Origin of the sequence: Pseudarthrobacter sp. PvP090 (assembly GCF_040547365.1) — a bacterium.
Classification (GTDB): domain Bacteria; phylum Actinomycetota; class Actinomycetes; order Actinomycetales; family Micrococcaceae; genus Arthrobacter.
Window position 1 is genome coordinate 115,344 of the sequence record NZ_JBEPPO010000010.1, and the last position, 54,486, is coordinate 169,829.

General features: G+C 67.4%; 56 protein-coding genes and 1 tRNA gene (2 of these 57 running past the window's edge). 38 read left to right on the forward strand and 19 right to left on the reverse strand.

The genetic code is table 11. From position 1 onward, the window contains the following. The 3 genes in view from ABIC21_RS13240 to ABIC21_RS13250 are tightly spaced (at most 2 nt apart) and all read right to left on the reverse strand, a layout consistent with a single transcriptional unit that may run on beyond the window. Positions 1-994: the 5' portion of a PP2C family protein-serine/threonine phosphatase gene (locus ABIC21_RS13240; protein ID WP_354350854.1), read on the reverse strand. It extends 770 nt beyond the left edge of the window; the window shows 994 of its 1,764 coding nt (coding positions 1-994); the start codon lies at positions 992-994; its stop codon lies off the left edge, out of view. 2 nt (positions 995-996) lie between these two features. Next, positions 997-1,476 (reverse strand): FHA domain-containing protein FhaB/FipA, encoded by a 480-nt coding sequence (locus ABIC21_RS13245; protein WP_024368146.1) that lies wholly within the window; start codon positions 1,474-1,476, stop codon positions 997-999. After that, on the reverse strand, positions 1,473-2,222 hold the full coding sequence (locus ABIC21_RS13250; protein ID WP_354350855.1) for an FHA domain-containing protein: 750 nt from the start codon (positions 2,220-2,222) through the stop codon (positions 1,473-1,475). Before ABIC21_RS13250 ends, ABIC21_RS13245 begins: the two co-directional genes overlap by 4 nt. A gap of 409 nt (positions 2,223-2,631) precedes the next feature. Between ABIC21_RS13250 and ABIC21_RS13255 the strand changes: the two genes are divergently transcribed. From ABIC21_RS13255 to ABIC21_RS13275, 5 genes are all read left to right on the forward strand, one after another. Further along, positions 2,632-2,714, forward strand: a tRNA-Leu gene (locus ABIC21_RS13255). A gap of 396 nt (positions 2,715-3,110) precedes the next feature. Then, on the forward strand, positions 3,111-4,124 hold the full coding sequence (locus ABIC21_RS13260) for an ABC transporter substrate-binding protein (protein ID WP_354350856.1): 1,014 nt from the start codon (positions 3,111-3,113) through the stop codon (positions 4,122-4,124). 40 nt (positions 4,125-4,164) lie between these two features. After that, positions 4,165-5,007: an ABC transporter ATP-binding protein gene (locus ABIC21_RS13265; protein WP_354350857.1), complete on the forward strand. Its 843-nt coding sequence runs from the start codon at positions 4,165-4,167 to the stop codon at positions 5,005-5,007. Continuing rightward, complete coding sequence (locus ABIC21_RS13270; protein ID WP_354350858.1) at positions 4,997-5,851, forward strand: ABC transporter permease; 855 nt, start codon at positions 4,997-4,999, stop codon at positions 5,849-5,851. Before ABIC21_RS13265 ends, ABIC21_RS13270 begins: the two co-directional genes overlap by 11 nt. Next, the gene (locus ABIC21_RS13275; protein WP_354350859.1) at positions 5,848-6,666 is read left to right on the forward strand and encodes an ABC transporter permease; all 819 of its coding nucleotides are present in this window, start codon (positions 5,848-5,850) and stop codon (positions 6,664-6,666) included. Before ABIC21_RS13270 ends, ABIC21_RS13275 begins: the two co-directional genes overlap by 4 nt. A 40-nt stretch (positions 6,667-6,706) precedes the next feature. On the opposite strand, the gene ABIC21_RS13280 is transcribed toward ABIC21_RS13275, so the two are convergent. After that, on the reverse strand, positions 6,707-7,396 hold the full coding sequence (locus ABIC21_RS13280; protein WP_354350860.1) for a TetR/AcrR family transcriptional regulator: 690 nt from the start codon (positions 7,394-7,396) through the stop codon (positions 6,707-6,709). 186 nt (positions 7,397-7,582) lie between these two features. Here ABIC21_RS13280 and ABIC21_RS13285 point away from each other — a divergent pair, with 186 nt between their 5' ends. The 4 genes from ABIC21_RS13285 (at position 7,583) to ABIC21_RS13300 (ending at position 12,066) form a co-directional block, all read left to right on the forward strand. Next, positions 7,583-8,983 carry a flavin monoamine oxidase family protein gene (locus ABIC21_RS13285; RefSeq protein WP_354350861.1) on the forward strand — a complete coding sequence of 467 codons (1,401 nt, stop codon included), beginning with the start codon at positions 7,583-7,585 and terminating at the stop codon, positions 8,981-8,983. A gap of 47 nt (positions 8,984-9,030) precedes the next feature. Then, positions 9,031-9,942, forward strand: coding sequence for a universal stress protein (locus tag ABIC21_RS13290; RefSeq protein WP_354350862.1), 912 nt, complete (start codon positions 9,031-9,033; stop codon positions 9,940-9,942). Further along, positions 9,939-11,462 carry an APC family permease gene (locus tag ABIC21_RS13295; RefSeq protein WP_354350863.1) on the forward strand — a complete coding sequence of 508 codons (1,524 nt, stop codon included), beginning with the start codon at positions 9,939-9,941 and terminating at the stop codon, positions 11,460-11,462. The genes ABIC21_RS13290 and ABIC21_RS13295 overlap by 4 nt, the downstream gene beginning before the upstream one ends. A gap of 121 nt (positions 11,463-11,583) precedes the next feature. Beyond that, complete coding sequence (locus ABIC21_RS13300; protein ID WP_354350864.1) at positions 11,584-12,066, forward strand: pyridoxamine 5'-phosphate oxidase family protein; 483 nt, start codon at positions 11,584-11,586, stop codon at positions 12,064-12,066. Here the strand turns inward: ABIC21_RS13300 and ABIC21_RS13305 are convergent. Together ABIC21_RS13305 and ABIC21_RS13310 are read right to left on the reverse strand one after the other, a co-directional pair. Next, positions 12,063-12,332: an NAD(P)-binding domain-containing protein gene (locus tag ABIC21_RS13305; RefSeq protein WP_354350865.1), complete on the reverse strand. Its 270-nt coding sequence runs from the start codon at positions 12,330-12,332 to the stop codon at positions 12,063-12,065. The two genes, ABIC21_RS13300 and ABIC21_RS13305, sit on opposite strands and share 4 nt — an antisense overlap. Before the next feature lie 99 nt (positions 12,333-12,431). Further along, positions 12,432-13,034, reverse strand: a complete 603-nt coding sequence (locus tag ABIC21_RS13310; RefSeq protein ID WP_354350866.1) for a hypothetical protein — start codon at positions 13,032-13,034, stop codon at positions 12,432-12,434. A gap of 157 nt (positions 13,035-13,191) precedes the next feature. On the opposite strand from ABIC21_RS13310, the gene ABIC21_RS13315 reads away from it, so the two are divergent. After that, positions 13,192-13,575 carry a VOC family protein gene (locus ABIC21_RS13315; protein WP_354350867.1) on the forward strand — a complete coding sequence of 128 codons (384 nt, stop codon included), beginning with the start codon at positions 13,192-13,194 and terminating at the stop codon, positions 13,573-13,575. Between the two features lie 46 nt (positions 13,576-13,621). On the opposite strand, the gene ABIC21_RS13320 is transcribed toward ABIC21_RS13315, so the two are convergent. Continuing rightward, on the reverse strand, positions 13,622-14,026 hold the full coding sequence (locus tag ABIC21_RS13320) for a DUF5997 family protein (protein WP_354350868.1): 405 nt from the start codon (positions 14,024-14,026) through the stop codon (positions 13,622-13,624). Between the two features lie 90 nt (positions 14,027-14,116). Here ABIC21_RS13320 and ABIC21_RS13325 point away from each other — a divergent pair, with 90 nt between their 5' ends. Further along, positions 14,117-14,869, forward strand: a complete 753-nt coding sequence (locus ABIC21_RS13325) for a LysR family substrate-binding domain-containing protein (protein ID WP_354350869.1) — start codon at positions 14,117-14,119, stop codon at positions 14,867-14,869. Positions 14,870-14,887: 18 nt separating this feature from the next. Here the strand turns inward: ABIC21_RS13325 and ABIC21_RS13330 are convergent, their stop codons facing one another. After that, complete coding sequence (locus ABIC21_RS13330; RefSeq protein ID WP_354350870.1) at positions 14,888-15,223, reverse strand: hypothetical protein; 336 nt, start codon at positions 15,221-15,223, stop codon at positions 14,888-14,890. A gap of 215 nt (positions 15,224-15,438) precedes the next feature. On the opposite strand from ABIC21_RS13330, the gene ABIC21_RS13335 reads away from it, so the two are divergent. Genes ABIC21_RS13335 through ABIC21_RS13370 form a run of 8 tightly spaced genes read left to right on the forward strand, consistent with a single transcriptional unit; the run spans position 15,439 to position 21,586 of the window. After that, positions 15,439-15,741: an urease subunit gamma gene (locus ABIC21_RS13335; RefSeq protein WP_354350871.1), complete on the forward strand. Its 303-nt coding sequence runs from the start codon at positions 15,439-15,441 to the stop codon at positions 15,739-15,741. A gap of 10 nt (positions 15,742-15,751) precedes the next feature. Beyond that, the gene (locus ABIC21_RS13340; protein WP_354350872.1) at positions 15,752-16,069 is read left to right on the forward strand and encodes an urease subunit beta; all 318 of its coding nucleotides are present in this window, start codon (positions 15,752-15,754) and stop codon (positions 16,067-16,069) included. Then, positions 16,066-17,841 (forward strand): urease subunit alpha, encoded by a 1,776-nt coding sequence (gene ureC, locus ABIC21_RS13345; RefSeq protein ID WP_354350873.1) that lies wholly within the window; start codon positions 16,066-16,068, stop codon positions 17,839-17,841. The genes ABIC21_RS13340 and ureC overlap by 4 nt, the downstream gene beginning before the upstream one ends. 19 nt (positions 17,842-17,860) lie before the next feature. Then, positions 17,861-18,343: an urease accessory protein UreE gene (gene ureE, locus ABIC21_RS13350; RefSeq protein ID WP_354350874.1), complete on the forward strand. Its 483-nt coding sequence runs from the start codon at positions 17,861-17,863 to the stop codon at positions 18,341-18,343. Further along, on the forward strand, positions 18,324-19,013 hold the full coding sequence (locus ABIC21_RS13355; protein WP_354350875.1) for an urease accessory protein UreF: 690 nt from the start codon (positions 18,324-18,326) through the stop codon (positions 19,011-19,013). The genes ureE and ABIC21_RS13355 overlap by 20 nt, the downstream gene beginning before the upstream one ends. 34 nt (positions 19,014-19,047) lie before the next feature. Further along, entirely contained in the window at positions 19,048-19,665 is a 618-nt protein-coding gene (ureG, locus tag ABIC21_RS13360) for an urease accessory protein UreG (RefSeq protein WP_354350876.1), read from the forward strand. Between the two features lie 38 nt (positions 19,666-19,703). Continuing rightward, complete coding sequence (locus ABIC21_RS13365; protein ID WP_502936000.1) at positions 19,704-20,534, forward strand: urease accessory protein UreD; 831 nt, start codon at positions 19,704-19,706, stop codon at positions 20,532-20,534. After that, on the forward strand, positions 20,534-21,586 hold the full coding sequence (locus tag ABIC21_RS13370; protein ID WP_354350878.1) for a HoxN/HupN/NixA family nickel/cobalt transporter: 1,053 nt from the start codon (positions 20,534-20,536) through the stop codon (positions 21,584-21,586). Before ABIC21_RS13365 ends, ABIC21_RS13370 begins: the two co-directional genes overlap by 1 nt. A gap of 345 nt (positions 21,587-21,931) precedes the next feature. On the opposite strand, the gene ABIC21_RS13375 is transcribed toward ABIC21_RS13370, so the two are convergent. Continuing rightward, positions 21,932-22,675, reverse strand: a complete 744-nt coding sequence (locus ABIC21_RS13375) for a GntR family transcriptional regulator (protein ID WP_354350879.1) — start codon at positions 22,673-22,675, stop codon at positions 21,932-21,934. A 107-nt stretch (positions 22,676-22,782) separates the two neighbouring features. On the opposite strand from ABIC21_RS13375, the gene ABIC21_RS13380 reads away from it, so the two are divergent. The 5 genes from ABIC21_RS13380 to ABIC21_RS13400 all read left to right on the forward strand — a co-directional run bounded on the left by ABIC21_RS13380 (position 22,783) and on the right by ABIC21_RS13400 (position 29,819). Next, positions 22,783-23,541, forward strand: a complete 759-nt coding sequence (locus tag ABIC21_RS13380; protein WP_354350880.1) for a LamB/YcsF family protein — start codon at positions 22,783-22,785, stop codon at positions 23,539-23,541. A 99-nt stretch (positions 23,542-23,640) separates the two neighbouring features. Beyond that, complete coding sequence (locus tag ABIC21_RS13385) at positions 23,641-24,978, forward strand: MFS transporter (protein ID WP_354350881.1); 1,338 nt, start codon at positions 23,641-23,643, stop codon at positions 24,976-24,978. A 45-nt stretch (positions 24,979-25,023) separates the two neighbouring features. Next, positions 25,024-26,703 (forward strand): 5-oxoprolinase subunit B/C family protein, encoded by a 1,680-nt coding sequence (locus ABIC21_RS13390; protein WP_354350882.1) that lies wholly within the window; start codon positions 25,024-25,026, stop codon positions 26,701-26,703. Next, on the forward strand, positions 26,703-28,457 hold the full coding sequence (locus tag ABIC21_RS13395; protein ID WP_354350883.1) for an acetyl/propionyl/methylcrotonyl-CoA carboxylase subunit alpha: 1,755 nt from the start codon (positions 26,703-26,705) through the stop codon (positions 28,455-28,457). The genes ABIC21_RS13390 and ABIC21_RS13395 overlap by 1 nt, the downstream gene beginning before the upstream one ends. A 225-nt stretch (positions 28,458-28,682) precedes the next feature. Then, on the forward strand, positions 28,683-29,819 hold the full coding sequence (locus ABIC21_RS13400; RefSeq protein ID WP_354350884.1) for an acyl-CoA dehydrogenase family protein: 1,137 nt from the start codon (positions 28,683-28,685) through the stop codon (positions 29,817-29,819). A 10-nt stretch (positions 29,820-29,829) separates the two neighbouring features. Here ABIC21_RS13400 and ABIC21_RS13405 read toward each other — a convergent pair whose 3' ends face one another. After that, positions 29,830-30,708: a helix-turn-helix transcriptional regulator gene (locus ABIC21_RS13405; RefSeq protein ID WP_354350885.1), complete on the reverse strand. Its 879-nt coding sequence runs from the start codon at positions 30,706-30,708 to the stop codon at positions 29,830-29,832. 188 nt (positions 30,709-30,896) lie between these two features. Here ABIC21_RS13405 and ABIC21_RS13410 point away from each other — a divergent pair, with 188 nt between their 5' ends. From ABIC21_RS13410 to ABIC21_RS13425, 4 genes are all read left to right on the forward strand, one after another. Beyond that, positions 30,897-31,940 carry an NAD(P)-dependent alcohol dehydrogenase gene (locus tag ABIC21_RS13410; protein ID WP_354350886.1) on the forward strand — a complete coding sequence of 348 codons (1,044 nt, stop codon included), beginning with the start codon at positions 30,897-30,899 and terminating at the stop codon, positions 31,938-31,940. Positions 31,941-32,021: 81 nt separating this feature from the next. After that, complete coding sequence (locus tag ABIC21_RS13415) at positions 32,022-32,402, forward strand: DUF7793 family protein (RefSeq protein WP_354350887.1); 381 nt, start codon at positions 32,022-32,024, stop codon at positions 32,400-32,402. A gap of 289 nt (positions 32,403-32,691) precedes the next feature. After that, the gene (locus ABIC21_RS13420; protein WP_354350888.1) at positions 32,692-34,347 is read left to right on the forward strand and encodes a sialate O-acetylesterase; all 1,656 of its coding nucleotides are present in this window, start codon (positions 32,692-32,694) and stop codon (positions 34,345-34,347) included. A 60-nt stretch (positions 34,348-34,407) separates the two neighbouring features. Then, complete coding sequence (locus ABIC21_RS13425) at positions 34,408-34,956, forward strand: hypothetical protein (RefSeq protein WP_354350889.1); 549 nt, start codon at positions 34,408-34,410, stop codon at positions 34,954-34,956. Between the two features lie 7 nt (positions 34,957-34,963). On the opposite strand, the gene ABIC21_RS13430 is transcribed toward ABIC21_RS13425, so the two are convergent. After that, positions 34,964-35,455, reverse strand: a complete 492-nt coding sequence (locus ABIC21_RS13430) for a hypothetical protein (RefSeq protein WP_354350890.1) — start codon at positions 35,453-35,455, stop codon at positions 34,964-34,966. Between the two features lie 68 nt (positions 35,456-35,523). After that, positions 35,524-35,991 (reverse strand): SRPBCC family protein, encoded by a 468-nt coding sequence (locus ABIC21_RS13435; RefSeq protein WP_354350891.1) that lies wholly within the window; start codon positions 35,989-35,991, stop codon positions 35,524-35,526. Positions 35,992-36,162: 171 nt separating this feature from the next. Here ABIC21_RS13435 and ABIC21_RS13440 point away from each other — a divergent pair, with 171 nt between their 5' ends. Both ABIC21_RS13440 and ABIC21_RS13445 read left to right on the forward strand, forming a co-directional pair. Further along, the gene (locus ABIC21_RS13440) at positions 36,163-37,080 is read left to right on the forward strand and encodes a hypothetical protein (protein ID WP_354350892.1); all 918 of its coding nucleotides are present in this window, start codon (positions 36,163-36,165) and stop codon (positions 37,078-37,080) included. Beyond that, positions 37,077-37,913: a hypothetical protein gene (locus tag ABIC21_RS13445; RefSeq protein WP_354350893.1), complete on the forward strand. Its 837-nt coding sequence runs from the start codon at positions 37,077-37,079 to the stop codon at positions 37,911-37,913. The genes ABIC21_RS13440 and ABIC21_RS13445 overlap by 4 nt, the downstream gene beginning before the upstream one ends. Before the next feature lie 27 nt (positions 37,914-37,940). On the opposite strand, the gene ABIC21_RS13450 is transcribed toward ABIC21_RS13445, so the two are convergent. Together ABIC21_RS13450 and ABIC21_RS13455 are read right to left on the reverse strand one after the other, a co-directional pair. After that, positions 37,941-39,716: an alpha/beta fold hydrolase gene (locus ABIC21_RS13450; RefSeq protein ID WP_354350894.1), complete on the reverse strand. Its 1,776-nt coding sequence runs from the start codon at positions 39,714-39,716 to the stop codon at positions 37,941-37,943. Positions 39,717-39,820: 104 nt separating this feature from the next. After that, positions 39,821-40,435 (reverse strand): hypothetical protein, encoded by a 615-nt coding sequence (locus ABIC21_RS13455; protein ID WP_354350895.1) that lies wholly within the window; start codon positions 40,433-40,435, stop codon positions 39,821-39,823. Positions 40,436-40,581: 146 nt separating this feature from the next. Here ABIC21_RS13455 and ABIC21_RS13460 point away from each other — a divergent pair, with 146 nt between their 5' ends. The 6 genes from ABIC21_RS13460 to ABIC21_RS13485 all read left to right on the forward strand — a co-directional run bounded on the left by ABIC21_RS13460 (position 40,582) and on the right by ABIC21_RS13485 (position 47,209). After that, a complete protein-coding gene (locus ABIC21_RS13460) occupies positions 40,582-41,130 on the forward strand; it encodes a GNAT family N-acetyltransferase (RefSeq protein WP_354350896.1) in 549 nt (182 codons plus the stop codon). 49 nt (positions 41,131-41,179) lie between these two features. After that, a complete protein-coding gene (locus ABIC21_RS13465; RefSeq protein WP_354350897.1) occupies positions 41,180-42,445 on the forward strand; it encodes a 3-hydroxyacyl-CoA dehydrogenase family protein in 1,266 nt (421 codons plus the stop codon). Positions 42,446-42,510: 65 nt separating this feature from the next. Continuing rightward, positions 42,511-43,701, forward strand: a complete 1,191-nt coding sequence (locus ABIC21_RS13470; protein ID WP_354350898.1) for an acyl-CoA dehydrogenase family protein — start codon at positions 42,511-42,513, stop codon at positions 43,699-43,701. A 10-nt stretch (positions 43,702-43,711) separates the two neighbouring features. Beyond that, positions 43,712-45,346, forward strand: a complete 1,635-nt coding sequence (locus tag ABIC21_RS13475) for an AMP-binding protein (protein WP_354350899.1) — start codon at positions 43,712-43,714, stop codon at positions 45,344-45,346. Further along, positions 45,343-46,542, forward strand: coding sequence for an acetyl-CoA C-acyltransferase (locus tag ABIC21_RS13480; protein ID WP_354350900.1), 1,200 nt, complete (start codon positions 45,343-45,345; stop codon positions 46,540-46,542). The genes ABIC21_RS13475 and ABIC21_RS13480 overlap by 4 nt, the downstream gene beginning before the upstream one ends. Then, entirely contained in the window at positions 46,526-47,209 is a 684-nt protein-coding gene (locus ABIC21_RS13485; protein ID WP_354350901.1) for a TetR/AcrR family transcriptional regulator, read from the forward strand. The genes ABIC21_RS13480 and ABIC21_RS13485 overlap by 17 nt, the downstream gene beginning before the upstream one ends. Before the next feature lie 367 nt (positions 47,210-47,576). Here the strand turns inward: ABIC21_RS13485 and ABIC21_RS13490 are convergent, their stop codons facing one another. Together ABIC21_RS13490 and ABIC21_RS13495 are read right to left on the reverse strand one after the other, a co-directional pair. Next, positions 47,577-48,260: a response regulator gene (locus ABIC21_RS13490; RefSeq protein WP_354350902.1), complete on the reverse strand. Its 684-nt coding sequence runs from the start codon at positions 48,258-48,260 to the stop codon at positions 47,577-47,579. Continuing rightward, positions 48,253-49,488 (reverse strand): sensor histidine kinase, encoded by a 1,236-nt coding sequence (locus tag ABIC21_RS13495; protein WP_354350903.1) that lies wholly within the window; start codon positions 49,486-49,488, stop codon positions 48,253-48,255. The genes ABIC21_RS13490 and ABIC21_RS13495 overlap by 8 nt, the downstream gene beginning before the upstream one ends. A 281-nt stretch (positions 49,489-49,769) precedes the next feature. On the opposite strand from ABIC21_RS13495, the gene ABIC21_RS13500 reads away from it, so the two are divergent. After that, the gene (locus ABIC21_RS13500) at positions 49,770-50,555 is read left to right on the forward strand and encodes a GNAT family N-acetyltransferase (protein ID WP_354350904.1); all 786 of its coding nucleotides are present in this window, start codon (positions 49,770-49,772) and stop codon (positions 50,553-50,555) included. Positions 50,556-50,604: 49 nt separating this feature from the next. Here ABIC21_RS13500 and ABIC21_RS13505 read toward each other — a convergent pair whose 3' ends face one another. From ABIC21_RS13505 to ABIC21_RS13515, 3 genes are all read right to left on the reverse strand, one after another. After that, positions 50,605-50,886 (reverse strand): hypothetical protein, encoded by a 282-nt coding sequence (locus tag ABIC21_RS13505; protein WP_354350905.1) that lies wholly within the window; start codon positions 50,884-50,886, stop codon positions 50,605-50,607. Positions 50,887-51,042: 156 nt separating this feature from the next. Continuing rightward, positions 51,043-52,329: an MFS transporter gene (locus tag ABIC21_RS13510; RefSeq protein WP_354350906.1), complete on the reverse strand. Its 1,287-nt coding sequence runs from the start codon at positions 52,327-52,329 to the stop codon at positions 51,043-51,045. Between the two features lie 22 nt (positions 52,330-52,351). Continuing rightward, a complete protein-coding gene (locus ABIC21_RS13515) occupies positions 52,352-53,593 on the reverse strand; it encodes a M20 metallopeptidase family protein (RefSeq protein WP_354350907.1) in 1,242 nt (413 codons plus the stop codon). A gap of 119 nt (positions 53,594-53,712) precedes the next feature. On the opposite strand from ABIC21_RS13515, the gene ABIC21_RS13520 reads away from it, so the two are divergent. Then, a protein-coding gene (locus ABIC21_RS13520) for an Lrp/AsnC family transcriptional regulator (protein WP_354350908.1) crosses the window boundary here: on the forward strand, positions 53,713-54,486 show its 5' portion. 279 nt of this gene lie beyond the right edge of the window; only the first 774 of its 1,053 coding nucleotides appear in the window; the start codon lies at positions 53,713-53,715; the stop codon falls past the right edge of the window.

Here is a 54,486-nt window from a genome sequence, read left to right on the forward strand (position 1 = left end):
GGGTTGGGGCCGCAGCCGATCCCTGGACGAGTGGGGCGGCGGCGGAGGCTCCGGTTGCCTGGGGACCCTGCGTCTGCTGCGGTGCTTCGGCGGTCTTCGCTGCACCAAAGGTGCTTCCGACCTGCCGGGCGCCTTCGAATACGGTCGCGGTGACGGTGGACGGCGGCGACGTCGACGGGACAATTTCAACGGCGGCGGTCCTGACGTCGTCGGTGGTCTGTTCGACGATTTCCAGCATCACGACGGTGACGTTGTCCGGAGCACCTGCCTCCAGGGTGAGGTCCACAAGCAGCTCGACACATTCCCGCAGGTTTCGGGTCTCCCGGACGGTGCGCTCCACGACATGGCCGGCCACGTAGTTCAGACCGTCGGAACAGAGCAGCCAGCGCTCACCCGGTTCGACGTCAAGCGTTGCCAGGTCCAGTTCGGGGCTGGCGTCGACATCGCCGAGAACGCGCATCAGGACGTTTTTGTGCGGATGGTTTTCCGCTTCTTCGGGGCGGAGCCGGCCTTCATCGATGAGGCGCTGGACGAAGGTGTGGTCCACGCTGACCTGCTCGAATTCGCCGTTCCGGAGCCGGTATGCGCGGGAGTCCCCAATGTGGGCGAAGTGTAGCTTTCCCTCGGCCAGCAGGAGGGCGGTGACGGTGGTCCCCATGCCGGCCAGCTTGGGATTGATATGGACGAGTTCGGAGAGCAGCGAGTTGGCGGTCTGGATCTCGTCGGCCAGGACGGTGCCGGCGTCGCCGTCGTAGTCGTCGCTGTCGAGATGGAGCATGTCCAGCACCGTGGCGGCAGAAGCGACATCGCCGCCGGCGTGTCCACCCATGCCATCGGCGACGACGGCGAGGTGGCGGCCGACGTAGGCGGAGTCGTCGTTCTTCGCGCGCACCCGGCCGACGTCGGACCGCGCGGCGTAGCGCATGATGAGCGGCCGCTTGGGGGCAGTTGTTTTGCCTTCGGCCCTGTCTGCGGGAAATTCCGGGGCGGCCATGGCTACGGCCTCAATTCAATGACCGTCTTGCCGATTCTCACGGGGACACCCAGCTCTACGGGCAGTGCCCTGGTGAGCTGCTGGTCGGCCAGATAGGTGCCGTTGGTCGAGCCAAGATCCTCTATGAACCAGCGGCTGCCCTGGGGGAACAGGCGGGCGTGGCGGCCCGAGGCGTAGTCATCCTCCAGCACAAGGGTGGCTTCCTGGGCGCGGCCCAGCAGGATGGGGCTTGCGGCAAGCGGGATCGTGGTGCCCTTGAGCGGGCCCTCGGTCACCACCAGTTGGCGGGGCTGCTGCTTGACGGGGGCCGCCGGTTCGGCCAGGGCCGGGTTCTTACGGACCTGCCGCGCTGTGGGAGCGCCCGCTGCTGCCTTGCGGCCGATCATGAGGTCGCGTCGCATGGCGGCGACAATGCTGAAGATTAATACCCACAGGAGAAGGAGGAAGCCGAAGCGCAGGGCGGTGATGGTCAGTTCGCTCATTGGCGGCCGCCTGGGCTGGCGGGCAAAAGTCGGAAGATGATCTTGGTCCGTCCCATTGTGATCGTGGAGCCGTCGGTGAGTTCCGAGGAGCCCACGATCTTGTGGCCGTTGACGTAGCTGCCGTTCGTGGAGCCCAGGTCCACGGCCTGGGCGGCGCCCGGTCCCGTGCGGATTTCCAGATGGCGGCGGGAAACACCGGTGTCGTCTATAAGGATGTCTGCTTCGGAGGAGCGTCCCAGCACGATCGCCGGGGCGTTCAAGGAGTAACGCTGCCCGTCGATGTCCAGCACAGGCTGCATCCGGGACGGCTGGCGCGTCGGCGCGGCGGGCATTCCGGCGTGCGCGGCCGGCTGGGCGGGTGCGGAGGGGGACGATGTCTTTTCGGTCCGGGACTTGATCTCGAAGTCGCCGGCGCGGCGGTCCCCGTCACGGCGGAAACTGATGCGGACGGGACCCTGGAGTGTGTAGCCCTGGCTGCGCACGTGGTTGATGACCACGTCGCAGAGCTCCTCCGCAAGCGGGGTGCCCCATTCCTGGGCCCGCTGGAAGTCGTCGTCGCTGAGGAGGACGTCGAAGACGTTGGGGGCGAGGGTTCGTCCCGCGGCGATGGTGATGGCCTTGTTGTCGACCTCGCGGCGGAGGTGGCTGGCGATCTCGACAGGCTCAACCTGGGCGCGAGAACCGGTGGAGAAGACTCCGCGGACGGCCTTTTCGATGCCGCGCTCGACTTTGTCCAGCAATCCCATGGTCCTTCTCCTTTCGTGACGGCTGCAGGGCAGCATTCGTTCCGGAACTCGGTTTCCCACATCTGCGGGAGCCCGCTGCTAACGGGCACTCCTACATCAGATACTACTGGGCGAGTCTGGGAATGGCCTTAATGCGCGTCGCCACTCCGTGCGGGGAAATTGCGCCGGACCGGCCCTGACGTGCACTGACATCGGTCCGCTGCCCCCGGCGGAGACGCGGGCCAGGTGCCGCGGTGAGGTCCCCGTCCGGGCTGCGCGGGCGCCCGGATGTCGGGCGCAGAATATGCTGAGCTATCCCTCTCCGGAGGCCGATTGGTGTTTTCCCGCAGTTGTCCGTTATGCTTGATCTCGCTGCTTTTACGAGGTTCGAGGCCCGATTCTGGACCAACAACTACGTGGAAGAAGTTGCGCGCGAGTGGCGGAACGGCAGACGCGCTGGCTTCAGGTGCCAGTGTCCGAAAGGGCGTGGGGGTTCAAATCCCCCCTCGCGCACGCAAATGAAAGAACCCCGGTCTTCGGACCGGGGTTCTTTCCATTTAACTTCGCAATACTGCCTGTCACCCCAAAGCAACGCGGGGTCAGACCGCGCCCGTCCCGGAGGGGATTATGGGCCGGGAGTGACGCCGCGTTGCTCTCTGGCGGCGGCAACCCGGCTGCACAACTCCCCGTGACGCGAGGCGCCGCACCGAACGAACTAACCGAGAGTTAACTTCGCGGAAACGGCAAGGCGCGGATTCCTGAAACAACCGTTCCCTAAGGTCAGTGCCAGACGGCCCCGCGGGGGCCGTCTTTTGATGCGACCGGCTCCCGATTTGGAGAAGTAGAATGACGGCTTTTGGTTCGGAATTGCGCCCGACGCGTCGGATGATGCTGGCAGGGATTTCCTCCGTGGCACTCGTCGCCCTTACCGGCTGCGGCGGCGAAACAAGTGCTGCGACGTCGACGGCCAGTGGCGCAGCGGGGGACCTCGGCACACTGGAGGTCCAGTTGTCCTGGTTGAAGAACGCGGAGTTCGCCGGCGAGTATTTCGCCGACAGCAAGGGCTATTACAAGGACGCGGGCTTCACGGCAGTCAACCTGATTGCGGGCGGCCCGGGCGGCGCTTCGGCGGAGACCATGGTCCTGTCCGGCAAGGCGCTGGTGGGCACGTCGTCGCCCGTGGGAGTAGCCCCGGTGGTGCTCAATGAGGGTGCGCCGTTGAAGATCATCGGCTCCACGTACCAAAAAAACCCGTTCACCATCGTGTCGCTCGCGGGAACGCCGATCACCACCCCCGGTGACCTGGTCGGCAAGAAGATCGGCGTGCAGGCCGGCGTCAATGAGACTCTGTTCGATGCCCTCCTGGAGGTCAACAACATTGATCCGTCCCAGGTCACGAAGGTGCCGGTGCAGTACGATCCGCAGCCGCTGCTGAACGGCGACGTTGAGGGGTTCTTCGCCTATCTCACCAACGAGGTCCTGACCCTCGAGCTGGGCGGGCACACCACCGCGGTGCTGCCGTTCGCGGACAACGGACTTCCCTTCATCGCCGAAAGTTTCGTCGCGACGGAGGATTCCATCAAGAACAAGCGGACAGAACTGAAAGCCTTCCTGGCGGCCACCATCAAGGGTTGGAAGGACGCACTGGCGGACCCGGCGGAATCTGCCAGACTCGCCGTGGAGGTCTACGGCAAAGAGCTCGGCCTCACCCTGGACAAGGAAAAGGCCCAGGCGGAGGCGCAGAACAGCAAGCTCATCAAGACCCCGGACACGGACAGCAACGGACTGTTCTCCATCTCCAAGGAGCTTATGGAGAAGAACATCGAAATCCTCAAGCTGGCCGGCTACGACACCACGGCGGAGCAGATCTTCGACCTGAGCCTCCTCGACGAGGTCTTCGCGGAGAACCCGACCCTTAAGTGACCACGCCCGGAAACAAGCAGCACGAACCTAAGTAGGACAAATGACTGACGTGAGCACGGCTACCGTCTCCGACGGCATGCTCTCCGGAACCGGCATATCGCTCACCCGGCTGGGCAAGAGTTTCAGCATGGGCCGCAAGAGCGTCGTGGCCCTGGAAGACGCCAACCTGATGACATCGCAGGGAACGTTCCTGTCCCTGCTGGGGCCCTCAGGATGCGGCAAGTCCACCATCCTCAGGATCCTGGCCGGCCTGGAAACCCCCACAACCGGCCAGGTCACCGTGGATGGCCACACCCCGGCTGAGCTGCGCACCCGGCACGAACTGGGGATCGCCTTCCAGGATCCGGCCCTCCTGCCCTGGCGGAGCGTGGTCTCGAACATCCGCCTGCCCTTTGAAGTGGCCGGATTGCCCGTTGACCATGCCATGGTGGACGAGCTGGTGGGGCTGATCGGCCTGAGGGGGTTCGAAAAGGCCAAACCGGCGCAGCTCTCCGGCGGCATGCGGCAGCGGGTCTCCATCGCCAGGGCGCTGGCACTCAAGCCGTCGGTGCTCCTGCTGGACGAACCGTTTGGTGCCCTGGATGACATGACGCGTCAGCGGCTCAACCTTGAACTGCTGCGCATCTGGACGGAGAAGCCGGCCACCACGCTGATGGTCACCCATGGAATCGCGGAGGCAATGTTCCTCTCCGACGTCGTCGCCGTCATGAGTGCAAGGCCCGGCCGGATCAAGGAGATCATCCCTGTTGACCTGCCCAGGCCGCGGACACCGGAGATGATGCGGACCCCGGAGTTCCACGCCCTGTGCGACCGGGCGTCGGAGCTGCTGTTCGGCGACGTCGGTGCGCGCCGGGGGGAGGGAGGGTCCCTTGATGACGACTGACGCGAGGACGGACACGAAGGCAGCAGCCGTTTCGCGGCCGCTTCCGCCGTGGGCCGCGGGCGGAATCGGGGTGGCAGCCACCGTTGCGCTCTGGTGGCTGGCCGCGGCCACCGTGCTGTCAGGGGTGGGAGCCGCAGCCGACGGGACGGGCGGCGCCGTCCCCACCCCGGGCGAGGTGGTCCGCCAGTTGGCCGGCGACGGCGTCGGCTTCTACTGGCCAAACCTTGCCGTCACGGTCGCGGAGGCCTCGGCCGGCTATTTCTGGGGCAACATTGCGGCGCTCTTGCTGGCCGGCACTGTGCTCGTGATGCCGGCCCTGGAGCGGCTGGTCACCCAGCTGGCCGTCATCAGCTACTGCCTGCCGATAGTGGCCATCGGGCCGCTGGCGTTCATTGTGATCGGATCGCCCGCGGCCGGCGAGGCATCGGGAACAGCCGTGCTCCTTGCCGGCATCTCTGTTTTTTTCACCACAGTGGTAGGCGCCCTCTCCGCGCTGAAGAGTGCGGACCAGGCCAGCCTGGACCTCGTTGCCGTTTACGGCGGCGGCAGGTTCAAGCAACTGGTCAAAGTGCAGCTCATCTCGGCCCTGCCGGGGATCCTCACCGCACTCAAGATCGCTGTTCCCGCCGCCGTGCTGGGGGCAGTCCTAGGCGAATACGTGGGAGGAGTGGACCGCGGGATCGGCCCGGCGCTGGTCAACGCCCAGCAGAACCTGGAAATCGCCCGGGCATGGGGCGTCGCCCTGGCCGCGGGACTCCTGGCCGGCGCCGGGTACGGCGTCTTTGCCGTGATCGCACGGTTCGTCACTCCGTGGTCCGCCGGCCGCCAGGGGGCCTCCCGATGACACCGCGAACCCATGGCCCCGCCGTCGTCAAGAGCCTCGGCCGTGCGGCCCTGGGGCTGCTGGTGTCCCTGTCCGCTGTGCTGCTGCTCTGGGTGGCGCTGCTGAAGCTCTTCAACATCTCGCCCTTCGTGGGCAAAGGCCCCCTGGATGTCTTCAACTTCCTCTTCACCGTCCCGGCATCGGCCGGGAACCGGCAGTCCGTCTTGCAGAACCTCGGCCAGACGATGATCGACGCTTTTCTCGGCTTTGCCGCCGGGATGACGGGGGCTGTGGTGATCGCGGCGGTCTTTGTTCTCTTCCGCGGAGTGGAGAATGCGCTGATGCCAATCGCCATGCTGCTGCGCTCCGTGCCGCTGGTTGCTTTGGCGCCCATCATCATCCTTATATTCGGGCGGCAGGAACCAGCCGTGGCCGCCATCGGGGGGATCGTGGTGTTGTTTCCTGCCCTGGTGACGATCGTGTTCGGGCTTCGCTCGGCGTCACCGGCCATGCTGGAGGTCATTGATGTCTACGGCGGCTCCCGGTGGACGGCCCTCCTGAAAGTCGCCTTGCCGTCGTCGCTTCCCGCCTTCTTCACAGCGGTCAAAGTCTCCATCCCGGGAGCGGTGACGGGGGCGCTGCTGGCCGAATGGCTGGCCACCGGCCAAGGGGTTGGCTACGCGATCATTTCCGCGGTCTCGCGCGCCAGGAACAACGAGGTGTGGGCGCTGGTGGTGGTGATCACGCTCGTGTCGATCATCCTGTACACGGTCGTGGCGCTCCTGGAGGGCGCCATGCTGAGGAGGTCCGGGCAGCCAGCATCGACGTCGGCGTGACCGGCCGGGCGCGCACGTGCGGCGCGTTGTTTTCTGGAGGTCAGCCGCGGAGCGCCCCGAAGCGCTCAATCATCGCCTCCAGGCCCAGGTTGAAGGCGACGTCGGCGGGCTTGTCGTAGCCTTCCAGGTCCTGGTGCTGGACGGCAGCGGTGAAGTTCGGCGTCGAGTCCGCCATGCTGCCGGAGTCAAAGATGTCCTCCGGCGCCGTGACGTCGTAGGCGGAGCCGAAGATGAAGGACTCCAACGCGACGATTGCCGAAACGATCCGCCCCTGCGGGAAACCCGCGCGGGCGAACCCGGCACCGACCGCCTCGTACATGGCCAGTGTCTTGGGGGCGTCGGTCACCGGGAGCACGGCGATGACCGGGATCAGCGGCGTGTGCTTGGAGAACACGTCGCGGTAGCTCCATGCCCAACGGCGCACGGCCTGGTCCCAGGGTTCGGCGTCGAAGGCGGACACATCAACAAACGACGTCAGGTGGTCCTGGACCAGGACCAGCACGTCGCGTTTGGACGAGACATGGTTGTACAGGGCCGACGGCGCCACGTTCAGCGTCCGCGCCAGGGCCGCCATTGTGAACCCTTCATAGCCGCTCTTCCCAATGAGCTGCAGCGCCGCCGCGGTGATGCCGTCCTGGTCGAGGACGGCGGCCGCGGGCCTGCCCACCCGGCGGCGCGGTTTCGCGTCGTGACGGTGTGGATCGGCAGGGGCGCTGGTTGGTGCCGGCATTGCTGGCCTTTCTCCGGTCGGTCTCCTGGGTGCTCCCATTGTGCCCCTACTTTACGGGCACTTTGCCGGCCGGATTTCCCTGTCAGGGGGTCTTCCCTGATGCCTCCGAAGGGTCTATAGTAAATCCTAAATGAACGGCATTCATTTAGTGGTCCGCATCACTTCAGCGGCCACGGAGAGGACATCATGCTGGAACTTGACCGCGACGTCGTCATCGTCGGAGCAGGCCCCGCCGGGCTGACCGCAGCCCGGGAACTGAAGAAGGCCGGCCTGAGCGTGGCCGTCCTGGAGGCGCGCGACCGCGTCGGCGGCCGCACCTGGACCGATACGATCGACGGCGCCATGCTGGAGATCGGCGGCCAGTGGGTTTCCCCGGACCAGACCGAGCTGCTGGCGCTCCTCGACGAGCTCGGCCTGCAGACCTACTCCCGTTACCGCGACGGCAAATCCGTCTACATCGGCTCCGACGGAAAGCGCACCCTGTACACGGGCGAAACCTTCCCGGTCAGCGACACCACCGCGGCCGAGATGGACAAACTCACCGCCCTGCTGGATTCCCTCGCCGCCGAGATCGGCCCCACCGAGCCGTGGGCGCACCCCAAGGCCCGCGAGCTGGACACCATCTCCTTCCACCACTGGCTGCGGGAGAACTCTTCGGACGAGGAAGCCTGCAACAACATCGGGCTCTTCATTGCCGGGGGCATGCTGACCAAGCCCGCCCACGCCTTCTCCGCGCTGCAGGCAGTGCTGATGGCCGCCTCCGCCGGATCCTTCACCCACCTCACCGACGAGGACTTCATCCTGGACAAGCGCGTCATCGGCGGAATGCAGCAGCTCTCCCTGCTGCTCGCCGCTGAACTCGGTGACGACGTCGTGCTGGACAGCCCGGTGCGCACCATCAACTGGGGACCGGCCCCCGACGGAGAAGGCAGCGGCCAGCGGGTGACCGCTGTGTCGGAGCGCGCCACCGTGAATGCGCGCTTCGTCATCATGGCCGTGCCGCCGAACCTCTACTCCCGGGTCTCCTTCAACCCGCCGCTGCCGCGCCGCCAGCACCAGATGCACCAGCACCAGTCACTCGGCCTGGTCATCAAGGTCCACGCCGTCTACAGCACCCCGTTCTGGCGCGAGGACGGCCTCTCCGGAACCTGCTTCGGCGCCGGCGCCCTGGTCCAGGAGGTTTACGACAACACCAACCACGACGACACCCGCGGCACCCTGGTCGGCTTCGTCTCAGATGAGAAGGCCGATGCCATGTTCGAGCTCAGCGCTGAGGACCGCCGCCGCGCCATCCTCGAATCGATGGCCGGATTCCTCGGGGACAAGGCCCTCGAACCGGAGGTCTATTACGAATCGGACTGGGGCTCTGAGGAATGGACCCGCGGCGCCTACGCCTCCAGCTACGACCTCGGCGGACTGCACCGCTACGGCAAGGACCAGCACGCCCCGGTCGGCCCGATCTACTGGTCCTCCTCGGACCTCGCCGCCGAGGGCTACCAGCACGTCGACGGCGCGGTCCGGATGGGACGCCAGACGGCGGCCCGGATCGTCGCCGCGGCAGACCGCACCTCCGTGGCCTCCCATTAGCCCCGGCGCTTCCACCCAACTCCAACAGATCAGAAAGGATCGGCCAGATGCGTTACGTAGTGGGGTATTCAGCCAATGCCAGAGGCCATGATGCCGTCAATCTGGCCGTCTCGCTGGCACGCGGCCGCGGTGCCAGCCTGGATCTCGTCCTGGTGGTGCCGGAAGTCCAGCAGTTCGGCGCCGCCCATGCACCCAAGGCAGGTTTCGAGAACCTCCTGAACGAGCAGGCACGCCAATGGCTCGACGAGGCCCTGGCTCTCGTCCCGGCCGACGTCCCCGCCCAGGCGCACATCCGCACCGGCGACTCGGACGCCCAGGCGCTGATCGAGGCCGCCGAGGAACTCGGGGCGGACGTCCTGGTCATTGGGGCCACCAGCACCGGCCTGTTCAAGCGGTTCACCATCGGTTCGGTGGCCAGCGCACTCCTTCACGCATCCACGGTGCCGGTGGCCCTGGCACCCCACGGCTACTACCGGCAGGAGGCCCTGACCCGGATCAGCTGCGGACTCGGCACCCGGGCCGGAGCCGAAAAACTGCTCGACTTCGCCATCGGCATGGCGGCGAACCGGAAGGTCCCGTTGCGCGTGGTGTCGCTGCTGGCGCTCGACGGCGGCGACCCGGCCGCCGCCGGGGCCGCCCGCGAGTACGCGGAGAAGACCGTCGCGGCAGCCGCGCCGGTCAGCCCGTCGGGCGTCCAGCTGGCAGCCAAGACGGACGTCGTCGTCGCGCAGGGCCGGAGCATCGAGGAGGCCGTGGACGGCCTCGACTGGGAGGACGGGGAGGTCCTGGTCATCGGTTCGAGCCGCCTGGCCCAGGGCCGCTCCATCTTCCTGGGCAGCACGGCCAACCGGATCCTGCGCGCCCTGCCGGTGCCGATGCTCGTGGTGCCCAGCGGCTACGAACTCAAGCACCAGAACCACCCCACGTCGAATGACACGTCCGGAGAGGCAACCCAATGAGCACCGAACACGTGACGGCCAAGGCCTCACACGACACCCACGCGGGACTGAGCGCCAAGGGCCTCAAAGCCGGATCGGTAGGCCTGATCGGCGCCGTCGTCATCGGCGTGTCCTGTATTGCCCCGGCGTACACGCTGACCGCTGCCCTGGGACCCACGGTCGCCGAAGTCGGTGTCCAGCTACCGGCTATCTTCCTGGTGGGCTTCATCCCGATGCTGCTCGTCGCGTTCGGCTACCGGGAACTGAACAACGCCATGCCCGACGCTGGAACCTCCTTCACCTGGGCCTCGCGGGCCTTCGGCCCCTGGATCGGCTGGATGGGCGGCTGGGGACTGATCGCCGCGACGATCATCGTGTTGTCCAACCTGGCCGCCGTGGCCGTGGACTTCTTCTACCTCATGCTGGCCCAGCTGTTCGGCAACCCCGAACTGGCTGATCTGACCCTGAACCTACCGCTGAACATCGCCACCACGCTGGTGTTCATCGCGCTGGCCTGCTGGATCTCGTACCGCGGCATGGAAACTACCAAGGGTGTGCAGTACGTGCTGGTCGCGTTCCAGCTCTTCGTGCTCGGCTGGTTTGCTGTCGCCGCCTTCAGCCATGTCGCCAACGGCACCGCCTTCGATGCCACCGCGATCACCCCCGAGTGGTTCAACCCGTTCGCCGTCGAATCCTTCTCGGCCTTCGCCGCCGGCGTCTCCCTCTCGATCTTCATCTACTGGGGCTGGGACGTCACCCTGACCATGAACGAGGAAACCCGCAACCCGGAGAAGACCCCGGGCCGCGCGGCCACCGTCACCGTGCTTGTCATCGTGATCATCTACATGACCGTCGCACTGGCCACCCTGACGTATGCCGGCGTCGGCCAGGAAGGCCTGGGAGCCGGCAACCCGGAAAACCAGGGCAGCATCTTCGCCGTCCTCGCCGGACCGGTCATGGGGCCGTTCGCCATCCTGATGTCCCTGTCCATCCTGAGCAGCTCGGCCGCGTCCCTGCAGTCGACGTTTGTCTCGCCGGCCAGGACGCTGCTGGCGATGGGCCACTACAAGGCCCTGCCGACCCAGTTCGGCAAGATCAGCCCGACCTTCAAGTCCCCGAGCTACGCCACCATCGCGGCGGCCATCGCCGCGGCGGGGTTCTATGTGATCACCCGGACCACGTCCGAGAACGCGTTGTGGGACACCATCACCGCGCTCGGCATGATGATCTGCTTCTACTACGGCATCACCGCCCTGGCCTGTGTGTGGTTCTTCCGGAGCGAGGCCTTCACCGGGGCACGGGCGTTCTTCTTCAAGTTCCTCGCCCCGCTCCTGGGCGGCGTCATCCTGCTGGTGATGTTCGTCAAGACCGCCTATGACTCCATGGACCCGGCATACGGTTCCGGATCATCCGTCGGCGGCATTGGCCTGGTGTTCGTCCTGGGCATGGGTGTGATCCTGCTGGGCGTGGTGCTCATGCTGGTCATGGCCAAGGTCCGCCCGGAGTTCTTCAAGGGCAAGGTCCTGCCCACGGGATACTAGACCCGCGCCGCACCACCCGGGAAGGTCCTCCGTCCGGCAGCCATTGGAAAGTAAGCACACTTACCAATAGGCTGGCGGGAGGGGGACCTTCCCCCGTTCGGAACCAGAACGAGGTGACAGCATGTCGGACGCAGAAAACATCAGCAAAGTTACGGACATCATCAACGATTCGCGGATCGGGATGTTCACCACCGTCAACGAGGAAGGCGCACTGGTCAGCCGGCCGCTGGCCGTCCAGGACGTGAAGGACGACGGCGACATGTGGTTCTTCACGTCCGCCACCACGTCCCAGGTGGCCCATGTCCGGGCGCACCCGGGCGTCAACGTCTCCTTCGGCAAGGGCACGGAATGGGTGTCGGTGGCCGGCACGGCGGAAGTCGTCACCGACCGCCAGAAGATCCACGAACTCTGGAACCAGATGGTCGAGGCCTGGTTCCCGGACGGCCCGGACACCCCGGAGGTGGTCCTGCTGCACGTTGACTCCGACTCCGCCGAATACTGGACCAGCCCGGGCGGAACCGCCGCGACGGTGCTGCAGTGGGTCAAGTCCAAGGTCCTGCACAGCCGGATGAGCGTGGGCGAAAGCGGCACGGTCGAACTCTAGGCCCCGCTCCGGAACTCCAGGTTCTGCGCCGTTCGCCGCAGGCCGGCGGCCGCCGCGAAGGACGCGATCTCCTCGGCGGCCGAGGACCCCGGCTCGACGGTGAGGGAATCGAAGGTGTCCGCATCGATCGGGTTGCTGATCTCCACCACGTTGGCGGCGTGTTCCGGGGACCTGCTGAGGATCTGGAGCGAACGGCCCGCTGCCACGGCGCGGGTTCCGATCGCCCGTGCCATGTTGCCGCTGCCGATGATGGTGATGTCTGCCATGGGGGCGTCCTTCCGGGGTGGCCGTGCAATGCGGGTCGTATTCTCAGCAGGGCTCAGCGGGCGGTGTGCACAGTGTCAGCGTGGGCCGGATCCACGGGGCTAACTTCTGCGGGTCGGAGCGTCATGCGCGACGCCCGCGGCCCGCTCGGCGTCGGCGAGGGCCTGCTCCAGCCGATCGACAGCCTGGGCATACCCGTCGTCCGTCCCGCCGCGCAGCCGCTCCGCGTCCCTCATCGCCCGGATCAGGGCGGCCGTCTCCGGCTGCCGCGGATCACTCATGGCGGGGTAGTCGATGCTGTGCGCGGGGTCCAGTTCGTAGCGCTGCCATCTGGCCAGGGCGCCGCGGTGCCGGACCGCGGCCGCCTCGTTGCTGGCCGCAATGTCCCGCGAGGCCCGACGGGCTGCCCGCCGGCTGAAGACCCTGGGAGTCCAGAAGTAGGAGGCAACAGCGGCCGCCACGGCGAGAACACCGAGCAGCAGGCCGGCCCACGGTGCCGCCAGGGCGGGAAGGATCACGGCCGGCGCCACGATGGCGAGTCCGGCGAAGACGTCCCAGAACACGGCATCCGGCAGGCCGTCGCTGTCGGCAGCCACATGCTTGCGGACCAGATAGACCGAGGCTCCGGACGCGCCCACGACGACGACGGCCAGGACCAGTAGTTGCCAGAGCGCGAAGGGGGCGGACTCGAACAGGGACGGCATTCCAACACCTCCAGGGATCCGGCCCGGACGGGCACGGTTCCGCTGATTCCATTGGAATCCATTGGAGCCGGGCCGTCAATGGTCCCGGAACTGGGCGGGAGTCCGCCGCGGCGGGTCCGGTTCACAGCGAGGTCCGTCCCGGCGTAGCCTAGGGCCCATGCGACTGAAAATGTGCAGTATCCACGTCAAGGACCCCGCCGCCGCTTTCGAGTTCTACACCGGAATCCTGGGCTTTGAGAGCCTCCTGGCCATGCCGGAGCACAACCTGTACATCGTGAAGGACCCGGCCGGGTCCGGCGGCGGATCAGTGGGGCTCTTGCTGGAGCCCAGCGACAACCCGATCGGGGCCGCCTACATGAACGGATGCCACGACGCCGGGCTGCCCGCGATCGTCATGGGGGTGACCGACGTCCGGGCTGAGTTCAAGCGGCTCACGGCCAAGGGCGTGATCTTCCAGGGCGAACCCTCCGACGGTCCCGGCGGCACCACTGCGGTGTTCGACGACGGGTGCGGGAACTTCGTCCAGCTCCACCAGGACTGAGCCAGGACGGACTCCCGCCGGTCCGGGACGTGCCGTGCAGCAGCCGCTACTCGGCGGCGGTGCGTGCCTTCTTGGCGTCCTTCTTCGCAGCCTCGTCCTTGACCCGCTGGGCCTCGGCGCGGACGGCGGCGTGGGTGGAGCGTTCGGCGACCAGCCATGCCGGGGGAGCCTGCAGCAGCGCGGTGATTTCCGCCGTCGTCAGCGCTTCCTCCACGCCGCCGCGGGCCAGGCCGCTGATGGAGACGTTGAGCTTCTGCGCGACCACCGGGCGGGGGTGCGGGCCGTTGCGGCGCAGTTCGGCGAGCCATTCCGGCGGGTTGGCCTGGAGTTCGGCGAAATCGGCGCGGGTGATGACCGAATCCTGGAACTCCTGGGGTGTTGCGGGCAGGTAGATGCCAAGCTTCTTGGCAACGGTGGCCGGCTTCATGGACTGGGAGTTTGCAGAGGTCATGCTTCAAGGGTATCCGGCCAGCGGCCGGCTGGGCACCGGCATTGAGCACTGACACCCGCCATGCGCCGGGCCGGGCGGTACTGTGAACATGTGTCCGCAGCAGAAGAAACACCCCAGACCCCCGACGAAACCGCCGCCGTTCCGGCCGAAGATGCCGTGCGGGAGCTGCGGTTCGCCTACGTCGCCGGCGTGACGCCCGGCAAGTGGACCCGGCGCTGGGAAGAGCGGATGCCCGACGTTCCGCTGCGCTCCTTTATGTCCGAGGAAGGCGCCCAGATCAGCGTGCTGCGTGACGGTTCCGCGGACCTGAGCTTCGTCCGGCTGCCGGTGGACCGCGAGGGCCTGAGTGTGATCCCCCTTTATGAGGAACAGCCCGTGGTGGTCGCGCCCAAGGGACACGAGATCTCCGTGTTCGAGGAGGTGGCCTTCGCCGACCTGTCCAACGAGACGTTCCTGGACGTCGCCGAACTCGGCGGACCGGAGATGGCCCTGCAGGTGGTGGCCTCCGGCGCCGGCCTGGTGGTCCTGCCGATGTCCGTGGCCCGCCACTTCAACGTCAAAGGCACCGTGGCGCGCCAGCTCACCGGGGCCCCCACGACGGAGATCGCCGTGGCATGGCCCAGCGACAGCACGGACGAGGTAATCGAGGAATTCATCGGGATTGTCCGCGGCCGGACCGCCGCGAGCTCCCGCCAGCCCTCCGCCCAGCAGGAAAAGCCCAAGAAGGAACCGAAGCCGGACCGGCGCGGTCCAGCGGTCAAGAAGCCCAAGGTGGCGCAGCGTTACGCCCCCAACCCGGACAAGGGCCGGGGCAAGGGGTCCCGGAAAAAGGGCAAGCGCTAGGCGGCTGCCCCGGGAGGGTTATTTGGCGCAGGCGTCCTGCAGGGCCTTGACGGAATCGGCCGGAACCTGGTCGCCGGAGTCAGCAATCTGGCGCAGCGGGGTGGTGATCTCGGCAGGAACACCGGAGGTCTCGGCGCCGGCGACCAGACCACCCAGCAGCTCTTTGTCCTGGACACTGACCAGGCCGTCCTCGACGAGGGTGCAGGCCTGCTTCTTCACTTCACTCCCGGCCGCCGTGGCAACCTGGGAGGCGCCGTCGCTGACGGCCTTGTTGGCGGCGTCCTGCACCTGGCCGCAGCCTGTCAGGGCGATCATTAGGGTGGCGGCGGACACGGCGGCAAGGCGGAGTTTCATGCCTCCACCCTAACAAGCGCTCCTGAGCGGAAGCTGGCCGCGGGCCGTCACTGGAGGAACCTTGCCGGCCATCTGACCGGCTGACCGGGACTCCGCTGGCGTCTGCTGCGCCGCAGTTTGTTGCGCCGGAAACCTGCAGGAAACCTTCTCCCTCTACGCTGGCAACACCGCGGCGCCGCCAGGCCCGTGACCGCCGGTGTTGAAGGGATCCCGTCATGCATCTTCTGCCCCGTGAGCAGGAAAAGCTCATGATCGTGGTCGCGGCCGACCTCGCCCGCCGGCGCCAGGCGCGGGGGCTGAAGCTGAACTTCCCGGAGGCGGTGGCCATCATCAGCTACGAGCTGATCGAGGGCGCCCGGGACGGCAGGACCGTGGCGGAGCTGATGAGCTACGGCACCACCGTGCTCCGCCGCGAGGATGTCATGCAGGGCGTGCCGGAGATGATCCACGACGTCCAGATCGAAGCCACGTTCCCGGACGGCACCAAGCTCGTCACCGTCCACGACCCGATCCGATAGGGGCACCGAGATGATTCCCGGAGAATACGTCCTGGGCCACGAGCCCGTGCTGGTCAACGCCGGCCGGGAGGCGGTCGACGTCGTGGTGACCAACACCGGCGACCGGCCCGTGCAGGTGGGCTCGCACTTCCACTTTGCCGAAGCCAACGCCGCCCTGACGTTCAACCGGCGGGCCGCCTACGGCCGGCGTCTGGACATCCCGGCGGGCACGGCGGCCCGTTTCGAGCCGGGGGACAGCAAGACCGTCCGGCTGATCGAACTCGCCGGCCGGCGCGAGGTCTACGGCCTCAGCAACGCGGTCAACGGCGCTCTGGAGGGACGCAGATGAGTTTCGAGTTATCCCGCCGGCAGTATGCGGACCTGTACGGGCCAACGACGGGCGACTCCATCCGCCTCGCCGACACCGAACTTTTCCTGGAGATCGAGAAGGACCTCACCGTGTACGGCGAGGAAGTGGTCTTCGGCGGCGGCAAGGTGATCCGCGACGGCATGGGCCAGAACGGCCAGGTGACGCGCGACGGTGTTGGTTCCGGCGGTGTTGGTTCCGGCGGCGGAGTTCCCGACACCGTCATCACCAACGCTGTCATCCTGGACTACACCGGGATCTACAAGGCCGACGTCGCGCTCCGGGACGGCCACATCTTCCGGATCGGCAAGGCAGGCAACCCGCAGATCGCCGACGGCGTGGACATCGTCATCGGCGCCAGCACCGAAATCATCGCCGGGGAGCGGAAAATCCTGACCGCCGGCGGCGTGGACTCGCACATCCATTTCATCTCCCCGGACCAGGTCCCCGCCGCCCTCTGCAGCGGCGTGACCACCATGATCGGCGGCGGCACCGGTCCCGCCGAGGGCACCAAGGCCACCACCGTCACCCCCGGCAAATGGCACATCCAGCGGATGCTGCAGGCGGCCGAAGGGCTCCCGATCAACATCGGCCTGTTCGGCAAGGGGCACGCCTCCGCCGTCGAACCCCTGGCCGAACAGATCCGCGCCGGCGCGATCGGGCTGAAAGTCCATGAGGACTGGGGCTCCACAACGTCCTCGATCGACACCTCGCTGAAGGTCGCGGACTGCTACGACGTCCAGGTGGCCATCCACACCGACACCCTGAACGAGTGCGGCTTCGTGGAGGACACCATCCGGGCCATCGACGGGCGCGTGATCCACACCTTCCACACCGAGGGCGCCGGCGGCGGGCACGCCCCGGACATCATCAAGATCGCCGGGCTGCCCAACGTCCTGCCGGCCTCCACCAACCCCACGCTGCCGTACACGCGCAACACCATCGAAGAGCACCTGGACATGCTCATGGTCTGCCACCACCTCAACCCGGACATCCCGGAGGACGTGGCGTTCGCGGACTCCCGCATCCGCGCCGAGACCATCGCCGCCGAGGACGTGCTTCAGGACCTGGGGATTTTTGCGATCACCTCCTCGGACTCGCAGGCGATGGGCCGTGTTGGCGAGGTGGTCATCCGCACCTGGCAGGTCGCGGACAAGATGAAGAAGCAACGCGGTGTCCTTCGGGACCCGGACGGCGGCGCGCACGGCGCCGCGTCCGGCCTGGGCGCGGAGAGCGACAACTTCCGCCTGAAACGCTACGTCGCGAAGTACACCATCAACCCGGCCATCGCGCAGGGCATGGCGGATTCCATCGGCTCGGTGGAAGTCGGAAAGTTCGCGGACCTGGTGCTCTGGGACCCGGCGTTCTTCGGGGTCAAGCCGGAACTTGTGCTCAAGGGCGGGCAGATCGCCTACGCGCTTATGGGTGACGCGAACGCCTCCATCCCCACCCCGCAGCCGCGCACCATGCGTCCCATGTTCGCCGCCTACGGCAAGGCCCTGCAGCAGTCCTCCATCACCTTCCTGTCCAAGGCCGCCATCGACGCCGGGGTCCCGGCGGAGCTGGGACTGGAGAAGGTCATCCGGCCCGTGTCCGGCATCCGCAGCCTCACGAAAGCGGACCTGAAGTACAACGGCGCCACCCCGGACATCGAGGTGGACCCGGAAACGTACCAGGTGACGGTCGACGGCGAGGACGTCACCTGCGAACCGTCCGACGTGCTGCCCATGGCGCAGCGCTACTTCCTTTTCTAGGCTTCCAGAGGAGACAGGCATGATCATCGAAAAGGTCCTCGGCAACACGCACGACCTGCCTCCGGGCCCCGACCCGTACGCCGGGCTCCACCGCGAAAAGGTCGTGCTCCCCAGCGCCCAGCTGGTCAAACGCGTCCAGCGCGTCACCACCGACCATGGCAAGGAACTCGGCATCCGCCTCCCCTCCGGTTCCGGGGACCTGCGCGACGGCGACATCCTGCACGTCGCGGAGGCCAACATGATCGTCGTGTCGGTGCTGCCCACCGACGTCCTCGTCATTGCGCCGCGCTCCATCCACGAGATGGGCGTGGTGGCGCATTCCCTCGGCAACCGGCACCTGCAGGCCCAGTTCTTCGACGCATCCTCCGAGTACGGCGCCGCCGTGATGGTCTGCCAGTACGACCACACGGTGGAGGACTACCTCAAACACGTCGGAGCGCCCTATGACCGCCAGGAGCGCGTGATGCCCGTCCCCTTCCGCCATGCCGAACACTCCCACTAGTCCGGCGTCCTACCAGCTGGCCCTGCAGCAGCTGTGTGACTCGGCGCTGCCCACCGGGGCGTTCGCGCACTCGCTGGGCTTTGAGACCTACCTTGACCGCGGGCTGGTGCACGACGAGGAGTCGTTCGGGGTGTGGCTGTCCGTCTTCGTCGGTCAGCAGCTGGGCCACTCGGACGCCCTGGCCATCCGTTTCCTGTACGAGGGCGACCCCCTGCCCGAGCTGGATGCGCTGCTGACGGCCCAGCTGCTGCCCCGGCAGCTGCGCGAGGCCAGCACCAAAATGGGCACCCGGCTCCTGGAGATCGGCGCCGAGATCTTCCCGTCCCCTGAGCTGGCGGAGTACCGGGAATTGGTGGGTTCCGGCCGCGCCGCCGGCCACCAGCCGCTGGCGTTCGCCGTCGTCGCGCGTTCCCTGGGGGTTCCGCTGCCCGAGGCCCTTGCCGCCTACCTGTTCGCCGCGGTCACGTCGCTGACGCAGAACGCCGTCCGTGCGATCCCGCTGGGGCAGAACGCCGGGCAGCGGCTGCTGCGGAGGGCGGCCGACGACGTCGCTGCCGCGGTCGTCCGCGCCGGCAGCCTGGACCGGTCGGACTTTGGCGCGGTCAGCCCCGGCCTGGAAATTTCGCAGATGCGGCACGAGCGCCAGCGCGCCCGCATGTTCATGAGTTAAGTCAGCCCCGAAATAAATATGTCTGGAGAAGAATATGTCTGAGCCCATCAAAATCGGCATCGGCGGCCCGGTGGGCGCCGGCAAGACCCAGCTCGTGGAGCGCCTCACCCGCCACATGAGCCGGGAGATCTCCATGGCGGCGATCACCAATGACATCTACACGATCGAGGATGCCAAGATCCTGGCGGCCAACGGGATCCTTCCGATCGACCGGATCATCGGGGTGGAGACCGGCGGCTGCCCGCACACCGCCATCCGCGAGGACACCTCGATGAACACGGCGGCCATCGAGGAGCTCAAAAATCGGCACCCGGATTTGCAGGTGATTTTTGTGGAGTCCGGCGGGGACAACCTCTCCGCCACCTTCAGCCCCGAACTGGTCGACTTCTCCATCTACATCATCGATGTGGCCCAGGGCGAGAAGATTCCCCGCAAAGCCGGCCAGGGCATGATCAAGTCCGACCTGTTCATCATCAACAAGACCGACCTCGCGCCCCACGTCGGCGCGGATCTCGCCGTGATGGAACGGGATTCGCGCGAATTCCGGGGCGAGAAGCCGTTCTGCTTCACCAACCTCAAGACGGACGAGGGACTGGACCGCGTCATCGAATGGGTGCGGCGCGATGTCCTGATGCTCGACCTGGCGTCATGAGCACGACGGCGGCCGCTCCCGCTGCTGTTGCCGCACCGATGGGGCAGCTTGCCTTGCGCGTCGCCGTGCGGGGAGGACGGTCGGTGGCTGAGCATCAGTTTCATCAGGGCGCCCTGCGGGTTCTGCGGCCGCACTACCTGGATGACTCTGGGCAGGTTTGTTATGTCGTGGTGAATCCGGGCGGGGCGTACCTGGGTGCCGATCTCTACGTCATGGACGTGGAGGTGGCGGACGGGGCGAAGCTGCTGCTCACCACGCAGTCGGCCACGAAGATCTACCGGACGCCGGGTTGCTTTGCGGAGCAGCGGATGCGGCTGCGGCTGGGGGCGGGATCGCAGCTGGAGCTGGCCCCGGACCAGCTGATCGCCTACCGGGAGGCCAGCTACCGGCAGAACACCCACATCACCGTGCACCCGACGTCGAGCCTGGTCATGTCCGAGGTCATCACCCCCGGCTGGTCTCCGGACGGTGCCTCGTTCCGGTACGAGGAACTGCGGCTCCGGACCGAAATCCGGGTCGAATCCAGGGGAAGGAGCGGACTGCTGGCCCTCGACAACCTGCTGATCCGGCCGCCGGCGCACGACGTGACGGGGATGGGATTTATGGAGGGCTTCAGCCACGTCGGATCCCTGATCGCCGTCGACGAGCGCGTCGACCAGGCCCTCGCGGACGACCTGCACGCGCTGGCCGACGGGCAGGAGGCCTACACAGGCGTCTCATTGACTGCCACAGTGGATGGCATCAGCGGTCTGGTGCTCCGCTCCCTGTCGAACAGCACCGAAGAACTCAACCGGCTCCTGGGCGCCTGCAGTGCCCTGCTCCGGCAGCGGTGGCATGGCACGGCGCCGCTGGACCTAAGGAAATACTGATGACCACGTTGGCCGGATATGCCGCTCTCTACCGTCAGCGCGAGCAGCTCCCGCTGCGGACCCGGCTGATTGCCACCTTCGGTGCCGTGGCTGCCCTGCACGCGGCCGCCGTCGTGCTCCTTCTCGGCGGTTTGGTGACGGCCGGTGAGCCGCTGGCGCTGGGCCTCGTGCTGACGGCGTATCTCGCGGGCATCAAGCACAGCTACGACTGGGACCACCTCGCCGCCATTGACAATTCGACCCGCAAGTTCGTGGCGCAGCGCCAGGACCCGGTGAGCGTCGGGTTCGCCTTCAGCCTGGGCCACAGCTCGGTGGTGATCCTGGCCGGCATCCTCGTGGTGGGCGGCGCCTCCATGGTCGGCCAGTTCATGCAGGACGGCACCACCGGCAACCTTGTGCTGGGGCTGATCGGCAGCGGCGTGTCGGGGATCTTCCTGCTGGCCATGGGGCTGTTCAACGGATCCGCCTTCATCCGGGCGGCGGAGGCGTACCGCAGGGTGCAGGGCGGCGGAGCGGTGCGGGCGGAGGATCTTGAGGCGAAGGGATTCGTGGCCCGGCTGCTGGCGAAACCCCTGTCCCGTGTCCGGCGGCCGCGGAACATCTACGTCATCGGCTTCCTGTTCGGGCTGGGCTTCGACACGGCCACCACGATCGGCCTGCTGGTGATGGCGACGGCCGCGTCTCTGGCCGGAGTCTCCCCGCTGGCCCTCCTGGCGCTGCCGCTGGCGTTCGCCGCGGCGATGACGCTGTGCGACACCGCGAACGGGGTCGCCATGATGCGCATGTACAGCTCCGCCATCCACAATCCGCAGCGGAAACTGGGCTTCAATGCCCTGATCACCGGCATCTCCGCGGTGTCTGCCCTGGCCATTTCATTCATCACCCTGGGCGGGTTCGTCAACGCCGCATTCGGGCTCGAGGATCCCGTGACCACCTGGCTGGGGGAGATCGACCTGGGCGAGGCCGGGCTGCTGCTGGTGGCCTGCCTGCTGGCGGTCTGGGCAGCGGCCTCCGTGCGCGGGCGGCCGGCCGCGTCACGCCCGGGGAATTAGCCAGCCGGAAGCTCGGCGAATGCGCATTTCGGTCCTGACGACGCGGAACTTTCTCCACGCGGCGCGGATTTCCTGTCGACACCGGTATTCCGGCGTCGACAGGAAATTAGCGCCGCGCAGGACGGAAGCCGCGTCGAAGGCTTGCCTGCCCCGCGCGCCTAGTCGCCGGGGCGGGCAGTCCCCGGGGACGTCGCCGTCGTCGGGTTTGACGACCACATGTCGGCTCCGGGCGAGCTGCCCCTCACCACGATCGCGGAATACTTGGCGCGCCGGTATTCCGGTAGCGGCAGGAATTTAGCGCCGCGCGGAATGGAAGGCGCGTCGCGAACCTCGCCGTGCGCGCGCTCAGTCCCCGTGGACCGCGCTCTGCTTCTCTTCCGAGCGGTCCAGATAGGCCAGCAGCAGGTTCCCGGCACGGTTCAGCTCGCCGGCTTCGAGTGCCTTGCAGATCTCCTCGTTGTCATCGAGGTAGCTGCCGTAAAAATGCGCATCCACGGTGGCCTTGTGGAAGAACAGCCGCATCTCGGCCAGCACCTGGGCCATGATCGTGTTGAGCCGCCGGCTCCCGGCCAGTGCCACGATCGCGCCGTGGAAATGCTGGTTCGCGCTGCCGAGGGCCTCCTCGTCGTCCGCTGCCGCCGCGGCCCGGCCTTCCTCCACGGCCGCGCGGACCGCAGCCACCCCCTCGGGGCTTCCTCCGCCGCGGATGGCATTCACTTCGATGAACCGGCGCACGGTGTAGACGTCGTGGATGTCGCCCGGCCCCAGGCTCGCAACGAAGACACCCCGGTTCGGATGCCGGACCACCAGCCGCTCGGCCGCGAGTTCGGCGAAGGCTTCGCGGACGGTGTTGCGGGAGACGCCCAGCTCTTCGGAGATGGTCGATTCGGTCAGCCGTGCGCCCGGCAGCAGCAGCCCTTCCGCCAGCTGCAGGCGCAGCTCCGCCGCCACCCGGTCCGCCACGGAGGGGATGGCCACCCGCAACCGGGCCGCAGCCCCCAGGGCCGCGCCGGCCGTGCCGGCCGCCTTTTTCCCGCCGGCGGGGGTCGGGCCGGAAATGCCGCGGAATCCTGCTTCGGAGCTCGTCATACATGAGAATTTACACGATCGTCACATCGTGGAATCGAAGAATTGTTGAACAATCCGTAGATTTGAGGCATCCTAGATAAGGGATACCAATGAGACGAGGATCACAAATGGCAACCATCGACCTGAACAGCGACGTCGGCGAGTCCTACGGGCGCTGGAGCCTGGGAGACGATACGGCGATGTTCCGCTCGGTTTCCAGCGCGAATGTGGCTTGCGGTTTCCATGCCGGCGATCCCAGTGTGATCCGCAGGACATGCAGGGAGGCGGTTGCCGCCGGCGTCGTGATCGGCGCCCACGTCGGCTACCGCGACCTCGCCGGGTTCGGCCGCCGTTTCCTGGACATCGACCCGATCGAACTGGCGGACGACGTCGTCTACCAGATCGGTGCCCTGCAGGCCCTGGCTGCCGCGGAAGGCGGCAAGGTTACCTACGTCAAGCCGCACGGCGGGCTGTACAACGCGATCGTGGCGCACACGGCGCAGGCGAAAGCCGTCGTCGACGCCGTGAAGTCCGTCGACCCGAACCTGCCCATCCTGGGCCTGCCGGGCTCGGAAGTTCTCCGCCTGGCCGAGGCCGCCGGCCTCCGCGCCGTGACCGAGGCTTTCGCAGACCGGGCCTACAACCCGGACGGCACCCTGGTGTCCCGCACGCTGCCCGGCGCCGTCCTCCACGACCACGCGGAGGTCACTGAGCATGTCCTCCGGATGGCCGCCGATTCCGCCGTCCGCACGATTGACGGTTCCATCCTGAAAATCCGCGCAGAGAGCATCTGCGTGCACGGCGACTCCCCGGGAGCCGTCACCATGGCCGCCGCCGTCCGCGCGGCCCTCACCGCCGCCGGCATCAGCACCGCCGCGTTCATCTAACCCGTCTGAACCACCGCTTCACCGGCACCGCATCACCCGGCCGGCGAGGCTTCACCACACCCACCCAGCACAGGCAGCACCCCCACCCTGGAGGAAATCATGACCGCACAACACCAGGCCACCCCGGCCGCCAGCAAGAAGAAGCTGCCGCCCGGCGCGCTCAAGGCCTACGTCGCCAGCCTCACCGGCACGTCGCTGGAGTACTACGACTTCGCGATCTACTCCGTGGCCTCGGCCCTGGTGTTCCCCAAGATCTTCTTCCCCGGCAACGATGAATTCGTCGGCCTGCTGCTCTCCTTCTCCGCGTTCGCGGTGGGCTACCTCGCCCGCCCCATCGGTGGCGTGGTCTTCGGCCGGCTTGGCGACAAGATTGGCCGCAAGTACGTCCTTGTCTTCACCCTGATGCTCATCGGCATCGCGACCGTACTGATCGGTCTCCTGCCGGGGTACGCGGTCATCGGCGTCGCCGCCCCGATCATCCTGGTGCTGCTGCGGCTGGCCCAGGGCATCGGCGTCGGCGGCGAATGGGGCGGTGCCGTCCTTCTCTCCAGCGAGTTCGGCGACGCCAACAAGCGCGGCTTCTGGTCCTCCGCCGCGCAGATCGGCCCGCCGGCCGGCAACCTGATGGCCAACGGTGTCCTGGCGATCCTCGCCGCGACCCTCAGCAACGAAGCCTTCCTCTCCTGGGGCTGGCGCGTCGCCTTCCTCGCCTCCGCCCTCCTGGTGGTCTTCGGCCTGGTCATCCGGCTTAAGCTCGAGGAAACCCCCGTCTTCAAGGCCATCCAGGCCCACGGCGAACAACCCAAGGCCCCCATCAAAGAGGTCTTCACCAAGGAACCCCGCGCCCTCGTGGCCGCAGCCCTCTCCCGCGTCTGCCCCGACGTGCTCTACGCACTCTTCACCGTCTTCGTTGCCGTCTACGCCACCAAGGAACTGGGCATGACCACCGGCAATGTCCTCGGCGCCATCCTGATCGGCTCCGCCTTCCAGCTGGGCCTCATTCCTTTCGCCGGTGCCCTCACGGACCGCTTCAACCGCCGCCTCGTCTACGGCATCGCCGCCGTCGGCACCGCCCTCTACATCCCGCTGTTCTTCTGGATGATCCAGGGCAAGTCCGTCGCCATGCTTACCGTGGGCGTCGTGATCGGCCTAGCCTTCCACGCCTTCATGTACGGCCCGCAGGCCGCCTACATCACCGAGCAGTTCCCGATCCGGCTGCGCTACGCCGGCAGCTCGCTGGCCTACACCCTGGCCGGCGTGATTGGCGGCGCCGTTGCACCGCTGGTCTTCACCGCCCTCTACGCCGCCACGGGCAACTGGTACCTGATCGCCGGCTACCTCGCGGTCGCCTCCGTCGTGACCGTCGTCGGACTGGCCCTGGGCCGGAACCCGCAGACCAAGGAAGAAGAGCGGCTCCTGCAGGAAGCCCACGCCTAAGCGGCGCGGATCCAGACCACGGCACCGGCAACGATAAGGCAGCTCATGATTGAGACAGCAGGGCAAACCCTGGAAGTACAGAAGGCTGTGGTTCACAAAGTGAGCTCCGTGCGGGCGGTGGGAACCCGCGCGGTGCTGGCCGAAGTCCCCGGGACACAGGACGTGCTGGCACTGCAGGCCCTGCTCCTTGAGAACCCGCTGCCGGGCCAGCTGGACGTCCTTGCCGCGGCCGAGACGGTGCTGGTCACCGCGGATTCGCCGGTGGCCGCCCGGCGGATCGCCGCACGGCTGCTCCAGCTCGACCTCACCGCCCCCATGCATCGGGACGGCGAGCTGGTGGTCATCGACACCGTGTACGACGGCGAGGACCTCGCCGAGGTGGGGGAGCTGACCGGCCTCGGAACCGACGGCGTCATCGCCGCCCACACCGGCCAGACCTGGACCGTGGCCTTCGCCGGCTTCGCCCCCGGCTTCGGCTACATGGTGGGGGAGAACCAGCTGCTCGAGGTGCCGCGGCGCAGCTCGCCGCGCACCGCCGTGCCCGCCGGTTCCGTGGCGCTGGCCGGGAACTACTCGGCCGTATACCCGCGCCGCTCGCCCGGCGGCTGGCAGCTGATCGGCCGCACCGGCGCCGCCATGTGGGATCTGGACCGGGAACAGCCCGCCCTGGCCGCCCCCGGCCACCAGGTGCAGTTCCGCGCGGTCCGCGACGTCGTCACACTTGCGCCGGAGCACCCTGCCCAGGGTACCGCCCCCGAGGTGGCGTCCGGGCTGCGGATCGTTTCGCCGGGCCTTCAGAGCCTGATCCAGGACCTCGGCCGCCACGGCCACTCCGGACTGGGCGTCTCCGCGGCCGGCGCGCTGGACCGCGCCTCGCTGCGCCGCGCCAACCGCCTGGTCGGGAACGCGCAGTCGGCCGCCGCGGTGGAAACCGTCGCCGGCGGGCTCACGGTGCAGGCCGTCGGGGACCAGGTCCTCGCCGTCACCGGGGCGCCCTCCGACCTGACCATCGAGTCGCCCTACGACTCCGATGACGTCGACTTTGACGACGCCGGGTCGGGGCCGTCCTGGCGGGCCGTCCCGATGGCCACCCCGTTCGCCCTGCTCGACGGCGAAACCCTGGCCATCGGCGCCCCGGAGAGCGGCTTCCGCAGCTACCTTGCCGTCCGGGGCGGCGTGGACGCCGCTCCGGTGCTCGGCAGCCGTTCCACCGACACCATGTCCGGCATCGGCCCGGCACCGCTGGCCGCCGGCCAGCTCGTCGCCGCCGGCGGGGAGGCCGAATCCGGCGTCGTCGGGCACCCCGAACTGCAGCCCGAGTTCCCGGGAACCGGCGTCACCGTGCTCGACGTCGTCCCCGGCCCCCGCGCCGACTGGTTCGATACCGGGGCGCTGACGTCCTTCTGCGGCCAGGACTGGGAAGTGAAGCCGCAGTCCAACCGGGTGGGCATGCGCCTGCAGGGAACCCCGCTGCAGCGCACCCGCCAGGGCGAACTCGCCAGCGAGGGCACCGTCGCCGGCGCCCTGCAGGTCCCGCCCGAAGGGCTGCCCGTCCTCTTCCTGGCCGACCACCCGATCACCGGCGGCTACCCGGTGATCGCCGTCGTAGTCGACTCCCAGCTGGACCGCGCCGCCCAGGTCCCGATCGGCGGCAAGATCCGCTTCCGCTGGGTCGAATCCACCCTCACCGAGAACGCCACCCCCGAACAAGAAGCGAGTAACTGATGCGCAAGGTCCTGATCGCCAACCGCGGTGAAATCGCCGTCCGGATCGCCCGGGCCTGCGACGACGCCCAGCTGGCCTCCGTCGCCGTCTACGCGGACATCGACGCCGACGCCCTGCACGTCTCCGCCGCGGACGAGGCCTACGCCCTGGGCGGCAACTCGCCCGCGGACACCTACCTCAACATCCCCAAGCTGCTCGCCGCCGCGGCCGAGTCCGGCGCCGACGCCCTCCACCCCGGCTACGGCTTCCTGTCCGAGAACGCCGAATTCGCCCAGGCCGTCCTGGACGCCGGCCTCACCTGGATCGGGCCCACCCCGGACGCCATCCGGCTGCTCGGCAACAAGATCACCGCACGGGAGACTGCCGTCCGGGCCGGCGCCCCGCTGGTCGCCGGCAGCGACGGCCCGGTGGAATCCGCTGCCGAGGCCCGCGCCTTCGCCGAACTGCACGGCCTGCCGATCGCCATCAAGGCGGCGTTCGGCGGCGGCGGCCGTGGCATGAAGGTGGTCCGCGCCCTCGACGAGGTCGAGGAAGCCTTCGACTCCGCCGTCCGGGAGGCCGTCGTAGCCTTCGGCCGCGGCGAATGCTTCGTGGAGCGCTACCTCGACCGGCCGCGCCACGTCGAGGCACAGGTCCTCGCGGACGCGCACGGCAACGTCGTCGTCGTCGGAACCCGCGACTGCTCGCTCCAGCGCCGGCACCAGAAGCTCGTGGAGGAGGCGCCCGCGCCGTTCCTCAGCGACGACCAGACCCGCCAGATCTACGATGCCGCCAAGGCCGTCTGCCGCGAGGCCGGGTACTCCGGCGCCGGCACGGTGGAGTTCCTGGTCGCCGCCGACGGCACCGTGGCCTTCCTCGAGGTCAACACCCGCCTGCAGGTGGAGCACCCCATCACCGAGGAAACCACCGGGATCGACCTCGTGCAGGAGCAGTTCCGGATCGCCGCCGGGGAGCCGCTGCGCATCACGGCGGACCCGGCACCGCGCGGCCACGCCTTCGAATTCCGGCTCAACGCCGAGGACGTGGGCCGCGGCTTCCTGCCCTCGCCCGGCACCGTTGACGAGTTCCACGGCCCCACCGGCCCCGGCATCCGGCTCGACACCGGGGTCCGCCCCGGCTCCTTCGTCCCGCCGCAGTTCGACTCGCTCCTGGCGAAACTCATCGTCACCGGCGCCGACCGGCAGCAGGCGCTGCGCCGTGCCCGCCGCGCCCTCGCCGAAATCAGCATCACCGGCGTGGCCACTGTGCTGCCGTTCCACCGCGCCGTGGTCGAGTCCCCGGCCTTCACCTCCGAAACCGGCCTCGGCATCCACACCCGCTGGATCGAAACCGACTTCGCGGACACCATCGCCGCCGACCCGGGCTACAGCACCACCGCGCCCGACGGCGAACGCCGCACCATCACCGTCGAGGTGGACGGCCGCAGGATGGCGGTCGGGCTGCCGGCTGACCTGCTGGACGGCTGGGCCCGCTCGGGCGGACCGCTGCCGGCCGGGGTGTTCGTGGACGGGGCGTCCGACGGCGGGGCTGCCGCCGCCGACCCCGGGGAGCTGCGCGCCGGCATGGCCGGAACCGTGGTGAAGTGGCTCGTCGCACCGGGCGCCGAGGTCGCGGCGGGGGATCCCGTCGTCGTGCTGGAAGCGATGAAAATGGAAACCCAGATCGCCGCCCACCGCGGCGGGACGGTGACAGGCCTCCGCGCGGAGGCCGGCGGCGTCGTGACTGCTGGAGCGGTGCTGGCCCTGATCGGCTAGCCGCTGGCCTGGGCGATCCACTTCCCGGGCGCTCAGGCCGCGTCAGCAGCGGTCACGGTCGCGCCTGGTTCCTGCCGCCTGCCGCTCGGCGGCAAGTCGGCAAGTAACGGCGGGATCCGGGCCGTCGGGTCCGAGGGGTCGTGGAGAATACATAGTAGGAAGTCCTAGTAATTATTGGCCCGGCGTACTACATTGAGTCAAAATCTACGCTTCGGAGGACTGGGTATGTTTGAACTCAACGAGGACCAGCAGTCGCTGGTTGCGATGGTGCGGGACTTCGCCAACGAGGCCCTGGCCCCCCACGCCGCGAAATGGGACGAGACCAAACACTTTCCAGTGGACGTGCTGCGGGAAGCCGGCGCCCTGGGTATGGGCGGCATATATGTGCAGGAGGAGTTCGGCGGCTCCGGGCTCACACGCAGCGATGCGGTGCTGATCTTCGAGGAACTGGCCAAGGCCGATCCGACGATTGCCGCCTACATCTCCATCCACAACATGGTGGTCTGGATGATCGACTCGTTCGGCAACGATGAGCAGCGCGCCCAGTGGGTACCGCAGCTTGCCTCCATGGAAGCGCTGGGCAGCTACTGCCTTACCGAGCCCGGCGCCGGCTCCGACGCTGCCGCGCTGAGCACCAGGGCAGCGCGCGACGGCGGCGAGTACGTGCTGAACGGCGTCAAGCAGTTTATCTCCGGGGCCGGGTCATCGAGCTACTACATCGTGATGGCCCGCACAGCCGACACCGGAAACCGCGGCATCACCGCCATCGTTGTCCCGGCGGACACTCCCGGCCTGTCGTTCGGTCCGAACGAGAAGAAGATGGGGTGGAACGCCCAGCCGACCCGCCAGGTTATTTTCGACGATGTCCGGGTTCCGGTTGCCAACCGCCTCGGTGAGGAAGGCAGTGGTTTTGGGATCGCAATGAAGGGGCTTAACGGAGGCCGCATCAACATGGGCGCCTGCTCCCTGGGCGGCGGCCAGACTGCCCTGGACAAGTCGGTGGCCTACCTCAAGGAACGCGAAGCGTTCGGCGGACCGCTCATCAACCAGCAAGCACTGCTGTTCCAGCTGGCCGACATGGAAACTGAGCTAGTGACCGCCCGGACGCTGCTCTGGCGGGCGGCGGACGCGCTGGACCGCGGCGCGCCCGACGCCGTCAAGCTCTGCGCCATGGCCAAACGGGTCGCCACGGATGCCGGGTTCAACGTCGCCAACAGCGCCATCCAGCTACACGGGGGCTACGGCTACCTTTCCGAGTACGGACTTGAGAAGATCGCCCGAGACCTGCGGGTCCACCAGATCCTCGAAGGCAGCAACGAAATCATGCGCCTGATCATCGGCCGCATCGTGGCTGGCACCTAGCGAGGCCCCGTTAGCCTTGCGTCAGCGGCTGGTGAGCCGCCTGCTGCGTAGCGGCCCAGCTCGCCAGCAGCCGCAGCGCGTCCTCGGTGGTTGAGCCGGGCTCGGCCGTGTAGACGAGCAGCGACAGCCCGGCGTCGGCCGAAAGATCCAGGGCCTCGTACATGAGATGCAGGTCCCCCACCACGGGGTGCCGAAAGTGCTTGCGGCCGGTGTAGTGCAGGCGCACGTTGTGGGCCGCCCACCGGGTCCGGAACTCCTCGCTGCGGGTGGACAGTTCCCCCACCAGGTCCGTGAGGCCGCGGTCGTAGGGGTCGCGGCCGGCCTCGGTACGCAGGATCGCCACCGTGTCATTCGCGGCGCGGTCCCAGTCCGGGTAGAACCCGCGGGAACGGTCGTCCAGGAAGAGGAACCGTGCAAAGTTGGCCGGCCGGGCGGGGCCGCCGTACATGTCGGAGTACATAGCGCGGCCGAGCTGGTTGGTCGCGAGGATGTCAAGGCGCCCGTTGCGCACGAACGCCGGGGCGTTGGTGATCGCGTCGAGCATAAGCTGTACGCTCGCGCGGACCGGCTGCGCGGCGGGGCGGCGGCGCTGCGGCTTGCGGGTGGTGCTGGCCGCCCGGGCCAGGTCGAACAGATGCGCCCGCTCCGCCTCGTCCAGCTGCAGCGCCTGTGCGAGGGCTTCCAGGACTCCCTCGGACACTCCGGAAAGGTTTCCGCGTTCCAGCCGGGTGTAATACTCGACACTGACCCCGGCCAGCATGGCGACCTCACCGCGCCGCAGTCCGGGGACGCGGCGGTTGCCGCCGTAGACCGGCAGACCCGCCTGCTCCGGGGTGATTTTCGCCCGCCGCGTGGCAAGGAAGTCCCGGGTGTCGCTCTGATTGTCCATGCCTTTAACGTTAGAGGGTGCGGCGCCGGGAGGGAGTCCCTGCCAGTACCCCTCACAGCAGGACCTCCCTCCCGACAGCACGGTGGTGTTTGATGGAAAGTGCCCCCGATGACGTCCGGGCCGAAAAGCCGCACCTGACCCGTGCCGGACGCCGGGGACCCCCCAAACCATCCACCAGCAGGAGAGCCATGCTTACCGTTAACGCTTACGCCGCCACTTCCGCGACGGAACCGCTCGTTGCCACCACCATCGAGCGCCGGGACGTCGGCCCGCACGACGTCCTGATCGACATCAAGTTCGCCGGCATCTGCCACTCCGACATCCACACCGTCCGCGGCGACTGGGGCCCCCAGCAGTACCCGCTGGCCCCGGGCCACGAAATCGCCGGCATCGTCACCGAGGTCGGCGCGGCCGTCACCAAGCACGCCGTCGGCGACCGGGTCGGCGTCGGCTGCATGGTCAACTCCTGCCGCGAATGCGTCAACTGCCAGAAGGGCGAGGAACAGTACTGCCTCGCCGGGAACACGGGCACGTACGGCGCCGTCGACCGCGACGGCAGCATCACCCAGGGCGGCTACTCCACCCATGTGGTGGTGACCGAGGACTTCGTCGTCCGGATCCCGGAGGGCATCGAGCTCGACGTCGCCGCGCCGCTGCTCTGTGCCGGCATCACCACCTACTCGCCGCTGCGCCACTGGGGCGCAGGACCCGGCAAGAAGGTCGCCGTCGTCGGGCTCGGCGGGCTGGGACACATGGCCGTCAAGATCGCGCACGCCATGGGCGCCGAGGTCTCCGTCCTTTCGCAGTCGCTGAAGAAGCAGGAGGACGGATTGAAGCTGGGCGCGGACCACTACTACGCCACCAGCGACGAAAACACCTTCACGGACCTGGCCGGCTCCTTCGACCTGATCATCAACACCGTCAGCGCCTCGATCGACATCAGCTCCTACCTGCAGCTGCTGACCCTCGACGGCGCCCTGGTGAACGTGGGGGCCCCGGCGGAACCGCTGCCGGTGAACGCGTTCGCTCTGATCATGGGACGCCGGTCCTTCGCCGGATCCATGATCGGCGGCATCCGGGAGACCCAGGAAATGCTTGACTTCTGTGCCGAGCACCAGCTTGGCGCCGAGATCGAGGTCATCCCGGCCGAAAAGATCAACGACGCCTACGAGCGCGTGCTCGCCTCCGACGTGCGGTACCGCTTCGTGATTGACACCTCCACGCTGGGCTAGTCCCGGGCCCTCTGCGGGGATACGCGCTGGCACGGGCCGTGCTGCAGAGCATCGTCCCAGCTCAGGCCTACAATGAACCCGATGATCCCGGAATTAGCTGTCGCCGCCGAAGGGAAGAATTCTCTGAGCGTCCGCGCGGGGATCATCGAATCCGTCTGGCGCCCCGGTTCGTTCGTTGACGTCGACGACGCCAAGGACGCCATGCTGGCCGTCGAGCGAATCAGTGGAGGCACGCCGATGCCCATGCTCTCCGAAATGACCGACGTTGAGATCAGCGCCGCGGCCCGGTACGAGTTCGCGCAGACCACGGGAGTGCTGGCCATCGCAGTCCTTGGATCCAGCGCGGTGGACCGCGTGGTCGCCGCCGCCATGAGCCGGCACACACTCTACCCGCACGCGTTCTTTACCTCCCGGAACGCAGCCATGACCTGGCTTGCGGACGTCGTCAGGGGCCGGGCATAAGCCCGCCGATCCGGCGGGACCTGCGATTCGGATTTATCCAATCGTTAGCATATTGTGGTAGAAGTGCATAAAATTGCACCAGAACTGCGCCTGCGTTTCGCCAACTTGCCGCGATGGACGGTTTGCAGGTAAAACCAGATCGGGTCTGCCTTCGCGGGCGCCGGCGAGCAGAATCCGATGCGCACCACCGGCGCGGGATCGGGCAAGACCAGACGGGGTTGTCTTTTGCCCTGGCAGGCACACACAGGACACATTAGCGGAATGGGGAGCCGTGGCAAAGAGTTTGGCAATGGGGATTAGAGGGCTGCTGGTCGGCTTTGCGGTTATTGCCCTGATGCTCGCAGGCGTTGTGCCTGTGCGGGCGGCGGAGACGGTCACCGTCCTCCACATGTTCCTGGCGGCGGGGCAGTCGAACATGTCCGGGCGGGGTCTGCCCCCGGGGGGCACGGATGACCCGGCGGATCCGCGGATCTTCGAGTACGGGGCGACCGAACGCCAGCTTTGGCAGGCGGACGTGCCCCTGGACATGCACGACACCGCGACCGGGATTTCGCCCGCCACAGCCTTTGCCCGTAATTACCTGAAGACCCAGCCCGGCAACGTCGGGGTCCTCATCATCCCGGCGGCGCACGGCGGCACGGGATTCACCACCTCCCCGGACACACTCACTTGGACACCCGGCGCGGCCACCGCCCCGGAATTCGATCTTCCCGCCCTGGCCGTGAAACAAACCCTGGAGGGCGGCGCGGCGGCGAAGGCGTCCGGCCGCACGGTTGAGCTCAAAGGTGTCCTCTGGCACCAGGGCGAAAACAACGCGACCCTGACCACGACCGGCTACAGCGCCCGGATGGATGCCATCATCGCCTTCTTCCGGGACAAGCTGGGGGTGCCGAAACTCCCCGTTGTGGTGGGGCAGATGGCACCTGAGGGAATCGCAGCAGACCCGGTCCGGCTTAACGTCGACAGGTCCCATCGCGAAACCCCATCGCGGGTCGCCAACACCGGATTTGCCGCGGCGACCTCTGGCGGCACCAATGCCGGCGACATGATCCACTTCTCCCGGACCGGCGTCGAATTCCTAGGAAAAAGCTACCTTTCCGGGTACGAGCAGGCCGCCGCCGCCGTCGTCGACAACGGCACCCTGAACGCCCCGGTGCCTACGATCAACGGTGCAGCGAAGGTCGGGACCAACCTGACAGTGGTTCCCGGGGCCTGGGGCCCGGCGCCAGTGACCCTGACGTACCAGTGGTATCGCTCGGGTGCCGCGATAGGCGGCGCCACGGGCGCCGCCTACACCCCTGTCGCCGAAGATTTGGGTGGGACGATCACCGTGAAGGTCACCGGCTCCAAGGCTGGCTACCCGACGGCCTCCAAGACTTCAGCCAGCACTTCCACCCTTACCAAGGGCGTCCTCTCCGCTGCGGTTCCGACGATTGATGGCACCCGGAAAGTGGGCTCCATACTGACCGCCGTGCCCGGGGCCTGGGGACCGGCGCCGGTGACCCTGACCTACAAGTGGTACCGCGAGGGTAGTTTGATCAGCGACGCCAGGGCTGCCACCTACAAGGTCCGCACCGGTGATGCGGGCCGGACCCTCACCGTGAAGGTCACAGGGTCCAAGACTGGTTACTCGACGGCCTCCAAGACCTCCGCCGCTACCACCGCCATCGCGAAGGGAACGCTCACTGCGCCGGTGCCCACGATCACCGGCAACCCGGTTGTCTATTCCACCCTGACCGCCGTGCCCGGCGCCTGGGGACCCAAACCGGTGACGCTGACGTACAAGTGGTACCGTTCGCACGTGCTGATCAGCGATGCCAGGGCTTCCACTTACAAGGTCCGCACCGGTGATCGGGGACGGACCATCACCGTGAAGGTGACCGGCTCCAAGACGGGCTACTTCACCAACACCAAGACGTCCGCCGGCATCAAAGTGGCCGGGTAGCATGCACTGGGACGGGTGTGCCGCGACGCAACTTCTGATCAACGAACTGGGGAAACAACCATGAAGGCCCTCATCACGGCTGCAGCATTGATCGCCCTCTTTGGACTAACCGCATGCACCGGGCAGTCTGAGACGGCCAACCCGGCGCCAGCAAGCCCGTCCGCCACGGCGGCGTCAGGGCCGGCGGAAGCTCCTGCCGCGGACTCGGCCTCGGCGCCGGCCGCGCCGGCCGCGCCGGCCGCGCCGCCCGCGGAAACACCTGCCGCGGACTCGGCGCCGGCCGCGCCGCCGGCGGCCAATCCCTCCCCACTTACCGAGGGCAAGGTCCACTTCACCGGTGATTACACAAAATTGACCCCCGCGGACTCGGCGAAGATCACCGAACTCGGGAAGCAGTGGCGGACCGCTGACAAGCAAGCCCTGTTCCAGGAGAAGATGGACGGGTCGGGTCTGAGCCGCAACGTCCCCCCCGAACAGGCCGAAACCTTCTACGGCCAGGCCGCGGAGGCTTGCCAGAGGCGCTTTGACGGTTACAAGCCCCCGCTCGAAGGGGTCTGGCTAGAAATCGAGAACCTTGCCCTGAGCGTCTACTGCCCCGGGCTGGAGTAAAACGGGATCATTCTCCGCCATCCCGCTCGTCGGCGGCCGCGCCCGTGGAGATTCCGCACAGCGTGTCGATGTAGTCCAGCGTTTTGGGACTGACGTGCCGCACGGTCCCAAGGGCCTCCCGGAGAACGCTTCTCCTGGCCGGGTCACCGAGGGCGCCTCGGAGTTCCACGACCGTCTCGATACCCTGACGTTCGAACACGCAGGTTAGGTCCTCGACCTGGGCGAGACGGCCCGGCGAGGGCCAGTCGATAACGTCCGCGAGCTTCCCCGTGTCGAGCCGCCGGCGGAATCCGCTGGTCGTGGCGGCATCAGGCCAGGCTGCAACGAGAGCCGCAACGCGAGGCTTGACGGTCGCGTGGTAGTTCTGCCGCCGCTGCAACGTGGCATCGACAATGATCGCCCCGAGGTGGTCCCAGGCGCGGCTGACTTCGGTCGAGGCGTCTGCGCCGTGGGAATCCGTTGTCGCCGAAGAATTGGCCGCATCTTTATCGATAGTCATAAGTGAATACTTCCATGCGCTGGTCCCCTGCCACAGATGCCAACGTCGCCACGAACCAGGCTCGTGCTTCACACCGACCGGAGATAGTCCCGCAGCAAGGGGAATTCCGCGTGCACATGGGCATGAAGGTCCGCAGTGAACCGGGGCGTGAAGTACAGCCGCAGCAGCGGGTCCAGAGCGCTCCCGATTCCAGGCCACCCGGCCGTGATCGTGTGCCGCACCGACACCCCGCCCGGCACCGGGGAGAGCTCCAGAGAAAGGCGGGCCGGTAGAGGCACGATCTTGCGGAACCGCCACACGAGCGTGCGGCCCGGCTCGAGCGCCTCCACGACCCCGCGCAGGCGCACACGGCGCCGGCCGATGAACTCGTCCATCACCACCACATCTCCCACCCCGCCGGTGGTGGGCCCCAGCACGTGCAGCCGCAAGTGGGTGCCCGGCCACCACCCCCGGTACTGCTCATCGGTGCAGGCCACCATGAAGTCGGTTACCTCACGGCCCGTCAGCCCCGCGATGTCGACCCTCGACTCGATCACCAGCATCGGCACCCCCCGCTTCGTCCTGCGGCCCTGGATAGCCGCACTGGCTCACCTCAGCTATCTGCTGACGCCGCCTATTAGTCAAGGCCCAATGCTCCTAATCTTGTTGGTAGGGGCGGACCTGAACTCGCCCGCTCCAGCCAGATATAGGCAATAAAAAGCCCGGCGATGCGTCCCCGAGGGGATCACTGGCCACGTTGGGATGCTGCCGGCCCGGACGAGTGGGCAAGCGAGTTCGGCAAGGGAGCCGCCCTCGGCGACGCCGGTGACGGCACCACCGTGCCCTTCCTGCTCGGCAGCATCAGCTCCTCAGCGGTTAGTTTCATCCCCGTGATCGGGTGGATCGCAGGGGCGATCCTGGATTTGCGCGACCTCATCGCCAACACCGTCAAGACCGACTGGGTCGCCGCCGGCATGTCCCTGGCCGGTGTGGTCCCGTACGTCGGGGACACCGCGAACATCATCGCGAAGGTCACCAAGTTCCTTGGCCGCAGCGCACACCTGGTCGATGACGTGGTCGCCGCGATCGCCAAACTGGACGATGTCCCGGCCCATGTCCGAGCGGACATTGTCGCCGGTATCAACAGCAACTGGGACGCGCTGCGCAAGGCGGCCCCGGGCATGAGCGATACCAGCTTCCTGCGTCTGGCCTCCTCACGGCAGGGCGCCGACCACATAGTAAGTGCGCTCAAGCGGTCGAACGCTAGTGTGGGCACGTCGATACCGTTCGTGAGCCACTGGCGGGAGGCGGAGGACGCCGTGGCGGGCCTGTTCAACGTCGCCGCCCACCAGCGGCAGCTTTATCGCAGGGCGCCCGACTTCACCTTTGGGCGGTACGCCGACATGATCGACGACGCCGGTTTCATGCGTGAGGTCAAGTCCGGCTTCGTCCCTTTCGGATACAAGGTTCGGCGCCAGATCGAGAAGGACGCGGCGATCCTCGCGGACGCAGCGGGACAGAACGATGAGGTCCTGGGCGTGGTCTGGCACTTCGTGGGCGGTCGAACCGGTTTGCTCGGCGCCGACCCCCGCGTGCTGGACTTGCTTGACGCGAAAGGCATCGCCTACATTATTCATCTGCCATGACTAACTATCGCGACTTGAGCAAAGCCGGGGCCGCCGCCGCCCTCCAGGAGTTTCTCGACGAACGCGGCCCGGCGCTGGAGCGGCTTCGGGAGCGGCTGGTGGCCGATGGCCAGGACCCGGCTGAGTTCCTGGACGGCACCCCGGAGAGCTTCGTTCCCTTATGGCGTTGGTTGTTGTCCCGCCTCACCGTCCGGGACGCCCCCGGCGCGACGGACCCCGCCTCCGTGCCGCGGGAGGCGTGGCCGTCGTGGGAACGGTACACAACCGAGGTGGAGCGGACCCTGTCGCTGGAGTCCCTCACGCTCCTGGACGGTCTGGTGTCCTACGTCGCGGCTGTGGTGCGGGACCGTGCGCCGCTTGCACGTTGGGAGATAGCGCGCGATCCCCACAAGCGCTACCACTACAACAACCACCCCGTCCTGGTCAGCGGCACGGGCGAAAATCACAACTTCCTGCCCGGGCTTGCCGTGGTCAGCGCACGCGGGGCCCTTCTCGGGGTACGGGAGTCGCCGGACGACACAATGGCGGTGTACGTGCGGCGGCTCATCGACCGTCTAAATGAAGGCGACGGCGGCACCGTCGGGACCATGGAATCAGAACCGCCCTTCGAGATAGAGGACGTCCGCGACGAACCAGGCGGCTACGACTTCGAGATCGGCCTGAGCGACGAGATCGCCAACGAACGGTCGGCCGAGGTCGACCGGCTCATCCGCAAGCTGTCCCGTGAGGACGGCATCCACGAGGTCCTCCGGGAGGACCGGGAACTGATCCTGGTACGGGCACCGTCATGGAGCAGCGACGCGCTCCAGACGTGGATCGCCGAGCGCATCTGACGACCGGTCAACCGTTGCGGGAAAACGTCAAGGTCTGCGCAGGAATTTCCGCACGGTACCGACATACTCCGCGGTCCGCGTGGTCATCACACCGTGGCCGGCGCCCGCGAAAAGACGGACCTCCGCCGCGGGATAGAGGGCCCGGAGGGCCGCGCGGGCCCGGGGCGAGAACGCTTCGTCCCGCTCGGATTCGATCAGCAGCACCGGCGACGGCGGGGCCGTGGGCGCCCCTGCAACTGGCAGATGTGCGAACTCGTTCATTTCCCGCAGGGCGGACAGCAGATCCTCTTTGCCCAGCCGGTTGAGGATGTCCGAAAGCAGCTCATTCCAGAACAACGAGTCGCCCTGCGCGTCCGGGACGAACCAGCGGCGCCAGTTCCAGCCGGTCAGGGAACGCACGGCGCTTTCCGGAAGGACGGCGAGGAAGCGAGTCAGGAGCGGGAGTAACGGCAGCGGGGCTGCGGCGGGGCTTCCGGTGTTGGCGAGCACCAGGCGCCGCACACGTTCGGGATGCCGGCGGGCGAACGTTTGGGCAACGAACCCGCCGAAGGAGGAGCCCAGCACATCCGCCCGCCTGACTCCCTCGGCGTCGAGGATTGCAGCCAGGCCGTCGGCGAGCCCGGCGAGGCCGGTGCCGGCGGGGTAAGCCGGCGCGATGACGCGGAAATCCCGTTCCAGCGCTTCGATCAGCAGCATGTACATGTCCGGCAGCCGTGTCCCCCCGGAGGGGAGGAGGACCGTCTGCTCGCCCACACCGCCAGCAACGTAATGCCAGCGAACGCCGTCGACGTCGAGCGTGCGGTACCGGTGGCTGGCGCGGAACCCGGCGAGCCGGGCATCCAGCGCCGGCCCGGTCTCCCGGTCGTCCCGGCGGCGGGGCTCGGATGCCGGGGGGTGCGTCGTCGTGGCCGGGCTTTCGTTCCGGCCTGCGGGAAGGGGGCGGCCTTCGAGGAAGCGTCCGACGACGTCGGCGTACTCACTCGGGTGGGTGACGGCCGCCCAGTGGCCGCCCCCGCGGAACACGTAGGCCCTGGCGCCGGGATAGGCGGCCAGCAACGCTTCGCGTTCGCGGGGCGTGAAGCCGCGGTCGTCGGCAGCGGCGATCACCAGCACGTCCTCCGGGCGCCCGAAGGTCGACGCGGCGTCACGGTCCGGATGCTCCGCCAGATCCAGGAGCACCGCCAGGCGCGCCTGGGCCGATTCCTTGGTGTGGGCGGCGAAGAGGTCCTCCGTGTAGGCGCTGAGGAAGGCACGCTCGTTGTCTTCCGCCCCCGCGACAAGGCGGGCGATCCTCGGGCGGTAGAACGCGGCGAGGGCGGACTTGGGCAGCAGCGAGAAAACGCGGACAAAGACGCCCGCCAGTCGCGTATGGCCACGGGTGTACAGGCCGAACCCGGAAAGGACGAGCCTGTCCACCCGCTGCGGATAACGTCGTGAAAACGCGTGCGCGACGCCGGCACCGAAGGAATGCCCGAAAACACTCGCGGACGGGATGCCCTCGGCGTCGAGTATGGCCGCGATCCCCACCACAAGTTCGGCCACGGTTCGCACCGGGGGATAGGAGGGGGAGATGACGCGGAACCGGGGTTCGAATGCGGTGACCGTGCGGAACGCGGAATCGCCGAAGGAGAAGCCGCCGCCCAGGACGAGAAGCGCCGGTTTAGCTTCCTTGGGTCCGGCGGGATCGTCCTCGGCGTGCGGCGCGGCGGGTCCCGCGATGTACTTCCATTCGACGCCGCCGACTGTCAGCGACCGGTACGGGTGGGTGGCACGGAACGCCCGCAACTCGGCATAGCCGTCCATGGAACCTCCCGCCGGATGGCCTGATAGGAGGGAGACTACGCCGCAGCTTCCGGCCATCGCAACGGATGCCGGACCGGCAACGCATCAGCACCGACGGCGCGGGGTTACCAGAATTTCTGCACGCCGGAGGAGGCGCCACGCAACCGGGACCCGTCGAGGGAAATGGAGCACTCCTCCAGTCCGAAGTCCTTCCACGCTGCAACCAGCCGCAGTGTCCCCGCCGGCGGCAGCGGCCAGAGCCAGAGCGAGCCGGAGCCGGAGAGCTCGTCGTCGCCGCCGTTGCCGCCGCCGTTCCTCATCAGGAGCACCGGTGGATCAGGCTCCTCGGTGCCCTCGAAGAATCCGTGGGGGTGCGCCCCGGTACTGGACTTTGAACCGTCAGGGAAAGCCGCGCCGAACAGAAGCATCGATGTTCCTCCGGCGCCCCTGCGGACGCCAGGTCCGGGCCGGAAGAACATCTCGTTGAGGTCCGCCCATTCCTCATCGGTCTGGTCGCCCCGGCGGATGGTCCAGGACACATCGAAGGAACACCCCGTCGAGAAGACGTCCGCGCTCTTGACGGCCATCACCATCGTGGGACTCCGGTGCAGGAACTGACCGATATGGACGACGACCGGAAGCTCGTACAGCGGGGCGCCGGCCCACACCGGCGGGACATACCTGACCGCCCGCCCGCGCGGCGGAGTGGGCGGCACCGGAAAGTCCTGGAAGAAGGTCATGGACGGTCCTTTCGTCGGTGGGCGCCGGCGGGCGAAAGATCCCCCAAATCGAACTCATCGCGCCAGTCTAGACAGGTTCACGGCGGACTGTCCGGTTCCCTCGCCCGTCGGGCGGCCGTAACTGCGCGTCTGGTTGACTGGTCCGTATGATCAGGGACGCCAGGGCAGAGGACCTGTCGACGATTCGCGGCATCGAAGTCGCCGCGGGCGAGGCATTCCGACTGATCGGTATGGCAGCGATCGCGGACGATCCGCCGCCCGCACTGGAGGCCTTGGCTGTCTACCAGCAGGATGGCAGGGCCTTAGTGGCCACCGATTCCTCGGATGACCCGATCGCCTACATCCTGCTCGTCGTCGTCGAGCGGTTCGCGCATATCGAGCAGGTGACCGTCCACCCCGGATACGGCCGCCGCGGTATTGGCCGGTTGCTGATCGAAGAGGCGGCCTCCTGGGCCAGAGCACGCGGACTGGACGGACTGACCCTGACGACCTTTGAAGAAGTTCCCTGGAACGCCCCCTACTACAGGCGCCTGGGATTCCGGGAGGTGCCCGAGCCTCAATGGTCGGACGGCATCCGGCGGATCGTGCGGTCCGAACGCGACCACGGCGTGGCGGCCTGGCCGCGCGTTGTCATGAAGCGGGCGGTCACATCTGGAGGCAGCTCAACCGGCCCGGGGCGTAACCCATCTAGGTGAAACTCGGTACCTATTGACGTGAGACTCAGTTTCACGGTAGAACGGTGACATGGTTCCTGACAATGTCGTTGAAACTGCCACGCCCGCGGGGACCGGCACAGCTGTCGCCGGAGTTCCTGGAAAGTCGGCCCGCGCATATGCGGCGGCCCTTCTGGCCGCTGAACGGCAAGGGCCGCTGGGCGCGCCTGGCGCAGTTCCGCGCCCCATCCGACGCGCTGGCGTAATCGGAGCCGGGCTCATGGCCAGTCAGCTCGCCGTGCTCTTCGCCAGGCAGCTTGGGGTTCCGGTCCTGATCACCGATCTGTCCCAGGAAAAGGTGGACGGGGCTCTCTGCGGGATCGCCGGACATCTGGACAAGCTGGTGGCGCGCGGGCAACTCACTGAAACAGCGGCGCGGGAACTTCGCAGTCTTGTCCGCGGAACGGTGGACAAGCGCGAATTCCGGGACTGCGACGTGGTCATCGAGGCCGTGTTCGAGGAACTGAGCGTCAAACGCGCCGTCTTCGCCGAGATCGAGCCCCTGATGCGCGCAGATGCGCTGCTGCTGACGAACACCTCGTCCCTTTCCGTGGCAGCAATCGGCCGCGGTTTGACCAATCCGGAACGCGTGGTGGGACTGCACTTCTTCAATCCGGTGGCGGTGCTGCCGCTGGTGGAAATCATCAGCACAGGAGACAACGACGACGTCAGCGTCGCCTCTGCCTGTTCGCTCGCCCGGCTTCTGGGCAAGACGGCGGTCTTGGTCACGGACACGCCGGGCTTTGTGGTGAACCGGATCCTGAGCCGGCTCTTCTGCGAACTTCTCCGGATCATTGATGACGGGGCAGATATACAACTCGCGGACCACGCCTTGGATCCGCTGGGACTGCCCATGACCCCGTTGACCCTGCTGGGTTTCATCGGACCCGCCGTCCAGCTGCATATCTGCGAGACCATGCACGCCGCCTACCCGGACCGCTTTTACGTCAGCACCAGCCTTGCCGCCGTCGCGAAGGCGCGCCTGCGCGGCTATCTCGATAAATCGGGCACCGTGCTTCCCGAGGCAGCCGCTCTGCTGCCGAATGCCGACGCCGGCCTTCCGGCACCCGGCGCGGAGTCCGTCAGGGCGCGGATCCTGGATGCCCTGGCGGAGGAGGTGGGCCTGATGCTGGCCGAAAACGTGGTGGCCGGCCCGGCGGAAGTGGATCTGTGCATGCTGCTCGGCGCCAACTTCCCCGTGCATCAGGGCGGCCTCACACCGATGCTTGACCTCAGCGGCGCTTCCCGGCGCGTATGGGGAAAGGAATTCCACCCCGGCCCCGGCTTTACCGGATAGCCACCGCGCGCGGGCCGTCCAAACAAGCCCCGCTTACGTCACCTCCCTCCTCAATCCCCTAAAGGATGCAAGCCATGCCTGACTATGACGTCGCCGAACCGCTCGATACCGACTACTACTCCGTCTTTGCGAATATTCCTGCCCCCGACCGTGAAGTCTGGAACCGCGCCCGGGCCTTCACTGCGGAGGCAATGCCGCAGATGAACGACTACTGGGAGCGCGCCGAGTTCCCCGCCCACCTGGCGAAGCGGATGGGCAGCATGAACCTGCTGGCCGACGGCCTTGACGTCCCGGGCCTGGACCTGATGTCGCCCCTGGGCGCCGGACTGGTCAACATGGAAGTCTCCCGCGGGGACGGTTCGCTGGGTACCGTGATCGCAGTGCAGGGTGGCCTGGCCATGCGCTCGATTGCACTCTTCGGGTCCGACGCCCAGCGCGAGACCTGGCTTGGTCCGCTGGGCCGGGGCGAAAAGCTCGGCGCCTTCGCCCTGACGGAACCGGACCACGGCTCGGACTCCGTGGCACTGGAAACCACCGCCACCCTCGACGGCGGGGAGTACGTCCTCAACGGCGAGAAGAAGTGGATCGGCAACGGCTCGGTGGGGGATGTCACCGTGGTCTGGGCACGCGATGACGCCGGCGATGTCCGCGGCTTCCTGGTGGAGCAGGACCGGGAGGGGTACGACGCCGAGACCATCACCGGAAAGGCGTCGCTCCGCGCCATCCACCAGGCCCGGATCAGGCTCAACAACGTCCGCATCCCCAAAGCCAATCTGCTCCCCGGCGCGCGCACGTTCAAGGACACCTCCAGGGTCCTCGTGGCGACGCGGCTGGGCGTGGCCTGGTCCGCCCTGGGCCACGCCACCGCCGTCTACGAGGCCGCGCTGAACTACGCCACGCAGCGGACACAGTTCGGCAAGCCGCTGGCAAAGTTCCAGCTGGTCCAGGAACGGCTGACCTATATGCTCTCGGAGCTGACCAGCATGCAGCTGCATTGTGTCCACTTGGCGGGTCTTGATGCGGCCGGTCTGATGCGCCCCACGCAGGCCGCGATGGCGAAATACCACAACACCCGCAAGGCCCGCGAGCTGGCATCCATTGCCCGTGACATGCTCGGCGGCAACGGCATCCTGCTGGAAAACCACGTGATCCGGCACCTGCTGGACATCGAATCCATCCACACCTATGAAGGCACGCAAAGCATTCAGACCCTACTAATCGGCCGCGATGTCACCGGACAAAGCGCCTTCGCCTAAAGGACCCGCCATGACCACCATCGAGCGTCCCAACGAAACTCCGCTGAGCCCCCTGCGGTTCCTCCAGCGCTCCGCCGAGGTCTTCGGACAGAAGACGGCGATCATCCACGGCGACCGCTCCTACACCTACTCGGACTTCGCCGCCGAAGCCCAACTGCTGGCCAAGGCGATCAGGAGCAGGATCCAGCCGGGCGACCGCGTGGCCTTCCTGAGTCCCAATGTGCCTGAACTGCTGATTGCCCACTACGCCGTTCCCCTCGCCGGGGGCGTCCTGGTGGCCCTGAACACGCGGATGTCCGCCCGGGAACTGCAGTACATCCTGGAACACTCCGAAGCCAGGCTGCTGTTTGCCGATTCGGAACTGCTGGGCACCGTGGCGGGACTGGACCTCGGCCTGACGCAGCTGGCCGGCGTGATCGAAGTGCCCGACAGCACGATCCCCGATCCGGTGGTCCCGGCGGGTATTAACACCACCCGCTATGCGGATTTCCTCGCGGGACCGGATGGCCGGGACGCAGATCTCCCGTGGGGGGTCCAGGACGAACGCGCCCCCATCACGCTGAACTACACCTCAGGGACAACGGGCAAGCCCAAGGGCGTGCTGTATTCACATCGCGGGGCTTACCTGAACTCACTCGGGGAAACCATCCACAACCAGTTCAGCGGCGACACCCGCTATCTGTGGACCCTTCCGATGTTCCACTGCAACGGCTGGTGCACGACATGGGCAGTGACCGCCGTCGCGGGAGTCCATATCTGCCTGCGCGCCGTGCGCGCGGATGCCGTCTGGGACGCCATCGACACCCTCGGTGTCACCAACCTCTGCGGCGCCCCCACGGTGTGCAGCATCATTGCCGGCGCGCCCCAGGCGCACGAGCTGACGGCGCCGCTGCTGATCACGACGGCGGGCGCCCCGCCCTCGCCCGCTATCATCACGTCCCTCGACTCACTCGGGATCACCGTGGTGCACGTCTACGGGCTGACCGAGGTGTACGGCCCCTACACGATCTGCGAGTACCAGTCCGAGTGGGATGATCTGTCCCCCCAGGACCGGGCCGTGAAGATCTCACGCCAGGGCGTGGGGATGCTGCAGGCCGAGACGGCGCGCATCGTGGACCTGGACATGCTCGACGTCCCGGCGGACGGCACAACGCTGGGTGAAATCGTGCTGCGGGGCAACAACGTGATGCTCGGATACTTCAAGGACCCCGAGGCCACGGCCGAGGCCTTCGCCGGCGGGTGGTTCCACACCGGAGACCTCGGCGTGATGCACCCGGACGGCTACATCCAGCTCAAGGACCGGGCCAAGGACATCATCATCTCCGGCGGCGAGAACATCTCCACCATTGAGGTGGAGCAGGCCATCAGCAGCCATCCTGCGGTGTTGAACGTGGCCGTGATCGGTGTCCCGCACGAGAAATGGGGCGAACGTCCGGTTGCCTTTGTCATCCGGAGCAGCACCCTTCCGGTCACGGCTGAGGAAATCCGCGCGCATGTCCAGGGCCTGCTCTCCGGATTCAAGGTGCCGGACCGCATCCTCTTTCCCGATGAACTCCCGCACAATTCCACCGGCAAGGTCCTGAAGTCCCGGCTGCGCGCCCTGGGTGTCAGCGCCGTTGCTCTCAGCCCGGAGGCCGCCAAATGAGCGGCCAGGACATCGTCATCGTCGGGGCCGCACGCACGCCGCAGGGAAAACTGATGGGCCAACTGGCTGCGCTGAGCGCAGTGAAGCTTGGTGCCGCCGCCATCGCCGCGGCCCTGGGACGCTCCGGGATCGATCCGGCGGCCGTTGACGCCGTCATCGTGGGCCAGGTACTGACCGCCGGTGCGGGCCAGAACCCGGCGCGCCAGAGCTCCGTGGCGGCAGGAATACCGCTCAGCACCCCCGCCGTCACGGTGAACAAGGTGTGCCTCTCCGGGTTGACGGCCATCATCGAGGGTGTCCGGCTGCTGAGACTGGGCGAGGCGGAGATCGTCGTGGCCGGCGGCCAGGAATCCATGAGCCAGGCGCCGCACCTACTCGCCGGCTCGCGCGCCGGTTACCTCTACGGCAGTGTCACGGTCCTGGACTCGGCCGGCCACGATGGACTCACTGATGCCTTCGACGAGGAGCTCATGGGTATTGCCACGGATCGGGCCAACGGGAACCTTCAGCTGTCCCGCGTGTCGCAGGACCGGATCGCGGCGCTGTCGCACCAGCGTGCGGCCGCGGCCCAGGCGCAGGGGCTGTTCGACGCCGAGATGGCCCCCGTTGCCGTGCCGCAGAAGGGCAGCCCACCCGCGTTGGTGAGCCTCGACGAGGGGGTCCGCCCGCAGTCCACCCAGGAGGTGCTGGCCGGGCTGAAGCCGGCCTTCACCGCCACCGGGACCGTCACGGCCGGCAATGCCTCCCCGTTGAGCGACGGCGCCGCGGCCGTTGTGCTGGTGAGCCGCGCGTACGCGGACGCCAACGGCCTCGAGGTGCTGGCCGTCGTCGGGCCCGCCGGGCAGATTGCCGGCCCGGACACGACGCTGCCGGACAAACCGGCGCTGGCCATCACCGCGGCCCTGGCCCGCGCGGGTTGGACGCCCGGTGACCTTGACTTCGTGGAGATCAACGAGGCCTTCGCTTCGGTGGTTGAGCACTCCGCGGCCGTTCTGGGCCTCGGTTTGGACAAGGTGAACGTCAACGGCGGTGCCATCGCCATCGGACATCCGATCGGCGCCTCCGGAGCACGCCTGGTCGTCTCGGCCGTCCATGAGCTGGTCCGCCGCGGGAGCGGCAAGGCCGCCGTCGCACTCTGTGGCGGCGGCGGACAGGGCGACGCGCTGTTACTGTACCGGGATGGCATCAGTGGCTAATTTCCGTTCCGAGGTGGCCGAGGCCGCCCTGGATCTGTTCACCGACAACGGCTACGACCCAACCAGCGTGGACGATATCGCCCTGGCGGCCGGGATCTCCCGGAGCACGTTCTTCCGCCAGTTCCGCGCCAAGGAAGACGTGATCTTTGCAGACCACGAAGCCTTGCTCGATGAGCTTGGCAGCTACCTGGCCGCGGGCCATGCCGATCCGTGGGAAGCGGTGTCCCAGGCCGCGGCACTCGTCTTTGGGAAGTTCTCTGAGCGCCGGAAAATCGCCCAAAAACGCTACCACGTGGTGCAGGCGGTGCCCGCGCTCCGGGACCGGGAAACGATCATGGTATCCCGCTATGAGCGGCTTTTCTCCGACTACCTCCGGCAGTCCCTCCCAGGCCTGGCGGCACTTGATGCCATCCGGTTCGCGGCGGCCGTTACGTCCACGCACAACTATGTGCTGCGCGAAATGATGCTGGATTCGCCCCGCGGATCCCTCCGGAACCTGGAACACGAACTGCTGGCAGTACGCCGCATCTTCGGCGTACTCTCCCCAGATGACTCGTCCGCCGCCCCCGCAGGGGATGACCTCGTAGTCGCCGTCTTCTCCCGATCCACACCCACCGCTGAGGTGGCGCGCCGCATCCAGGACACGCTCGACGGGCGCTCCAGCTAGCCGCTGCGTCCAACCGCGCCAGGTGGCTGAGGGCCTCATTGCGCACGCGCGCTCCGCCGCCGCATCGGCGGGGTCGCCGTGGGGGTGTCTGGCAGGCACTGCCACCGGACGCCCGGCGTGCGTAGCGTGGTGGATGTGGACAGAAAAGAGGAAATCCGTGCGTTTCTGATTTCACGGCGCGCGAAGATCTCCCCGGAACAGGCGGGCATCCCCAGCTACGGGGAGCGGACGCACCTGATGGACCTGGCGCGGACGGCAAACGCAACGTCGCGCCGGGCACCCCGCCAGCCAACTCAGCAGCGGGTTCGTCCCGGTGTGCTGAGGGCGGCAGGTGCCCTGTTCGAAGATCGTGCGGAGGTTGGGCCGTTCAGGCGCCGAGCAGGCGGCGTTCGTGGGCGAAGGCGACCAGCTGCAGCCGGGTGCGCAGGTCAAGTTTGTCCAGCACGCTGCGCAGGTGGGTCTTGATTGTGGCTTCCGAGACGAACAGGCTCTCCGCCATTTCGCCGTTACTCAGGCCCTTGGCGGCGAGCAAGAAGACGTCACGCTCGCGTGCGGAAAGGACGTCCAGGACTGACAGGTCCGGCCCCGTGTTGGGAGCGTTTCTGGCGGCATGTTCGAAGAGGGAATGGATGGATCCTGGCGCGATGACGGAATACCCCGAGTGGACGGTGCGGATGGCCGCCAGCAGAAATTCAGGTTCTGCGCTCTTGAGCAGGTACCCGGTGGCCCCGGCCTGCACGGCCTGGACCACCGCCTGATCCCGGTTAAACGTGGTCAACGCGATGATTTTGGGCTGGTCTGTGCCGGCAGCTTCGGAGTGCTGCACGATCCGGCGGGTGGCTTCCACCCCGTCCATAACAGGCATACGCAGGTCCATCAGCATGACGTCCGGATGACACTTGGATGCCAGGGCCACGGCCTGCTCACCGTCCGCGGCTTCGCCCGCCATTTCCATGTCCGCCTGACTCTCCACCAGCATGCGGATACCCGCACGGAACAAGGGCTGGTCATCGACCAGCGCGACGGTGATGGCCGCCCCGGCGTCAGCCACGGTCGTCTGCTTCGCGTTCAGGCAACGTCCGTCCGGTCAAACCACTTCCGGCGAACACCGGCTGGTCTTCCCCGCCCCCAGTTTCTATGGACGGGGCTTCGGTCTCGACGCCGGCTTGGCCGTCGCCCGGGATGGCTGTCCGGGCTCCGAACGGAATGAAGACCATCACGCGGAAGTGTTCGCCGTCGGGTCCGGCCGTCAGCCATCCGCCAGCCAAGTGGGCGCGTTCACGCATGCCGGGCAGGCCCCGGCCCACCCGGGACGGGGCCGGATCCGCAGCAGCCTCTTGAGTGGCTGGGGCAATGGCCGAGGCCACGTGCAGGGTCAGACCCGGCCCGCTCCAGTCGAGGTGAAGCCGCACATCCGTGCCGCGCCCGCCATGTTTGAGCGCATTGGTCAAGCACTCCTGCACGATCCGGAAAACCGCTACTTCCTGTCCTGTGGAGAGCTCCACCGGTGTCCCGGATTCGCTGCGGTGGATTTTCAAGCTGCCGCGCTGCATGCCTTCGATGAGTGCGGGAATGTCGCTCAGCCGCGGTTGCGGCGTCACCATACCGTCATCGCGGACGCCCTCGATCGCGCGCTGCGCATCCACCAAGGCGCTGCGGGCGGAGCGGGCAATAGTGTCCAGGGCGTTTAGGACGGCCTTGGGCTGGTCCTTGCTCAGGTAGCGCGTCCCATCTGCCTGGGCGGCGATGACGGCCAGGGAATGGGCGAGGACGTCGTGCAGATCCCGGGCGATGCGTGTCCGTTCCTGCTCCACGATGAGGTCGATCTCGGTTTCCTTCAGGCTGTTCTGGGCCAGTTCCCGGGCCCGGAACAGACTGCCCCGTTCTTGATACAGGGCGAGCAGAAGTCCGACGGCGGCGCAGGCCCCGGCGATGAGCAGGAGGAGCGCAAAAAGCTGCCAGCCATAGTCCTGCAGCATCCACCGATCGCCGGCGTACGCAGGGGGGAACCAGCCGACACCGTCGCCGTATCGCCACGAGAGCATCAGGAACGCCATGATGGCAGCGGCGAGCACGTTCGCGCCCGCCGCGATGTACCGCAGCCGCGGCGGGGCGGTCCACAAGATGAAGCCAAGGGCGATGAATGAGCCCAGATAGATGGCCCAGTGATTTGAATACATCGGCGGCAGGGCATGGCCTAACTGACCGAAGAGGAGTGCGGCCGTGAACCCGAGGGACACCAGGGGTTTCCAGGACGCCGCGGCAATTGCCAATGTCATAAGCACCAGCGGCCAGTTCCCGGACCACGCCAGCCAGGACCCTCCCATTCTGCCGGCCTCAGCCACACACCACAGGGAGAAGAAAAGGACGGCCGCCACGGGGGCACCCCAACGCCGTGCAAATTTCAGAACTGGTTCCATGCCAGTCACCCTATCCACGGCAATCACCCGCTTCACTCCATATCGCGGCAATCTCATCCTAAAAGCCAGATGATTCATTCTTTGAGCCAGATTCCGGCGAGGATCCCGCGCCGGACCCGGCCGTTGTACCGTAGGGGCCGATGGCTATTTCGACATTTCTCACGGCGTACGACCAGCAGCTCCGGACGGATGCGGAGACCGCGAGTGCGGTCGCCGTCGTGCGGCTGGGCCCGTTGCGGCTCGTGACCTTCGAGGGCGGCCGCGGTTTCGTGACTTATCAAGACCTCGATAGGGCCAGCGCGGAAACAACTGGGGACCTGGTGGCGGAAGCGCTGGGGTTCTACCGAGCGGATCCGGCAATCCTGCGGGTCGAGTGGAAGACCCGCGGCCACGATCATGCGCCCGGACTCCATGAGGCGCTGCTCGCGAACGGATTCGAGCCTGAAGAGGCCGAGTCGATCATGATCGGTCCGGCCAGCGCGTTGGCCGTGGACGTGGACCTCCCGCCCGGCGTCAGCCTGCGGCGGGTGACCGAAGAACCGGATATCCGCGCCATGAGCGCCATGCAGGACAAGGTGTTTGGCAACCCCGTCTCTGACGGCAACGCTGAAGCGATCCTGCGTCGGGTGGCATCCGACGACGGGATGGAACTATGGGTTGCCGAACATCAGGGGCTGATCGTCAGCGCGGGCCGTCTTGAACCGGTTGCGGACACGGAATTCGCCGGCATCTGGGGCGGGGCGACCCTCGAAGAATGGCGCGGCCGGGGGATATACCGCGCCCTGACCGCGGCACGGGCCCGGGCCGCGGTGGCGCTCGGAAAAAGGCTCATCCACAGCGATTCAACGGAATATTCACGGCCCATTCTGGAACGCTACGGATTGCTCCGGGTGTCAACGACGACGCCGTATTGCTGGCGGCGCTGAGGTCCGTGGTCACCCGTTGCTGGCTTCCTCGCCTCAGCACGCACAGCCGCTACTCGTCGTCGTCCGGGTGCATTTCGTCGCTAAGTTCGGCCAGTACGTCCGCCGCGTCCTGGCTGCCCGCCGCTGCGAGGCGCTGAAGCTCCTCCGTGTCACCCTTCTCGGCGGCGAGTTCCACGAGCTGGTCCACGGCGCCCCGGCTGCCGCCGCCAGCGAGACGACGCAATTCGTCGAAGTCCCCTCGTTCCGCAGCACGCTCAATCAGTTCGTCGATTGCATCGCGGTCACCGCGGGCAGCCTGTTCACGCAAAGCCGGGAGTTCAGAATCTGACATCGGGAGAACCTTCCATGGGCTGTCGGTGGCGGACATGCCATAGCCGCCCGATTCCGGGCCGCGCTAGAGAAGCGTTGCCCGGAACCGGGAGGTGATGATGAAGCATACCGCCGCGGCCCAATAGGCTCTAGATCCCCCCTCCCCAGCACGGTGCTCCTAGTGTGTCAGGTCCTTGCCCTTGGTCTCCGGGATAGTGAAGACGAACAGCACGCTGACCAGCAGCAGCGCCACGGCGTAGACGTTGAACACGTTGGCGAGGCCGATAGTTCCGAGCCAGGTCTGCAGGTACGGGGCGGTCCCGCCGAACACGGCCACGCAGATGGAGTACGGGACGCCGACGCCGATGGTCCGGATGCTGGTGGGGAACAGTTCCGCGTAGACGGCCGGGACGATCGCGGCGCTGGCGGCAATGAAGATCAGCATGACGGACATGGCCACGGCCAGCTGCCACGCCGAATCCTTCAGCAGCCAGGTCATCGGGAAGTGCATGACGGCGGCTCCGGCCGCGCCGGCCCAGAGCACCTTCTTGCGGCCGATCCTGTCGGACAGCTTGCCCCAGAACGGTAGGGCGGCGATGAACACGATGTTGGCGATCACACTGGCCCAAAGGGTTTCACCGCGGTCGATCTTCAAGGTAGTGGCGGCGTAGCTCGGGGCCACGACACCCCAGATGTAGTAGATCACCGTGAGGCCCACGGTCAGTCCGATGACCTGGAGGGCCTGCTTGCGGTACTGCACGATCTGCGGCCAGATCGGGGCGCGCTTCTCGGAGGCCGTCTCGCCTTCGAAGGCCTCGGACTCGTGCAGCTTGGAGCGCATGATCAGCGCGTAGAGGCCCATGACGGCACCGACCAGGAAGGGGATGCGCCAGCCCCAGTCATTCATGGCCTCGGTGCTCAGGGTCATGTTGAGCACGGCGCCCAGCAGGGTGCCGGCCAGGATACCCACCGTGCCCGAGGTGTAGATCAGGGTCGCCCACAGGCCGCGCTTCTCCTTCGGGGCCACTTCGGAGAGGTACGTCTGCGACGACGGCAGCTCGCCGCCATGGGCCAGGCCCTGGATCAGCCGGGCCACCAGCAGCATCACCGACGCCCAGACGCCGATGGTCGCGAAGGACGGGGCGACGCCGATCATGAGGCTGCCCAGCGACGCGAGGCCGACGGCGAGGGTCATGGATGTCTTGCGGCCGATGCGGTCGCCGATCCAGCCGAAGAGGAAGCCTCCGACGGGCCGTGCCACGAAGCCGACGGCGAAGATCGCCAGCGTCGCCAGCACCGCCGAGGCGGGATCCGCCTTGCTGAACAGCTGGCTGGCGATGAACGGCGTGAACGTGGCATAGATGGCCCAGTCGTACCATTCGACGGCGTTCCCGATGCCCGTACCGAGGAGGGTCTTCCGCGTGGCCGCCCGGCCGGAGAGCTGGGGGTTGGTGATGGTGGTCATGATATCTCCGAAGTAGTGGGGGCTAGGAAGCGAGGGACGTGGGGGTGCCGGCGGACGCCAGCGCCGCGATCCGGGCAATGGCGAGCTCGGCGTAGAGCGCCGCGCCGTCGGCGAGGACGCCGTCGTCGAACGTGGCGTACGGGGAGTGGTTGAACGCGGTCTCGGTGTGGTCCGCTTCCGGGGCGACGGCGCTGAGCCCGATAAAGGTGCCCGGCACTTCCGCCATCACCCGGGAGAAGTCCTCGGATCCGCTGAGGGGGGTGGCCCAGCGGGTCAGCCGGGACTCCCCGAACAGGTTCTGGATGGTTTTCTCCGCGGTGAGGGTCTCGTTTTCGTCCGTGATGCTCAGCGGGTATTCGCCGCGGTATTCGACTTCCACCTCCAGCCCGTGGGCGTGGGCGATGCCCTTCAGGAGAAGGGGAACAGCGGACATCATCCGTTCGCGGGAGGCGTGGGAGAACGTCCGGACGGTCGCTTCGATGCGCGCCGATTCGGGGATGACGTTGCGGGTGGTGCCCGCGTGCAGGACGCCGACGGTCAGGACTACCGGGTCGAACATGTTGAACTGCCGGGTGATCATGACCTGCAGCGCGGTCACCATTTCGGCGGCTGCGGTGACGGGATCCTTGGCCGCGTGCGGGGCGGAGCCGTGGCCGCCCGCGCCCAGGACCGTGATGAACAGCCCGTCCGAGGCGCTCAACATCACGCCCGGCTTGGTGGCGAACTGGCCGTACGGCTCCAGGGAGGAGAAGACGTGCATGCCGTAGGCGGCGTCCGCGCGCCGGCCCGCGGCGTCCAGCACCCCTTCGCGGATCATGTGCCCGGCGCCGTCGTAGCCCTCCTCGCCCGGCTGGAACATCAGGACGACGTCGCCGGCCAGCTGGTCGCGGCGTTCGGCCAGCAGGGTGGCGGCCCCGGCCAGCATCGAGGTGTGGAGGTCGTGGCCGCAGGCGTGCATGGCGCCGTCGACCCTGGAGGAGTAGCCGACGCCGGTGCGCTCCTGGACGGGAAGTCCGTCCATGTCCGCGCGCAGCAGCACAACGGGTTTGTCGGCGGAGGTGTGCGGTGCGCCGCCGCGCAGGACCGCGGTGACCGACGTCGTGGTCTCGCCGAGGGTGATTTCGTACGGCAGGCCGTCGAGGGCTTTGAGAACTTTCTCCTGGGTGCGGGGGAGTGCCAGGCCGATCTCCGGCTCCTGGTGCAACTCGTGGCGCAACCGGGTGATCTGGCTGTGTAGTTCCTTGGCATCGGCGGTGACCGACATATGTTCTCTCTTCCCGAACGGTTGGTAAGTGTTAGCACCAATTGTGAAGTGACTGGAGTCACACCCATAAGAATGGCTGGAAAAATGCAAAAGTATGATGGCTGGAACAGGAATCATGCATGGACGGAGGAGGTTCCGTGGACATCAGTGAGGAAGACCTTCAGCTGATCAACGCACTGCAGATTGCGCCGCGGATCAGCTGGTCGGATGCCGCCGGCGTCCTGGGCGCCCACGCCACCACCCTGGCCGCCCGCTGGGATCGGCTCAAGGCCTCCGGCACCGCCTGGAGCACGGCTCATTTGATGGGAGATCCGAAGCAGATGTGCCTGGCGCTCGTGGACGTGGACTGCGAAATGACGCTGCGCGCCGACGTCACCGCCGCGCTGGCGGCCATCCCCGAAGTGGTCACGGTGGAGGAGGCTGCCAGCAACCGCGACCTCATGCTGACGGTCATCACGCCCACGCTGGCCCACTACAGTGGCCACGTGATGCCGCAGTTCAGGAAGATCCCGGGTCTCATCAAGTACCAGACGTCGCTGTGCACGCGGCTGTACTCCGGCGGTTACGCGTGGCGGCTGAACGTCCTGGACAAGTCGCAGATGGCCGCCCTCCAGGCTCTGGCGGGGCCCGAGGCTTCCGGCCCGGCCACGGCAGGGAATCAGGGTGCGCCGCTGCCGCAGAGCCACCTGGACCTGATCCCGTTCCTGGCCCGGGACGGGCGGGCGGCGGCGGCGGACATTGCCCGCGCCCTCGGACGCAGCCCGGCCACGGTCCAACGGCAGCTGAACCGGGTGCTGGCCAGCGGTGTCCTCTCGTTCCGGTGCGAAATCGCACAGAAATACTCGGGGTATCCGGTGACCTGCCAGTGGTTCGCCAACGTCCCGCCGGGCCAG

Excerpts from the sequence above, each read along its gene's own strand:
- ABIC21_RS13245 (WP_024368146.1), bottom strand. The coding sequence starts at position 1,476 with ATGAGCGAACTGACCATCACCGCCCTGCGCTTCGGCTTCCTCCTTCTC.
- ABIC21_RS13250 (WP_354350855.1), bottom strand. The coding sequence starts at position 2,222 with ATGGGATTGCTGGACAAAGTCGAGCGCGGCATCGAAAAGGCCGTCCGC.
- ABIC21_RS13265 (WP_354350857.1), top strand. The coding sequence starts at position 4,165 with ATGACTGACGTGAGCACGGCTACCGTCTCCGACGGCATGCTCTCCGGA.
- ABIC21_RS13270 (WP_354350858.1), top strand. The coding sequence starts at position 4,997 with ATGACGACTGACGCGAGGACGGACACGAAGGCAGCAGCCGTTTCGCGG.
- ABIC21_RS13275 (WP_354350859.1), top strand. The coding sequence starts at position 5,848 with ATGACACCGCGAACCCATGGCCCCGCCGTCGTCAAGAGCCTCGGCCGT.
- ABIC21_RS13280 (WP_354350860.1), bottom strand. The coding sequence starts at position 7,396 with ATGCCGGCACCAACCAGCGCCCCTGCCGATCCACACCGTCACGACGCG.
- ABIC21_RS13285 (WP_354350861.1), top strand. The coding sequence starts at position 7,583 with ATGCTGGAACTTGACCGCGACGTCGTCATCGTCGGAGCAGGCCCCGCC.
- ABIC21_RS13290 (WP_354350862.1), top strand. The coding sequence starts at position 9,031 with ATGCGTTACGTAGTGGGGTATTCAGCCAATGCCAGAGGCCATGATGCC.
- ABIC21_RS13295 (WP_354350863.1), top strand. The coding sequence starts at position 9,939 with ATGAGCACCGAACACGTGACGGCCAAGGCCTCACACGACACCCACGCG.
- ABIC21_RS13300 (WP_354350864.1), top strand. The coding sequence starts at position 11,584 with ATGTCGGACGCAGAAAACATCAGCAAAGTTACGGACATCATCAACGAT.
- ABIC21_RS13305 (WP_354350865.1), bottom strand. The coding sequence starts at position 12,332 with ATGGCAGACATCACCATCATCGGCAGCGGCAACATGGCACGGGCGATC.
- ABIC21_RS13310 (WP_354350866.1), bottom strand. The coding sequence starts at position 13,034 with ATGCCGTCCCTGTTCGAGTCCGCCCCCTTCGCGCTCTGGCAACTACTG.
- ABIC21_RS13315 (WP_354350867.1), top strand. The coding sequence starts at position 13,192 with ATGCGACTGAAAATGTGCAGTATCCACGTCAAGGACCCCGCCGCCGCT.
- ABIC21_RS13320 (WP_354350868.1), bottom strand. The coding sequence starts at position 14,026 with ATGACCTCTGCAAACTCCCAGTCCATGAAGCCGGCCACCGTTGCCAAG.
- ABIC21_RS13330 (WP_354350870.1), bottom strand. The coding sequence starts at position 15,223 with ATGAAACTCCGCCTTGCCGCCGTGTCCGCCGCCACCCTAATGATCGCC.
- ABIC21_RS13335 (WP_354350871.1), top strand. The coding sequence starts at position 15,439 with ATGCATCTTCTGCCCCGTGAGCAGGAAAAGCTCATGATCGTGGTCGCG.
- ABIC21_RS13340 (WP_354350872.1), top strand. The coding sequence starts at position 15,752 with ATGATTCCCGGAGAATACGTCCTGGGCCACGAGCCCGTGCTGGTCAAC.
- ureC (WP_354350873.1), top strand. The coding sequence starts at position 16,066 with ATGAGTTTCGAGTTATCCCGCCGGCAGTATGCGGACCTGTACGGGCCA.
- ureE (WP_354350874.1), top strand. The coding sequence starts at position 17,861 with ATGATCATCGAAAAGGTCCTCGGCAACACGCACGACCTGCCTCCGGGC.
- ABIC21_RS13355 (WP_354350875.1), top strand. The coding sequence starts at position 18,324 with ATGCCGAACACTCCCACTAGTCCGGCGTCCTACCAGCTGGCCCTGCAG.
- ureG (WP_354350876.1), top strand. The coding sequence starts at position 19,048 with ATGTCTGAGCCCATCAAAATCGGCATCGGCGGCCCGGTGGGCGCCGGC.
- ABIC21_RS13365 (WP_502936000.1), top strand. The coding sequence starts at position 19,704 with ATGGGGCAGCTTGCCTTGCGCGTCGCCGTGCGGGGAGGACGGTCGGTG.
- ABIC21_RS13370 (WP_354350878.1), top strand. The coding sequence starts at position 20,534 with ATGACCACGTTGGCCGGATATGCCGCTCTCTACCGTCAGCGCGAGCAG.
- ABIC21_RS13375 (WP_354350879.1), bottom strand. The coding sequence starts at position 22,675 with ATGACGAGCTCCGAAGCAGGATTCCGCGGCATTTCCGGCCCGACCCCC.
- ABIC21_RS13380 (WP_354350880.1), top strand. The coding sequence starts at position 22,783 with ATGGCAACCATCGACCTGAACAGCGACGTCGGCGAGTCCTACGGGCGC.
- ABIC21_RS13385 (WP_354350881.1), top strand. The coding sequence starts at position 23,641 with ATGACCGCACAACACCAGGCCACCCCGGCCGCCAGCAAGAAGAAGCTG.
- ABIC21_RS13390 (WP_354350882.1), top strand. The coding sequence starts at position 25,024 with ATGATTGAGACAGCAGGGCAAACCCTGGAAGTACAGAAGGCTGTGGTT.
- ABIC21_RS13395 (WP_354350883.1), top strand. The coding sequence starts at position 26,703 with ATGCGCAAGGTCCTGATCGCCAACCGCGGTGAAATCGCCGTCCGGATC.
- ABIC21_RS13400 (WP_354350884.1), top strand. The coding sequence starts at position 28,683 with ATGTTTGAACTCAACGAGGACCAGCAGTCGCTGGTTGCGATGGTGCGG.
- ABIC21_RS13405 (WP_354350885.1), bottom strand. The coding sequence starts at position 30,708 with ATGGACAATCAGAGCGACACCCGGGACTTCCTTGCCACGCGGCGGGCG.
- ABIC21_RS13410 (WP_354350886.1), top strand. The coding sequence starts at position 30,897 with ATGCTTACCGTTAACGCTTACGCCGCCACTTCCGCGACGGAACCGCTC.
- ABIC21_RS13415 (WP_354350887.1), top strand. The coding sequence starts at position 32,022 with ATGATCCCGGAATTAGCTGTCGCCGCCGAAGGGAAGAATTCTCTGAGC.
- ABIC21_RS13420 (WP_354350888.1), top strand. The coding sequence starts at position 32,692 with ATGGGGATTAGAGGGCTGCTGGTCGGCTTTGCGGTTATTGCCCTGATG.
- ABIC21_RS13425 (WP_354350889.1), top strand. The coding sequence starts at position 34,408 with ATGAAGGCCCTCATCACGGCTGCAGCATTGATCGCCCTCTTTGGACTA.
- ABIC21_RS13430 (WP_354350890.1), bottom strand. The coding sequence starts at position 35,455 with ATGACTATCGATAAAGATGCGGCCAATTCTTCGGCGACAACGGATTCC.
- ABIC21_RS13440 (WP_354350892.1), top strand. The coding sequence starts at position 36,163 with ATGCGTCCCCGAGGGGATCACTGGCCACGTTGGGATGCTGCCGGCCCG.
- ABIC21_RS13445 (WP_354350893.1), top strand. The coding sequence starts at position 37,077 with ATGACTAACTATCGCGACTTGAGCAAAGCCGGGGCCGCCGCCGCCCTC.
- ABIC21_RS13450 (WP_354350894.1), bottom strand. The coding sequence starts at position 39,716 with ATGGACGGCTATGCCGAGTTGCGGGCGTTCCGTGCCACCCACCCGTAC.
- ABIC21_RS13455 (WP_354350895.1), bottom strand. The coding sequence starts at position 40,435 with ATGACCTTCTTCCAGGACTTTCCGGTGCCGCCCACTCCGCCGCGCGGG.
- ABIC21_RS13460 (WP_354350896.1), top strand. The coding sequence starts at position 40,582 with ATGATCAGGGACGCCAGGGCAGAGGACCTGTCGACGATTCGCGGCATC.
- ABIC21_RS13465 (WP_354350897.1), top strand. The coding sequence starts at position 41,180 with ATGGTTCCTGACAATGTCGTTGAAACTGCCACGCCCGCGGGGACCGGC.
- ABIC21_RS13470 (WP_354350898.1), top strand. The coding sequence starts at position 42,511 with ATGCAAGCCATGCCTGACTATGACGTCGCCGAACCGCTCGATACCGAC.
- ABIC21_RS13475 (WP_354350899.1), top strand. The coding sequence starts at position 43,712 with ATGACCACCATCGAGCGTCCCAACGAAACTCCGCTGAGCCCCCTGCGG.
- ABIC21_RS13480 (WP_354350900.1), top strand. The coding sequence starts at position 45,343 with ATGAGCGGCCAGGACATCGTCATCGTCGGGGCCGCACGCACGCCGCAG.
- ABIC21_RS13485 (WP_354350901.1), top strand. The coding sequence starts at position 46,526 with ATGGCATCAGTGGCTAATTTCCGTTCCGAGGTGGCCGAGGCCGCCCTG.
- ABIC21_RS13495 (WP_354350903.1), bottom strand. The coding sequence starts at position 49,488 with ATGACATTGGCAATTGCCGCGGCGTCCTGGAAACCCCTGGTGTCCCTC.
- ABIC21_RS13500 (WP_354350904.1), top strand. The coding sequence starts at position 49,770 with ATGGCTATTTCGACATTTCTCACGGCGTACGACCAGCAGCTCCGGACG.
- ABIC21_RS13505 (WP_354350905.1), bottom strand. The coding sequence starts at position 50,886 with ATGTCAGATTCTGAACTCCCGGCTTTGCGTGAACAGGCTGCCCGCGGT.
- ABIC21_RS13510 (WP_354350906.1), bottom strand. The coding sequence starts at position 52,329 with ATGACCACCATCACCAACCCCCAGCTCTCCGGCCGGGCGGCCACGCGG.
- ABIC21_RS13515 (WP_354350907.1), bottom strand. The coding sequence starts at position 53,593 with ATGTCGGTCACCGCCGATGCCAAGGAACTACACAGCCAGATCACCCGG.